A 56,574-nucleotide genomic window follows, 5' to 3' on the forward strand; every position below is an offset into this window, starting at 1 on the left:
AAAGCCCTATTGTGCTTGATTACCTTTAAAAATAACAAACAAATAAAAACTTATGAAAAAAATTGTTCTATTCTCATTGTTTATCTGCTTTAGCGCAGTAGCTTTTGGCCAGATATTGCCATCTTTTCAATTTGGTGTTAAAGGAGGAGCCAATCTTTCTAAATTAAGTAGCCAGAATACATTTAGCAGTGATAACTCAGCGGGTTATTATGCAGGTGTGTGGGCCAGAATCGGGGCAGCAGGAATACATTTTCAACCAGAGCTTTATTTGTCAGGTAAAAATACGACCATGACTAGTAGTAAGCCGGAATTTGCTGGTCAGGAAAGCAAAGTTAAATTTACAAGTCTTGATGTGCCTTTATTGATCGGTACTAAAATCGGTGCTGCTGGTATTGGGGTGCGTTTAAATACAGGCCCTGTAGTTTCATTTATTTTAGATGATAAACAGTCTTTTGGTGATGCTACAAAAGATATTTTCAGAGGTGACTTCAAGAAACAAGCTGTTGCATGGCAGTTTGGTGCTGGTTTAGATATTGGTAAAATAGGTGTAGACCTTAGATATGAAGCTGGTATCAGCAAATTAGGAAAACAAGATTATGAAGGACAGAGATTAAACTTATTTACTTTAGGATTGGCACTTAAACTTTTTTAGGAACTGATTTTCCAAGGTAAAACGATTCGCATCGCTTTAATTGAGGTTGTGCAAAAAAGGAGTAAACGAATCATGTTTATTCCTTTTTTTTGGCGTTAAATTTGCTGGAATAATCTTCCCTAACCTTAAATTCTTACGCTATGAGTATCAAAGAGTTATTATTGAATGGAACGAGCTTTTTATTGCTAATGAAAGAGTATGCCATCGACATCGCCGATATTAAAATAAAGGACGAAGAGGTGATTGCTGTACAGTTTTTGCAACACCCCGAAGTTTCTAAAGAGAGCATTTGTATCGAAGGCAGAAATAAAGATGGAATAATAAATTTTTTTGGTACCCTTCATTATAATCTTCTGAGTAAACTTGCTGTATTTGAAATGCAGGGATTTGAGCGGACTGCTTTGCAGGAACTGACTTAGGATGGCTTTAAAACCTCTTTTATTTCATAATTAAATGCTCCTTTAATGGGGCGTATAGGGGTTTCTTTGGCATCACTCAGCACTTTCACAAAACAAGCTCCGAAATAGAATATAAAAGAAGAATAGAATACGAAAAGCATAATCAGCACAATGGAACCGGATGCACCATAAATATTACCTATGTTACTCATTGGTAGTGCAATACGTAGAATGTATTTCCCAAGTGTGAATAGAATGCCGGTCAGAATTCCCCCTCTGATCGAAGATTTCCACGTGGGCCTACCACTAGTCAGAAAACGGAATAAAACACTGAACCAGGTCGTTACAATGGCAATAAATAATAACTGATTTAAAATCAGGAGAAATACTCTTCCCAAGGTAGGAGAGGCTGTAGTGATATAAACACCAATAAAAGCCTGGACACTGTCTGTAAGCAGGCCTATAGAGAATAATAAACCTGCCAGCAGGATAATAACCATTGACCTTGCCCTGATTTTGAGTTTAAACAAAAAGCTCGTATGATCTTTCATCCCGATAGACCAGATCTGATCCATGGAGTTTTTGATGACTGCGAAAAGGGTAGTTGCTACAAAAAGGAAGAAAACAAAACTCAGCAGCGTAGCATACCATTTATGGTCCATTCCCCTGATGTTCCTTAAGGTTTGCCTGATTTGCTGGGTACTGCTGTCATCCAGTATTGTTCCAAGCCGTTCAAAAATCCGGTTGACCATAGTCTTACGGTCAATAAAAAAACCAAATAGTCTGATCAGGATCAATAAAATGGGAGGTAAAGCGAAATTGGCGAAAAAGGCAGTTGCGCCGGCCAGCCTTAGCGGGTCATTCTTTTGAAAAAGTTTAAATGCTTTCCGGAAATGCACTGTAAAAATATGAATTCTCTGGATAGTAATATTAAACATGCCTCTCTTGTTGCCGGTGAAGCCCGAAAGTACTTAAATTTTCCGAATGGAAGGGTAGAAAAAAACAACTTTACCAGGGAAATCCCGCGGGAGACCTAAAAGGCCATCCCACGAGTTATACCTGGTTTTTGTAAACAATTTAGCTAAACACACCACATAATTAACTAAACAACACACCATATAGCGGTAAGACCATACAGGTAATAAGCTTACAGGTTATACATAACCCGATAAAGCTCAATAAGTTTGAAAATTAAACCGGTAAATTTAATTACGGCTTAAAGTATTAATTGATTAAACGTACAAAACAGAGAATACCCCTATGTGTACGTCCAATCTTTTATAAAAAAACAAGTGTTAGTTACCTGGCTTAACGTTCGCTACCCCCTCAGACAGCGTAACGCGGCCAATTAATAACACCTGCTTTTTATACTATTTTGAAGGTTAAACCTTCCGGGAAATTAAAGATTACCTCTTAATTCCTGCTCACGTTCTAAAGATTCAAACAAAGCTTTAAAGTTTCCCGCACCAAAGGATTGGGCACCTTTTCTCTGGATAATTTCGAAGAACAACGTCGGACGATCCTGCACTGGTTTAGTGAAAATCTGCAGTAAATAACCTTCTTCATCATGGTCAACTAAAATTCCCAGTTCCTGTAAAGGCGCAATATCCTCGTCGATTTTTCCTACACGTTCCAGTAAAGTATCATAATAAGCTTTTGGGGGAGGACTCAAAAACTCTACTCCACGTGCCTTCATCTCTCTTACAGTCTGAATAACATCATGTGTAGCTACTGCAATATGCTGTACGCCTTCCCCATTGTAAAACTCCAGGTACTCTTCAATTTGCGATTTCTTTTTACCTTCGGCAGGCTCATTGATCGGAAATTTCACATATCCATTTTTGTTGCTCATCACCTTACTCATTAAAGCAGAGTATTCCGTGTTGATTTGTTTATCATCAAATGAAAGGATGTTTCTGAAGCCCATGACATCTTCATACCACTTCACAGCTTCGTTCATTCTGTTCCAGCCTACATTTCCAACACAGTGGTCAATATATAAAAGGCCAGTGCTTCCTGGTTGATAACCGCCTTCTACAGCAACATAACCAGGCATAAATGAACCTTTATAGTTTTTGCGTTCTACAAACAAGTGGACAGTTTCACCATAAGTATAAATACCTGCGGTACGAACTTCACCAAACTCATCTGTTAAAGTTTGAGGCTCCTGGTAAGAAACAGCGCCGCGTTTAATGGTTTCCTCATACGATTTGTAAGCGTCATCAACCCATAATGCAAGGATTTTTACCCCATCACCGTGTGTTTTAATATGTTCTGCAATTACGCCTTCAGAGCCCATTGGTGTAGTCAGTACCAATCTTATTTTTCCTTGTTGTAATACATAGGAAGCTCTGTCTCTCAGGCCGGTTTCCGGGCCTGCATATGCCACAGTTTCGAACCCAAAGGCTGTTTTATAAAAGTGTGCAGATTGTTTTGCATTACCTACATATAGCTCTAAATGGTCTGTACCATTAAGTGGCAGGAAATCACGCACTTCTGTGTCTTTTTCTACAACTAGTGTTTGCATGTTTTTGTCTTTTTATTTAATTAAAGAAATTGTTCAGGTATAATAAGTTAGTTTTTGATTATTCTACATTGATTTGCCAGCTCTTATGGTAGTTTGGGTCCTCAATCGCCAACGCATCCTCTGTGAGCATTAAAGGGCGAAAAGGATCGATCATCACCGCAAGTTCTTCTGTACTCTCTTTGCCGATTGATTTTTCCACTGTACCAGGGTGTGGTCCATGTGGAATACCTCCGGGGTGGAGCGTGATCTGACCTTTAACTACACTTTTTCTGCTCATAAAATCACCATCTACATAGTACAAGACCTCATCGCTGTCTACATTACTGTGGTTGTAAGGGGCAGGAATAGATAAAGGGTGGTAATCAAATTTGCGCGGAACAAAAGAGCAGATCACGAAATTGTGTCCTTCAAATGTCTGATGTACAGGTGGTGGCTGATGGAGACGGCCGGTAATCGGCTCGAAATCATGAATAGAGAAAGCCCAGGGGTAATGGAAGCCATCCCAGCCTACAAAATCAAAAGGGTGTGTACCATAAGTATAAGGGTACATTAATCCTTGTTTTTTGATCAATACTTTAAAGTCGCCAAATTCATCAATCGTTTCCAGATCTGCAGGTCTTCTGATGTCACGCTCACAATAAGGAGAATGTTCCATCAGCTGGCCATATTCATTTCTGTAACGTTTTGGAGATCTGATCGGACTGAAACTTTCCACGATGAATAAACGGTTCTTTTCATCATCAAATTCCATCTGGTAGATAGTACCGCGCGGTATAACCAGGTAGTCACCATAAGCAAAACGAATCTTTCCAAAGCCTGTTTTTAACGTTCCTGTTCCCTGGTGGATGAAAATTACCTCATCTGCCTGACTGTTTTTATAGAAATAATCAGTCATGGATTTCCTTGGTGCGGCGAGAGAAATATGCAAATCGCTGTTAACCAGTACTGGTTTCCTGCTTTTCAGATAGTCGTCTTCGGGAGCCACATTAAAACCGATCAGAGAAGTATGTTTCAGATGTTTCTCCCTGGCAATTTTAGGTTCTACAGAATAAGGTTCTCCGAGCGATTTAACAATCGTTGGTGGATGACAGTGATAGACAAGCGAATACAGGCTCGAAAATCCTTCAGTGGATACCAGTTCCTCTGCATAAAGCTCACCGTTCGGCTTTCTAAAAACCGTGTGTCTTTTAGGTGGAATGGTTCCTAAGGTATGATAAATAGGCATATCTATAGGTTATAAAATGGTTGAAATGTAGGATGAATAAAAAACGTGAGAACGTTTAGTATACGATAGCTTGAGAAAGAAGCTTAAATGGAGTATTGTGCAAAAATGATCTTAGAGAGCATAGCATACCTGAACCCGGCCAGTACTTGGCTGGCAATACGATCCAGATATTTTAATTTGCGCTTTGTCATTGTTGCGAAGGCTAAATTAAGAATTATATTGTTAGCTATCAAATTTATACCATACAATCTATTGTCATTTATTTCAAAGGCTTTTGTTCATTGTGGGCTAAATTCTCTAGCTTTGAAGCACTGTACATTGTGCTACCAAAAATAAAACTATATGAAATTAGTATCCTACAAAACAGAAGACAGAGAACATCTTGGTGTTTTCATCAGCGGGCATATTTATAATTTGAATTCTTGCGATAAGCAGATCCCAAATGATATGAACGGGTTTTTAAAAGATTCCGAAGTACTGATGGAACGGGCATTGGCAATTGATGCTAAAATCAAATCGGGTGAAATCGAACCTAAAGAAGAAGCTTTTTATGAAGTTGTAGCGCCAGTTCCGCATCCAAGCTCTTGCAGAGACGGTTATGCTTTCCGTCAGCACGTTGCTGCCGCACGCAGAAACCGCAAAGTAGACATGATTGCTGAATTTGATCAATATCCTATATTCTATTTTACCAACCACAATGCGATACAAGGCCCCGGAGAGATTGAATGTATGCCTGATCACTTCCAAAAGCTTGATTTTGAACTGGAAGTGGCGGTGGTTATCGGTAAAAAAGGAAGAAACATCAAAGCTGCTGAAGCTGATGCGTATATCGCAGGGTATATGATTATGAATGATATGAGTGCCAGAACGCTGCAAATGGAAGAAATGTTATTAAACTTAGGCCCTGCAAAAGGAAAAGACTTTTCTACAGTAATCGGCCCATGGTTAGTCACTCCTGATGAGCTGGAAGAATATAAAACTGCTCCTAAAGCAGGACATGTTGGAAACAGCTATAACCTGGAAATGACCTGTACGGTGAACGGAATCCAGGTTTCAGCAGGGAATACAGCTGATATGGACTGGACATTTGCTGAAATTATTGAGCGTTGTGCTTATGGAGTGGATATTTTACCAGGCGATGTTATCGGTTCAGGTACAGTAGGTACAGGCTGCTTTTTGGAATTGAATGGTACAGGTTTGTTAAATGATCCGAACTTTAAGCCACAATGGTTACAGGACGGTGATGTGGTAGAAATGGAAATTACCGGTCTTGGCCGTTTAAGCAATACAATCCGCAAAGTGGATACTGATTTTTCTATTCTAGCTCTTAAAAAATAATGCTGACAGTAAAAACTTCAGAGTTGAGTCCGGCGCAACTGCAAAATTACTTGCAATATGCAGTTGCGCCAAGACCGATATGTTTCGCTACTACGATTGACAAAGAAGGAAATATCAATTTAAGTCCTTTCAGTTTCTTCAATATGTTTAGTACAAATCCACCGCTGTGTGTGTTTTCACCAGCGCGAAGGGTAAGGGATAATACGACCAAACACACGCTGGAAAACATTCTGGAAGTTAAGGAATGTGTGATTAATATCGTGAATTACCCAATGGTACAGCAAATGAGCCTGGCGAGTACGGAATATGCAAAAGGTATCAATGAGTTTGAAAAAGCTGGTTTTACCATGCATCCTTCGCAATTGGTTAAGCCACCACGTGTTGCTGAGGCTCCAGTTCAAATGGAGTGTATTGTAACAGAAGTGATTCACCTTGGGGATAATCCTGGTGCTGGAAACCTGATCCTTGCTGAAATAAAACTGATCCACATCAAGGAAGAGATTTTAGATGAGGATGGAAAAATTGACCAGGAGAAAATAGATTTAGTAGCACGTTTAGGTGGTGACTGGTATTGCCGGGTAACGGCAGATAATCTGTTTAAAGTTGCAAAACCATTAACCACATTGGGTATTGGTATTGATGCTTTGCCTCATGGGGTAAGAAATTCTTATGTATTGAGCGGGAATGATCTGGGGATGCTGGGTAACATCGAAAAAGTTCCTTCAGAAGAAGAAATCGACCTGATCAGAAGTCATCCTGCTGTTAAAGAGGTATTGGATGCTACGATTGGTGATGGTGTAAACCGTCAGCGTGAATTACATGAACTGGCTAAAGAAATGTTAAGCAGGGGTGAAGTGCCTAACGCTTTGAAGGTAGTTTTGCTGGAAAGCTAAGTATATTATTAAAGAATACTAACCGCTCTCATCAGGCGGCTTTTGTAATAGGGATTAAGTGTGGTAACGGTTACACCGTGTGCTTTGCCAGAGGTAGAATGGATGAACTTAATAGTATCTCCTTCAATGTCTGCAATAATGCCAACGTGGCCTACCACACGTTTTCTTGGATTGGTTCCGGTAAAGATAAGTACATCACCAACCTTTGCATTTTCCAGTTTAACCGGAGTTCCTGCCTGGTTGAATTCTGTAGAAGAACGCGGAACATTGACACCGAAGTTATGAAATACATAACTCACAAAACCTGAGCAATCAAATCCGGTAGCCGGGTTACTTGAAGCATATCTGTAAGGAATTCCGATGAGTGTTTTTGCAAAACCTATCAATTGATCAGAGGTTTTATTCGCAACCATTTTTTTGAGTAATTCCTGGTATTTAACAGGAACGGTCTGCGACTTGCCGGAAGCGGCAAAAAGAACTACGAAGCAGAATAATAACAGGCTTTTCTTCATATATCGTCCGCTAAGTTATCAAAATATTTCACAAAGCAATAAAAAAAGCCATCTTGCTATATAGCAGGATGGCTTTTTTTATTGCTTTGTGAAGCTAAGGAGTAGTAACAGCAACAGGAATGATCTTCCCATTGAAAAACTTATGACCGGTTCTTGCAAAGTCAGCTACATATTTACCCATTTCAAATGCCATTACAGGAGACTGATAACCCGGGAAAGCCTGTTCCAGCATTTCCGTCTGGGCTGACCCTAAAGCCAGGCAGTTTATCTTAATCCCCGTGTCAGCTAATTCAAAAGCCAGGCACTCCGTTAACGTATGCAATGCACCTTTACTTGAGGAATAGGCTGCAAGTCCCGGGAATTTAACACTGCCCTGGAAGCCACCCATACTTCCTATATTTACAATATGACTTCCATTGTGCATCAATGGCAGCAAATTCTGGATCATGTTAAAATGACCCGTCACATTACTTTGAAACATCTGGTTTAAATCTTCTGCAGAAAGCTCTAAAAATGGTTTATTAATCAATGCACCTGCATTGTTGATCAGAATATCTACCGTGCCCAGCCTTTCTTTCAAAAAAGGGACTAAAGCCGCATAATCATCGTTTATAATATCAAATTCAACCGGGAGCAATGTGCAATCCGGATTAATACCTTTGGCAATTTCTAATAATTTTCTCAGTTTATCAGCAGATCTGGCAATGCAAACTACCTTGTTTTCAGTCTGTAACGTAAATTCTAAAGCAGCTTCAAAACCTATTCCACTGCTTGCTCCTGTTAATACAATATTCATGTTTAATCTTCTTCCGTAATTAATTGTGTAACAGGGTTCTCTATCACGTGTAAGCCATCCTGAATCAGTTTTTGATGTTGTGGTTCAGCTACGGCTTTCGCTTCCAGGTAAACCCTTATTTCCTGTTCAAAGTCATGCCCGGTTTGGTTATAATGTGCAATTTCCAGGATCTCCAAAGCACAAAGCCAATCCTGAGGATAAGCAGTTTTTAAGTTTTCAAACAGAGCTGGTAAAAGGTCTTCACCAATACCTTCTTCTCTGATCTGTCTTACTGCCCTGTAAATGTCGTGCAGTTGATTCGTAGCTTCATCATAAACAATCTTTTCAGTTTGTTTATCACTGATATAAGTGATCTCCTCGTAAGCATCTTTATCTGCTGCGCCGTTAAATACAGATACAATCGAGTTACCGACAGCCATATCGTAAGTACCCCATTCTGGCTGGAAAAGGATATTTCCATTTTGCTCTTTAACTGTACAATCTTCAAAAGCAATCAGAATTACCTGATCTTCATGTTTGTAAACTGCTTTGACCACTCCATTTACCTGGATACCACTTTCAAAAACCAGTTCAGTCGTATTTCCTTCGATAATTCCAAAAGCAAAAAGCGCATCACTGCCAAAGTTTTCCAGCGGTAAAGCAGTGTTTTTCAGCTTACCTACCGGTGATGAAAAACCGTCTTTATGGTAAACTTTACCATGGCCATCCAGTTGGGTATTAGCAATTGAAAGCGCAGAAGGCCCTGTAGTTTTAATAAAAATAGGTTCTCCTGAATCGTTCAGTCCCATGTCACTGAATACGCCGGTTACCTGCAAACCTGAACTGTAAACTGCCGTTGCCGGGTTTTTAGAGTCCATCGCTTTGCGTACACTTTCAGCACCACCTTTTCTAAAAGCCATCGTATTGGCAAATTGTTCCAGTACATCAATCAGGTTCTGAAAGGTTTCTGTAACGAAAAGCTGCGGCTGCGTTTTGGTAATATCATAGGAATAATTCAGCGTATCTATAGTATAAGGGAGCTTTTTAACGTTTGCTGTCATACAGCTCGAACTTTCCCCAATCGAAGAAAGCAGGCCTGCACCATATATTTTAGGGTCGGTTAAACTGCCGATTAAACCATATTCTACGGTCCACCAATGCAATCTGCTCAATAGCGCCATTTCTGAAGGTTCACCCATATTAGCTGAAATTTCCTGTAACTGCTCTTCCGCCCTGGTAATCTCAAATTCAGGAATATCTACTGCTTCTTTTAAAATCGATAAAGCACGGATAGCCTCATATAATTCAAAATCTTTTGCTGAAAACATCGCCTTAGCGCCAATAGAGCCTATATAACTCAGGTAACTATTGTAATCAGCATCCGCAATAATAGGAGCATGGCCAGCCGACTCATGGATAATATCCGGAGCTGGTGTATATTCAATATGGTTAATCTGACGGATGTCTGCTGCAATAACAAGCACATGGTAAGCCTGGTATTCCATAAATGCTGCAGGGGGAATAAATCCATCCACAGTAACAGCTCCCCAGCCTAATTTACCAAGGTTGTCATTCATCGTTTGCAAATCCGGGATATATTCTATACTTAATCCCGCGCGCTGTAAACCTTTGATATATGGATAATAAGCAACATCTTTTAAATAACTATAATTCTGACGCATTACGTAACGCCAAACCGCCTGATCAACAGGCGTATATTTAGCATAGTTCTGGTCTACGATAAATTGCCTAAGATGTTTCGGAAGCTGGGCTACCCGGGGGTTGTTAAAGTCATTAAAATCGCTCATTGCCTTTTATATTTGTGTTTGTCTAAAGATAAGGTGGACCATACGATTTATCAAGAAAACCGTAAGCCTTTTACTTCTAAATGATTTATTTTTTTACCTTGAAAGAAAAGTGCTTTTGGCTAAAATAGCTGAATACAGCAAGAATGACTGTACATATAATTTTGGCGATGGTTGGATAAAGGTGAAAGGTTTCTACCAGTAATTTCAGCATCGCGAAATTGAGCAGGATATTCGTCGCTACAACAGTACCGTAACGGAATAGCTGAACCCGGCCTTTAAGCTCTGATTGTGTGAATACCAGGTATTTATTCAGAGAAAACCCGATGATAAAAGTAATTACAGACTCAATAATCAAAGCAGCAACGGGCGCTGTAATCATTCCCGGAGGAAAAGGAAGGTCTACGTGCTGTTGATGAAGTATAAAGTTATAGACTATATAATAAACAATAATCCCTGTTGCAGCAGTCGTCCCACCAGAAATAATATATCTGAAAGTGTGAGCAGACACCCAACGTGAAAAAGGAGGATAAAAAAAGTCTATAAATCTGAGTACGGCTTTACGCATGGGGTATTAGAAATCTAATAAAAGGGGCAATTTATGAATTGATATTCGTTATCAAAAATAACAGCTCATTTTAACGGCTTGCAGGCTGGGAAATAAAGTCAATCACTGCGCAATATTTATACCCGGGATGGGTGCTGATATTGACACCAACCAGGCTCAAATTATAACTTGTCCCTAAAATCGTTTTCCGGTGTCCAAGATCTGGAACATTTTTATCAAGTAATAACATACAGACATTGGCGAGGCCTTTAGAGAAGCCAAAAGCAAGGTTTTCTGAAACTGCGCGCCCTGGATAATATTTCCAGATCCGGTCTGATACAGACCTTCCGTCGCTGGAATTATGTCCGGCAAGGTTATGCTTTTTCATGTCTTTGGCGTGTTGCTGTGAAATCCATGTTAATGTTTCATCCGGACTGAATAAGGTTAAGCGTTTTATAGTTTTCAAATCCTTTTCCAGACCTCTGTAGTATTTGTCCTTACGATTGACTTTCAGGTCATCATAGTTTCTGTATTGCTGCATGTCCACGTTGTAAGCCTCCACGAAATCCTGAAAATAAGTGTTAAAAAACTTCGTTCCATCGGTACGTGCCAGGTTCATATAAAAGACAATTTTCTTTTCTTCGTCATTGAGGTAACTCGTATTTTTAGCGGTATTCGCATTTTCGAGTTCTTCGGGTGTCCAGTTTCTGGCAGATGATTGTGCTTTTATAGCATAAGTGCTGAAAAAAAACAGGAGGAATGCTATAAGGATGAATTTCATTTTAAGGTAAACGTCAGGAAGGTGGATTTAATTATATCTGGCTAGCAATAATGAAACCAGTTTAGAAGAATGGGCAAATAAAAAGGCCTGCTTTTTTGAGCAGGCCTTTTTATTTATACTGTAATACTATTAAGGTTGTCTCAACAGGTTTTTCCAGCTTACTTTATTTGAAATCAATTCTTCCAGATGTTTGATGTCAATTCTCTGCTGCTCCATGCTGTCACGGTGACGAATAGTTACTGTATCGTCTTCCAGTGTCTGGTGGTCAATAGTGATACAGAAAGGTGTACCGATCGCATCTTGTCTGCGGTAACGTTTTCCGATTGAATCTTTCTCTTCGTAAACGACATTATAATCCAGTTTCAGGTTATCCATGATCGTTTTTGCTTTCTCTGGTAAACCATCTTTTTTAGTTAATGGCAAGATAGCTGCTTTGATTGGAGCAAGGCAAGGGTGTAAATGAAGCACGATACGGCTATCAGTTTTTTCACCTTCGCTCAGATCCTGTTCTTCAAAAGCACCGATCATAGTCAATAAGAACATACGGTCTAAACCGATTGAAGTTTCAATCACGTATGGAATATAGTTACCATATGGTTTGCCTTCTTCATTCAGATCATTATCAAAATATTGCATTTTCTTACCAGAAAACTCCTGGTGCTGCGTTAAATCGAAATCTGTACGGCTGTGGATACCTTCAACTTCTTTAAATCCGAATGGGAATTCAAATTCAATATCAGTCGCTGCATTTGCATAGTGGGCAAGTTTAGCATGGTCATGGTATTTATATTTTGCAGGGTCAGTACCTAAAGCAGTATGCCATTTCAAACGTGCTTCTTTCCAGTATTCAAACCATTTCATTTCTTCACCCGGACGCACAAAGAATTGCATTTCCATTTGTTCAAATTCACGCATACGCATGATAAACTGACGTGCAATCACCTCATTTCTGAAGGCCTTACCAATTTGAGCAATACCAAAAGGGATCTTCATTCTTCCTGATTTCTGAACATTCAGGAAGTTTACAAAAATACCTTGTGCAGTTTCAGGACGTAAATAAACTTCTTCAGCACCTTCGGCCATTGCACCAAACTGCGTACTGAACATCAGGTTAAACTGACGTACATCAGTCCAGTTTTTTGTTCCGCTTACAGGACAGGCAATTTCATGTTCTTCGATCAGCACTTTAAGCTGTGGCAGGTTTTCAGCTTTAAGGGCTTCATCCATGTCAGCTTGTAATTTTGCTGCTTTATCTGTTTTACCGTCTTTTTCATAACGGGTAATCTTATCTTCTAATAACTGGTCTGCACGGTAACGTTTATTCGAATCTTTGTTATCGATCATTGGATCACTAAATCCATCTACGTGACCACTGGCTTTCCATACTTTCGGGTGCATAAATATTGCAGAATCAATTCCTACAATGTTTTCATGCATTTGAACCATTGATTTCCACCAATATGTTTTGATGTTATTTTTTAGTTCAGCACCTAACTGACCATAATCATAAACAGCACTTAAGCCATCATAAATTTCGCTGCTTTGAAATACGAAACCATATTCCTTGGCATGGGAGATCACATTTTTAAATTGTTCGTCGTTATTCGTTTTGGCCATAATACTGCAAATATAGAATTTGAAGGGTAATTTTACCTTATATTAAATACGAATTATTACTTTTGAATTGATAGTTATCAGCTATCAATCACAATTAAAATTAGCCCATTGAGTATAAAGGTAGAAGGACTGTCCAAAATATACGGTCAGCAAAAAGCAGTAGACAGTATTAGTTTCCAGGCTTCGCCGGGTAAAATACTTGGTTTTTTAGGGCCAAATGGTGCTGGGAAGTCTACAACGATGCGAATGCTGACGGGTTATTTGAAGCCAACTGCCGGGAAATGCAGTTTAGGTGGCTTTGATTCACAGCTCCAGAGTCTGGAAATGCGTCGTATTCTTGGATATTTACCGGAAAATACACCTTTATATACGGATATGTATGTACGCGAGTTCCTGGCTTTTGTAGCAAATACTTATCAGCTGTCTCAAACGGAAGCTAAAGTAAGAGACGTTATTGAAAAGGTAGGACTGGGGGAAGAGCAGCATAAAAAGATTTCAATGCTGAGTAAGGGCTATAAACAACGTGTAGGGTTGGCGCAGGCCATTATTCATGATCCTCAACTGTTAATTCTGGATGAGCCTACAACAGGTTTAGATCCTAATCAATTGACTGATATTCGTGAACTGATCAAAAATCTGGGCAAAGATAAAACTGTAGTGCTTTCCACGCATATTATGCAGGAGGTAGAAGCGCTTTGCGAACAGGTAGTTATTATCAATAAAGGAAAAATTGTAGCAGATTCCTCCTTAATTGAGCTGAAAAACCAACATAAAACTGACTCTTTAGAGGAATTGTTCAGGCTGTTAACTGTTTGATATTTAGTGTTTTGGTAAACTTATTTAGGTTTGGCAGACTTTTTGTTTAATCCATATCAGGATTATATCCGCTAACTTAAATTAGAAATCATGAAAAGGTTATTTTTACTCACAGCTATAGCAGGAATTTTTGCAGTCTCAAACGTTTCAGCTCAAAGAAAAGACCCTGCAATGTCAGGTCAGAAATTAGGTATAGGGGTTGATTTTGCTTTGCCTACAGGTACGACAAACGATTATTATAAATTGGGCGTTGGTGGTTCATTGCAGTTTCAGACTCCAATTGCACACAATTTAAATTTTACTGGTAGTGCAGGATATTTGAGTTTTACAGGTAAAGAATATTTAGGTGGTATTCTTAAAACACCTACTTATGCTGCTATTCCATTAAAAGCAGGTTTAAGATACTTCGTTGCCGAAAACTTTTATGTAGGTGGTGAACTGGGTGCTGCTATCGGAACTAGTTCAGGTGCAAATACTGCATTTGTATACTCACCAGGAGCTGGTTTTGAGTTTCCTGTGGCTAATAAGTCTACTGTTGAAATAGGTGCACGTTACGAAGGATGGTCAAGTGGAAACAATGTTAACAGTTATGTTCCTGTTAAAGGATTTGTTGGTTTGAGACTTGCTTATAACTTCGGCCTTTAATTAAATAATACTGATTTGGGTTTATAAAACCTTGATATTCAAAACGCCTTAAATTAAATTTAAGGCGTTTTTTTTGTCTTCATTTTTTTATTTCAAAACATATTTACCTGTACAATAGTATCTTTAGTCTTTAAAAATAGATTATAATGAAATTTTAAATTATTATTAGTTAATATTTCTTGCGTTGTGTTTATTTTTTATTTAATCTTGCAGGCGTTTTAATATCTAAATGGTAAATAAAAATTATGAAAAGATTATTTCTGTTAACGGCTATTGCCGGAGTTTTTGCATTTTCGAATGTTTCTGCCCAAACTGTTAAAGGACCAACATTAGGCATTGGAGCTGATTTCGCTGTCCCAATGGGAAGCTTAAGCGATGCTTACAAATTTGGTGTTGGAGGTTCTTTGTTATTCCAAACTCCAATTGCCAAAAAACTGAATTTTACAGCTTCTGCTGGTTATGTTAACTTCATAGGTAAAAGTGGCGTAAATTATCTGGCGCTTAATAATAATGGGTTTTACGTTGATCAAACTGATGTTCCTAATGCAGGAGTAATTCCTGTAAAAGTAGGTGCAAGATATTTTATTTCTAACGGCTTTTATGCAGGTGGTGAAGTAGGTGCTGCTTTCTTTACTGGAGAAGGTGGAGGAACTGCTTTTGCCTATTCCCCAAGTATTGGTTTTGAATTACCAATGGCCAATAAAAATGCAATTGATTTAAGTGCGAAATATGAAGGATGGTCAAAAAATAGTTCAGTTGGCTTTTTTGGCCTCAGAGTAGCTTATAACTTTGGTCTTTAAGCATTAAGATTATCAGACTGATTTTTATCTGATTCTAATGATAAGAAAAGCGTCTTAAATTTTATTTTAAGACGCTTTTCTCACAATAGGGTATTGCTTTTAATAAGTTATACAGCTTGCTATTTACTACTCATATTTCCAGTTTCTGGATTTACCTTCCACAATCCATTCTATCGCACTATCCATCCTTTTATGCCTGGTGGCATCAGTTTTAGCTTCATTAAACCATTCCAGATACTCCTTCTTTTTCGCATAACTGAATTTCTCAAAGTTAACCCCTGCATCAGGAACACTAACCAGTCTTTCAATAAAGTCATCAGGAATCTGTAATTCTGTTTTTGGAGCAACAGCTTTTTTCGGCAGCTTAATTCCTTCTTTGTTCAAAATTACTGCATTTTGTATATAAGTAATCAATACATCGTCTCCAGGCAGGTCTTCTACCGATTCAAGTTTTCCCAGATGGCCCATTGCATGTTGTTTATCTTCTCCAACAAGGTGATGCAGATCCGGAAGCAAAGCCCCTTTCCAAAAACCAAAAGCACAATGATTTTTAAAAGCCGCCATATGGCAGACGGGTCCCTTATAATCGAAATGCGGACAACCCCATTTTATCTTTTCTGTAATTTCCGGACAAGCCTCATGAACGAGCATTCTGAGGTGGTTTAATATCGGCTGCGCAAAAACCGGTGCATGATCAATATATAGATCGGTGCGATTATCAAATTTTCCCATGGTCTGTATTCTTTAATAAAAACAATGATCAACTGAGACTAAATTAGGCAAAAATGTAATCTGTTTTCCATTCCCCCGATATTTACTAACTTCGGCATCATTATCATTTTTCATGTACGCAGTATTTAAACGCGAATTATTCAGTTTATTAAATTCATTAATGGCTTACATCACCATCGGTGTATTCCTGTTAGTTTCCGGCCTGCTATTGTGGTTTTTCCCGGATACTTCAATTCTTGAATATGGCTATGCTGAACTGAATGGCTTTTTTAGCCTCACCCCATTTCTATTTATGTTTTTAATTCCTGCAATCACGATGCGTTCCTTCGCAGAAGAGCGCAGAGAGGGAACTTATGTCCTGCTGGCCAGCAGACCGCTAACCGACTGGCAAATTATCCTTGCTAAATATTTTGCCTGCCTCACACTGGTTTTATTTGCACTGATTCCAACTTTACTCTATTATTATTCCATTATACAATTAGGGTTGCCGAAAGGTAATATCGACGGTGGCGCAGTTGCAGGTTCTTATATTGGCTTGTTATTGTTAGGCTCAGCTTTTGCAGCCATAGGTATTTTCTCTTCATCCGTGACCAAAAATCAGGTAATTGCCTTTGCGGTTGCTGTTTTACTATCATTTATCACTTATAGTGGTTTTGATGCACTCGCTAAGATTTTCGCTTCCACAGTACTGGAAGATATATTTAGCTGGTTGAGTATCAATGCACATTTTCAGTCGATGAGCAGAGGGGTGCTCGATACACGTGATGTTATCTATTTTGTCACTTTTATTCTGGCCTTTCTGGGTATAACCAGGATCGTGATCGGAGGTAGGAAATGGTAAATAAGAAAATTAAAATAATACTTTTCGCTGTTTTACTGATATTATTAAATACCACAGCAAACTACTTTTATAGACGTTTTGACTTTACGAAGGAAAAAAGATTCACCTTAAACCCGAAATCGAAAGCTGTTTTAAATAAAGTGCAGCAGCAAATTATCATCACTGTATTTTTGGACGGCGAACTGCCTGCCTCTTTTAAACGGTTACAACATGCTACTGCAGATTTACTGAATGATTATAAAGCGAATTCTTCCATAAAGATCAAAGTTGTATTTACTGATCCGATCGGCGGACTGCCTGCCGAGGAACAGGACACTGTTTTACATCAGCTTTACAATATTGGCATTGAGCCTACAAACCTGAATTTTAAAAGGGACGCTGGCTTTACACAGAAAATGGTTTTCCCGATGGCTATTGTACAGGCAGGGGAAAGACAAATCCCTGTTCGGTTACTTCAGAACCTTGATGCAGGAGGTAATTACGAAGATAATATCAATAACTCTATTCAAAACCTCGAATATGTATTCACCTCGGCGATTAAAAAGGTAAGTACAGGAGAGAACCCCCGGATAGGATTTACAGAAGGGAATGGTGAACCGTCAGATCTGTTCTTAAGTGATGCGATGAAAGCGTTGTCTGATAGTTATGAAGTAGGGCGGGTAGATTTGAATCAGATAAGTAAACAGGGGCTGGATAAGCTTAAAATACTTTTCGTGACTAAACCTCAGCGTGAACTTTCGGAAGCGGTAAAATATAAGATCAATTATTTTGTGATGAATGGCGGCAGTGTAGTCTGGAGTATAGACCAGGTGAGTGCCAGTCTGGATAGTTTGCAAGGTAAAGGTGAACAACTCGCTTTCAACAATAAGCTGAATCTGGATGATATGCTATTTATGTATGGAGCCAGAGTTAATTATAACCTGGTTGCTGACTTAAATTGTGCAGAGATCCCTATCGCAATGAATGGCGGATCGGGCCGTGATATACAAATGGCTCCGTGGATTTATTATCCGGTATTGATTCCTGACACGTCAAACAATATGGTTAGAAATATTGATGGGATAAAAACGGAGTTTTTAAGTACAGTAGATACCATCGGGGTAAAAGGAATTCGCAAAACAGCTATCCTTCGTACGTCCCCTTACCAGATTACTTACAATACGCCTAAACTTTTGTCCCTGGGGATTGTTGCTGAAGCACCGGATCAGAAATTATTTTCTAATGCCCCGCAAAATGCAGCGGTCCTGTTGGAAGGTGTATTTCCTTCGGTATTTTTAAACCGGGCGGTTCCTGCGGGGGTCACGGAAAATTATGGTGCTGCCGCGCAGAGTAAAAAGACTAAAATGATTGTGATTGGTGATGGCGATATTTTTCTGAACCAGGTAAGTAACCGGGATGGTTCTGTTTTTCCGCTCGGTTTTGACAGGTACACGCAGCGGAATTTTGGAAACAAGTCTTTTCTGCTAAATGTTGCAGATTATTTGTCCAGTGACGATAATTTGATTGAATTGAGGAATAAAGAGGTAAAGGTCAGGCTACTGGATAAACAACTGCTCAGACAATCAAAAACTAAATGGCAGTTTATTAACCTTATATTGCCATTATTACTGTTAATATCGTTCGCAATTTTTCAACATTATTACCGCAAGTATAAGTATGCAAGGTAATTTTTATATTTTTGAGAACTGACATAATCATATTATGAGATTTATTGTATCCACATCAACGCTATTAAAACATTTACAAACAGTTAATGGTGCTTCAAGCAGCAGTACTGTTTTGCCGATACTGGAAAATTTCCTTTTCGAGATTAAAGACGGAAGTTTAACGATTTCCGCTACAGATTTGCAGACCAGTATGACTACTTCTTTACCTGTTGAATCAAAAGAGGGCGGAAAAGTTGCTGTACCTTCAAGAATCTTATTAGATACTTTGAAAACACTTCCTGATCAGCCAATTTCTTTCAATATTGATGATGCTACATTTTCTATTGAAATTAGTGCAGGTGACGGAAAGTACAAACTGAGCGGAGAAAATGGAGATGATTTCCCTAAAATTCCAGTAGTGGAAAACGCTTCTTCTGTAAACTTGCCTGCTTCAGTTTTAACAGAAGCAATTACCAAAACTATTTTCGCAGTGAGTAATGACGAACTGCGTCCGGCAATGACAGGTGTTTTTTGCCAGTTATCTGACCAGTTTATCACTTTTGTAGCTACTGACGCACATAAATTGGTAAGATACAGACGGATGGACAGCAAAGCAGATAAAACAGCTTCCTTCATCCTGCCTAAAAAAGCACTGACTTTATTAAAAGCAGCTTTACCTTCAACAGATATTAATGTATCAGTTGATTATAATGCAACCAGCGCATTCTTCAAGTTTGAGAATATCAACCTGGTATGTCGTTTAATCGATGAGCGTTACCCTGATTATGAAGCAGTAATCCCTGCTAATAATCCTAACAAATTAATTATTGACAGGGCTTTATTCCTGAATACTTTACGCCGTGTGGTTATTTTCGCAAATAAAACAACACACCAGGTAAGGTTAAAAATCAACGGCAGCGAATTAAATATCTCTTCTGAAGATCTTGACTTTGCCAATGAGGCCCATGAGCGTTTAAGCTGTCAATATGAAGGTGAAGATCTTGAAATAGGCTTCAATGCACGTTTCCTGATCGAAATGTTAAGTAACCTTTCTGGTGAAGAAGTTACTTTGGAACTTTCTACACCTAACCGTGCTGGATTATTGATCCCTCAAACCAACGACGAAAACGAAGATGTCCTGATGCTGGTTATGCCGGTTATGCTGAACAACTATAATTAATTTTATATAAATAACTTATCTGAACGTCATTATACGCGAAATAAACACGCTATAATGACGTTTGCTATGATACACTATGGACATCATTAATCAGCTGATACAGTTTATTCTGCACACAGATGTAGAATTGGTTAAGCTGGTAAGCAATTACCAGACCTGGACCTATCTTATTTTATTCCTAATTATTTTTGCCGAAACCGGATTTGTAGTGACTCCATTTTTACCTGGTGATTCTATGCTGTTCGCAGTAGGGGCTTTGATTGCTAAAGGTAACACTGGTCTTGATATATGGATTATGTTTCTTATCCTGGCCATTGCAGCTATATTGGGTAACAGTTTAAACTACCGTCTGGGTAGCTTCTTTGGGGTAAAGGTCTTCAAGGAAGGTAATAAAATCTTAAAGCTGGAATATTATAATAAATCACATATGTTCTTTGAAAAACACGGTGGTAAAGCGATCATTTTCAGTCGTTTCCTGCCGATTTTCAGAACTATAGCTCCTTTTGTTGCTGGTGTAGCGAAAATGCCATTTGGCAGATTTACTTATTATAATATCATTGGAGGAATAGGATGGATTGCAAGTTTACTTTTCGCTGGATTTTTACTGGGACAGATTCCGATTGTCAGAGACAATTTTTCTATCGTAATTCTTTTCATCGCGGTAGTTACGTTTGCTCCTGTAATCTTTGCAGCAGTGAAATCAAGATTCAAAACTAAAGACGTTATCGAGAGCTAATCCTCTCTGCCAATAATTTTTCCGGAGCTGAATTTCATATTCAGCTCCTTTATTTCTTTCTCTGCCGCCACATCAGGCGGTACTTTAATCATCTTTTCAAGCTTTGGCTGTCCGGCATCTACCCATGCGGAATACCAAAAAGAGCCTGTAGCCAAAATGGATGCTCGCATTTGTCTGGCAACCATCTGGTTCATATTGGTATGGTAAGCCCCGGAATATTCAAAGGAATATTGTTTCATTACCTGCTTATTTCTTTTGGAATAGCTGTATTTCCGGTATACTGGAAAATTACGGTTTAAATGGGCCTCAATCCATAACACACTGTCAACAAGCTGATGGGTATGGGTAATGATTTTCCAGGTTTCTTTTAAAGGATCATCAATATAAAGGGCCCTGCCTACTAAAAAGCTGTATTTTTCAGAGAATAATTCTGGTAAACGACTTTCCCAAAAGGCGTGGATGCCATACTGATTGCTCAACTGGCCATTGTGGTTTTCTGTGGTATGCAGTGGAACATGTGCATCTGAGATATAATGGCCTATATAGGCAGAATGAAATAATATTTTTATAGAATCCCTGTCTTTAAAAGCTTTGACCAGCTGATAATAAGTGCGCTGGATCTGCCAGGGCAATGTCCCGTTTTTAGCCAATTTTTGCAATCCATATTTTTTGACCGCATCATTCCATTTCCGGGGGATACTATCAGTCTCTGCTTCATAAACTTCGATGTCAAGGTAATGCCGGGGTGCTTCGGCGGTGTCTGCATAACGCCTTTTATCTGCGTCTACGGCATGATCTGCAAGGTATTGTATATTGGATTTGTAAAACCTGTTCATCCCCGCAGGCAAGGTAAATACCGCGAGCCTGTTGATGCGCATATGCGCGAAAAACCCCCAGGAACTGGTTAGCAGGGTGAGCGCTAAAAAAAATACGAAAATGAAAGGTCTTTTCATTTTCGTAAATTTAAGGCTATTCTAAAGTATTATGGTTATAAATGTTTTTCAGCCGGTTTTAGTTAATCGATTGATTTTCCCTTCATGGCTTTCGAAACTGCGATGTCCATTAACCGTTCAGCGAAAGGACGCGTAAATTCATTCAGTTCGCCGGCCTTTTTAAGGATGGTATCTTTATTTCCTTCGGTCAAAGCTTCTCTTAAAGCAGTGATATACAGTTTAGTGTTTTCCAGTTCTTCCGGAGTTAATACAAAGCCATTTTTATCAATAAAACGCTCTGCAGTATAAACCAGTTGTTCTCCTTCGCCACGGGCTTCAATCAGCATTCTTTGCGCAACATCACTTTCTGCATGCGTAATACTGTCAATCAGCATTTTCTCTACCGTATCATCCGTAAGGCCGTAACTTGGGGTAATATCTATTTCCTGTTTCACGCCAGAACGTAACTCAACTGCCTGAACAGTTAATATTCCGTCGGCATTCAGGATGAAATTAATATCTACCTTAGGCATTCCTGCCGGCATCGACGGAATACCCTTTAAATCGAATTCAGCTAACTTCCTGTTTTCCTTAACCAGATCACGCTCTCCCTGGTAAACAGAGATTTTCATGTTCACCTGGCCATCTATTGAAGTGGTATACTGACGGCCTGCCTTGGTCGGAACTTTCGCATTTCTGGCGATGATCACATCCATTAAACCTCCCATGGTTTCAATACCCAGAGAAAGCGGTGTAACATCCAATAACAGAATATCTGACCGGTTACCTGCAAGGATGTCTGCTTGTATCGCAGCACCCAGGGCTACTACTTCATCAGGGTTGATCTGATCGTGCGGCTGACGGCCAAAGAATGCGGCAACCTGTGCTTTTACATAAGGTGTACGGGTAGATCCGCCAACCATAACCACTTCGTCAATAGCGCTGATGGTTAATTTAGCATCTTTCAGTGCTTGTTGACAAGAGCTTAAAGTCTCTGTAACTTTTGCTTCGATCAATTGCTCGAAAGTATGTCTGTCCAGCGTATACCACATATCTCCCGCTTTTTCATTGAACAGATTTTGAGTACTGAGTGCTTTTTTTGCTTCTTCCGCTTTTAAACGAAGGGTTTGCATCAATCCCGGATCTTCGGTCAGTGCAGTTGCATCAAGTTTATTTTTCTCAATCCAGTAATGAACAATAGCGCGGTCAAAATCATCCCCGCCAAGGAAAGTATTTCCATTGGTCGATAATACTTCAAAGATGCCATTCTGAATTGCCAGGATAGAAACATCAAATGTTCCGCCCCCTAAATCATAAACGGCAATCGTTTTCTGCTCTGTAGGGTCCAGTCCGATTCCGTAAGCTAAACTTGCTGCGGTAGGCTCATTGACAATTCTTAAAACGTCGAGTCCGGCTAAACGGCCTGCATCCCTGGTAGCTTGTCGCTGGCTATCGTTAAAATAAGCAGGAACAGTAATTACAGCCCGGTTAACAGGTGTTTTTAAAGCATGCTCTGCTCTGGCTTTAAGTTCTTTTAAGATCTCTGCCGAAAGCTCAATAGGGGTATAGAATTTATCTCCGGCCTGTATTTTAACCAGCGAATCATTGCCTTCGTCTATCAGTTTGTAAGAAAAGGTGTCCTGATGGCCAGCGATGTCTTTATAAGAGCGGCCTAATAAACGTTTAACAGAAAATATAGTATTAGCCGGATCAGTGATCAGAAATTCTTTTGCTCCATTACCCACCAAGGTATCTCCTGCAGCATTGAAATGAACAATAGAAGGGACTAATAGTCCTTTTCCTGTGTCATTTATAACTTTAGGGTTTTTGTCCGGGTCAATAAAGGCCACCAAACTGTTGGTCGTTCCTAAATCAATTCCTACAATGATTTCTTCTTTTTGTAAAGAACCTGTTGCCAGGTTGATGGATATCTTTGCCATAATCACGGCAAATTTAAGATTTTAAATGTATTAGGGTTGTAATGTTTTATTCAATTCCTTTTTATGCAGGTTAAATACCCATAAAACGATGTCCTGGTAACTATCCATACCCTTTTTCTGGTTATTGATTTTAAGGAACTTATCGAATGCAACTCCAAAGTAGCCTGACATTTCAGAGTTATACTTTCTCCAGAATTCCTGCTCGTTCTTAAAATCGGCAAGCGTGGCCTCATTTATTTTTTTAAAGAGGACCTCATAGTCTTCGGGCGATTTAATTCTGATCTCGAAAAGTACGTTTCGAAGGATGTTATAGTAACCTGAATATTGGAAATTAAGATCTGAACTGCCTGTACTAACGAGATAACCCACCAGGTTAGCTTCATCTTCACGCGCTACGCCCAGTTCGTGCGAAATTTCGTGACAGGTGATAAAAGGTAAATCTATTGCAGGTATCAGCATGTTGACATTCGCCTCGCCCGATGGAGGAGCGTAATAGCCCTCGATACCTGATTTGGTAATCGTTTGTTGCAGGATGACGGCTTTAACTGCTGGTATCCTGTAAGTAAATAAGGAATTGGTTTTTGCTAATTTATCATAAGCAGCTTTTGAGCCGCTTTCCAATTCTTTAATATTGAATTCTTTCTGGGCACCGGTCTGCCTTATTTTTTGTTTAATAGTATTGACCCGGTTAATCAGGAAGCCGCCTAATTGAACAAGATCTTTTGTCGTATATTTTTGATTACCAAGGCCTAATTGACTGGAAATAGAAGGTCTGGAATAATTCAGCCCCCAAAGGAGTTTAAAGACTATATATAAGAGCAGTGTAAAGTTGGCCAGCTGCAGCGGAAAGAAGAAGCGCAATTGCTGCCCCGGTGTCCTGTGTTTTATTTTTCTGATTGCTTTAAAAACCGACCAGAGGCAGTATAGTATTAAAAGCAGGTAAAGAAAATCGCCCACCGCAAAAGGAAACGGTGAGCTGATGAAGCGTTGAGCGACCGAAGTCAAAGGATAAAGACCGCTGGAATAAATAGTTTCTGTGAGCTGAGTGTTCAATCCTAAAAGGAAAATCAGTAAAGCAATACAGCTTAATATAACCAGACGACGTAATTTTGACTTGATCGCGAAATTCATTTATCTGTTGAAAGTTAATCGTTTTCCAGTTTCATTGGTCATAAACTTTCCTTTCTGGTAAGCCAGGTTTCCAGAGATAAAGGTATGGGTAATGTCGGCTTTGAAAGTTTCTCCTTCAAAAGGTGACCAGCCGCATTTATATAAAATATTAGCTTTAGTCACTTTAACAGGATCATTTAATGCAACAAGTACTAAGTCTGCCCAGTAACCTTCTCTGATAAATCCTCTTCTGTCAATTTGAAAGCAGGTAGCTACGTTATGTGCTGTCTTCTCCACTATTTTCTCAAGTGTAATTTTTCCCTGATGATACATTTCCAGCAGTGCAGAAAGTGCATGTTGTACCAGTGGGCCTCCTGCCGGAGCTTTCAGATAAGTTTGCGCTTTTTCTTCAATAGTATGCGGGGCATGGTCGGTGGCAATCACATCGATATGGCCATCTAATACACCTTTCAGGATAGCATCGCGGTCCGTTGCAGTTTTAACAGCTGGATTCCATTTAATCAGGTTTCCTTTGGTTGCGTAATCCTGATCGCTGAACCAGAGGTGGTGAACGCAGGCTTCGGCAGTAATTCTTTTATCTTTTAACGGGGTAATGGCATCAAACAATGCAATTTCTCTGGCCGTAGAAATATGTAGAATATGTAACCTGGTATTGTGTTTTTTAGCCAGTGAAACGGCAAGCGATGAGGAAATATAACAAGCTTCATCATTGCGGATCAGCGGGTGCATGTCTATAGTAATGTTTTCTCCGTATTTCTCTTTGAATGCAGCCATATTAGTTCTGATGGTCAATTCATCTTCACAGTGCGTGGCAACCAGCATCGGGGCTTCTCTGAAAATATTGTCGAGTACCTGCTCATTATCAACGAGCATATTTCCGGTGGATGAACCCATAAATACTTTAATACCACATACTTGTGCCGGATCAGTTTTCAGGACTTCTTCAATGTTGTCATTAGAAGCACCCATAAAAAAGGAGTAGTTAGCCAGGGACATTTCAGAAGCAATCTGATATTTGTCAGCTAACAGGCTTTGTGTAAGGGTATTCGGAACTGTATTCGGCATTTCCATAAAAGAGGTGATCCCTCCTGCAACTGCCGCCATACTCTCGGTAAAGATATCTGCTTTATGGGTTAAACCGGGTTCTCTGAAATGGACCTGGTCGTCAATCATACCAGGTAACAGGTGTAACCCTTCTGCATTGATTTCCTGATCGGCGGATCTGTTTATTACCGGACTGATTTCTTCAATTAATCCGTCTTTGATAAATACGTCCGCAACATAAATTTTTCCTTCGTTAACTAAGGTTGCGGCTTTTATAAGGATGGTGTTCATATTGCCAAATCTAAGGATTTTGAAGCAATATTTTCAGGCATGATTACGATTGCTAAAGTGAAAGCCAGTGTTAAATATACGATTATTTTTATACTAGTTACAGTCTTAACTGATTTAAAACCAATTAATATGACTAATTTTGGAAATGACTATTAAACACGTATTAACCAAGACACAGGAAAGCTTTATAAAAAAACACAAAATCCCAGCGGATTTGCTGTTTGACGCACAAGGAGAGGGGATGACAGAAGAGCTAAAGCAGCGTATGTCTGAGACGAACACAGTCTTCGCATACAACACTGTCGGTTGTACTAAAGATGATAATCATAATTTCAAAACTATCGGGGGTCATTGTCCGCAGTGTGAAACAGGAAAAATTGCAATTTTATTGAGAGAGCATGAAGCTGGTTTTATTTACATTGCTGGTTCAAGAAAAGGAACCTTGATTAAGGTAGGTTCTACAAGTAATATCATTGACAGGATTAAAAGCTTAAACATGCCTAAAACCAGGTATGCAGGTTTTGATGACTGGGTTCTTTTATTTGATGCAAGAACAACTACACAAGGAAGAAGCGAGCGTAAGATTCAGCAAAAACTGAGTGAAAACAAAGTGAATTACCTGGTGGAGAAAAGTGGAAAAGCAACTGATTCTGGTGAATTGTTCAGATGTTCTTATAATAAAGCGAAGGATGCAATCACAGCTTTAGAAACTGAAGAATCTTTCGAATTTACTCAAGTACATGAAAAAAGAGATTTAATTCCTGATTACCAATTCAAAAATTTAAAGGCAAGAGTACAGGTTGCTGCTGTTGAAGCATAACCGGCTTTCAATTTATAAATCTTCTGAAGTGACTGTCTGCGTGTTTTTAAGATAGACAATCATTTCTGGATTAGTTTTTTAATGCGTTTCTTTATTGATGAAACGCATTAAAAAACATGATCTGTTCCGTGAGAAATTAGTGTCAGTTTCTCCTTCCCCCTTTATTCATACAAATAACATTTAAAGAAGCGCTTAATTAGCTTCCTATTAATTATATTATATTTGCAAAATGCCAAAAACATTCGAAGAGTTCAACCTTAACAGACAGATTTTAAATGCTGTCGCTGATGCAGGGTTTACGGTTGCTACTCCAATACAAGAAAAAGCAATCGCACCGGTTTTATCGGGACAAGATATTTTTGGGATTGCCGAGACGGGAACAGGAAAAACGGCAGCTTACGTGCTGCCTATATTAATGCAGCTTAAATATGCTCAGGGCGATGCGCCACGTGCTTTAATTTTAGCACCAACACGCGAATTAGCGATGCAGATTGCTGAGCATGTCAAAATATTTTCAAAGTATACAGATTTACGTTCTGTAGTTATTTTTGGGGGAATTGGTCCGAAAACGCAGATAGAACAGGTGAAAGCTGGTGTAGATATTATTATCGCTACTCCGGGCCGCTTCCTTGATATTTATCTTGCCGGACATATTAATACACAATATCTGAAATTCCTGGTACTGGACGAGGCAGATAAAATGATGGATATGGGCTTTATTGGCTCTATCCACAGAATTCTGGAAGTTGTACCGCGCAAAAGACAGAATTTGCTTTTCTCGGCTACGATGAGTGATCTTGTACATAAGATTGCTGGTGATTTTCTGAAAAATCCAACTATTATTGAGGTTGGCCAGCAAGCGACTCCGGCACAAACGGTTACGCAGGGATTGTATGAAGTTCCTAATTTCAAGACCAAAATCAATCTTTTACAGCATTTATTGAAGAATGAGATAGATTTTAAGCGTCTGATTATCTTTTGTAAGACTAAAACTGTGGCTGATAATATTTTCAGTTTTATTGAACGCAGATATGGTGCTGCAGAGGTCAGGGTGATCCATGCGAATAAGGGACAGAATACGAGGATTAATTCGATCAATAGTTTTAAAGAGGGAAATATTCGTGTGCTGGTTGCTACGGATGTCGCTTCCCGTGGAATTGATGTAGCTGAGGTTAGTCATGTAATCAACTTTGATGTTCCAATTATTATTGAGGATTATGTTCATCGTATCGGCCGTACTGGAAGGGCTTATGCGAAAGGTGATGCACTTACTTTCTGTACGGAAGCAGAAATGTATTATGTTAAAAAAATTGAGAAACTGATGCGTCAGACGATTCCGGTTCTGGAGCTTCCGAAAGAGGTTTTTGTAGAAGAAACTCCTTATGAAGAGCGTCAGTATATTGCCAGGGAAATCGATAATCAGAAAAGAAAAGATGATCCTGATTTCAAAGGGGCTTTCCATGAGAAAAAACATGCTGCTGCAATTGCTGCGGCCGCTGCGGCTTCTGCGAAGAAAAAGATGGATAAAACTCCGGCCTGGAAGAAAAGAAAATTCAAAAAAACCTAGACTTGAAATTAACTCCTTTAAATATCGTCAGTTCGGGCTGTATTGTATTTGCTTTATTGCTTTTCTTTAGCCCGGATAAGCAGCTTCCTGTACAAAAGGGGGTGAATGGATTGTTAATAGGTCTTTGTGTTTTAACTGCAATTATTGCTTTCATTTCAGATCTGATTTTCCGGAAGTTCATACCTTTGCTTGGCAAATTATGGATAGTGGAGTGTGCTTTGATCATCTTCACTGTGGTATTGATGGTTATTCTAAGGGTTAGTTTAGGGTAATATTTAGCAGAGGTTTGATTTAATAGAAAACAAAAAACAAGAATTACATTGTAATGAAAACAGCAGAAATTAAAATAACGGTTGAGCTTGATGATAATAATGTCCCGGAGAATTTGATGTGGGAATCTACAGACGCGGAAACGCAGGAAAAGGTTCCTGTGAAATCTATGATGTTAGCGCTGTGGGACCATAATTATAAGAATTCAATGCGGATAGATCTTTGGACTAAGGATATGCCTGTAGATGAGATGAAAAGGTTCTTTTATGAGACTTTGCAGACGATGGGCGATAGTTTTTTAAAGGCAACTGGTGAAACTTTGATTATCGAAGATTTAAGAGATTATTGTGCGCATTTTGCAGATAAAATGGGGATTGATCCAGGTAAGTAAGAATTTTATCGTATCCATATTTGTATTGTAATTTTGAATATTGGTTAGGGATAATGTATATGTATGTGTTTTTAAAGTTAAATTGTTTGTTTTTAAATTAAGTTATGTAGTTTTATTGCAGATGATTTAAAGATATGGAACAATTGAAAGAACAGTTAGCTAATCTGGAGAGAGTTATTCAGGTATTGGTTGGTAGTATAGAAGGTCTAAGTATCAGAATTACCAGGGTTGAAGAAAGGCTGGATAGAATTGAGGCAAGACTTGATCATATTGAAGCGAGGCTGGACCGGATCGAAGCTAGGCTTGATAAGGTTGAGGCAAGGCTCGATCAGATTGAAGCTAGGCTTGATAAGGTTGAGGCAAGGCTCGATCAGATTGAAGCGAGACTTGATGTGGTCGAAGCCAGGCTTGATGAAGCGGATGGTAAATTTGATCTGATACAGTTTAACTTTGAAAATGTTCACAAAAAGCTGGATTTTGTAATAGACGAAATTGTTAAAATTGATGGGGTTACAAGATATGTGGATATTGACAAAAATTTAAAAACAATAAAATCAAGATAAAAGGATTTCCCTTTTATACCTAAACAAAAGCTTCGGCAGGAGCTTTTGTTTAGGTTGAGCTAAATATCATGTGTAAGTATAGTATTTATGTTGGATTTTAGGTTAATTCAGTAAATAGATGATATTTTTGTAGCTCTTTATTTAAAATATGCTTTTTTTATGAAAATTCAAGGTGTAATTGGTGCCTTATTACTTGCTGTTGGAGGAATGTGCCCTTTGGTACATGTCCCTATTATTGGAAACTGGAACTATTTTGGTATAGATCAGTCCCTGGGGACTATTTTTTATGTAATTGTTATACTTGCTTTCCTGGGAGCTTTTCTAAACAAAACTGGCTTATTAAGGGGCTGCGGATGGGCGGCAATTGTAATGGTTATATTAACATTATCGGCTGTATGGTTTAAGTCGCATGATTATTTTAGCTTTATACATTTTAAGAAATTAATCAACCTGGCTTCGGGAATGGTAAAATATAAGTGGGGATGGTTCGTGATTTTAGCTGGTGTACTTCCTCTGATCACGGTTAGAAAGAAGGTTATTGTTATTCAGCAGATACCGGAAATTCCACTTTCAGAAGTTTAATCGCAGTCTTATAGCTGCTCTTTTATCATAGAAGTACAATATAATTAATATTTAAAGGGTAAATGCCCCTGCTTCGGTGAAAAAACAATCCATAAAATTATATTTGTGCCGGAATGCAGTTAATAAAGGAAGTTAAGTTTTTAATTGGGAAAGAGTTGTTGCTGGAGTGGCGCTCAAAGTATGCGTTGAATGGAGTAGTGCTTTATGTAGTATCTACTGTATTTGTCTGTTTTCTCTCTTTTGTTTCTTTAAGAGGGGTAACCTGGAATGCTTTATTCTGGATTATTATGTTGTTCGCTTCTATTAATGCGGTTTCCAAGAGCTTTCTTCAGGAAAGCAAGGGAAGGCAGCTGTATATTTATACGATTGCAAGCCCGCTGGCATTGATTATATCCAAAACTATTTACAATATCTTTTTGATGTTGTTGCTCACGCTGATTGCTTTGGGCTTTTATACGCTGGTATTTGACTATGTGCCGGAAGATATGGGACTTTATCTGGTCGCTACGGTGCTGGGCAGTCTGAGCTTTTCAACCATTTTTACCATGATTTCAGCGATAGCTTCCAAAGCTGGCAATGGCGGGATGCTGATGGCAATTTTAAGTTTTCCTGTGATTATACCGGTTATTACGGTACTGATTAAGCTGAGTAAAAATGCAATTGACGGACTGGACAGAAGCGTGAGTCTGGATGAAATAGGAATCCTTTTGATTATCAATGTACTGGTGGCCGTGTTTTCACTGATGTTGTTTCCATACTTGTGGCGGGACTAAAGTGCTTACGGTGCATTTAAAAAATTAACTAAATTATATAAAGCTTTGTTACCTTTGAACTCGCAAAATTGAGCTGATCGTTTTGATGGTGATTGGTTTAACAAGCGACCTTAAATCTGAAATAAATGTATAAATCCTGGTGGAAAATTTTAGGAGCGGTATTGGTAGTTTATTCTACAATAGCTGGCTTCTTAGCGTCAGTTCCTGCTTTACCTATATTGCATCAAAGTATTAGAAATCTGTATTTCCATGTTCCGATGTGGTTTAGTATGATCGTGCTTTTTAGTGTTTCGGTATACCATAGTATAAAATATCTGAGCAATAACAACGAAGAACATGATATGAAAGCGGTACAAAGTGTAAATGCTGGTGTACTGTTTGGTATCCTTGGAATTATTACAGGTGCTATCTGGGCGAAATTTACCTGGGGACAAGCCTGGAGTTTTGATGTAAAACAGAACTTTGCTGCGATTGCCCTTTTATTGTACTTTGCTTATCTGGTACTGAGAAATGCAATTGATGAGGATCAGAAAAGAGCAAAGATTGCTGCAATCTATAATATTTTTGCCTTCCCGATGATGGTGGTATTGCTTTTTGTATTACCAAGATTATCAGATTCACTGCATCCGGGTAATGGAGGGAATCCGGGGTTTAATGCTTATGACCTGGACAGCCATATGAGAATGGTTTTCTACCCGGCATGTTTAGGCTGGATATTAATTGGCTACTGGATATATACACTGCTTTTCAGGGTGTCCGCTATAGAGAAAAACAAAACAGTATAAAATATAATCTGATGAAACCATCATGATTTTTCAAATCGCACAACGAAATGTAAATAAAATCATGATAGCTTCATAACCGTTAAACCACGAAGTGCTCTTGAATGCAATTAAAAAACAATAAAGACTTCGAAAAAAACAAATATAATCTGATGAAAAAACTTATTACTACAGTCCTGATGTTAATGGTTACACTGCAACTTTTTGCACAGGATCAGACTTCTGCAATCACCGATACGCTTGCAGGATCAGAAAAAATTTACGTGGTTGTTGTTTGCGTGGCAGTTATTTTACTGGGACTGATCTTTTTCCTGTTCTCAATTGATCGCAGATTAAAAAAACTAGAAAAAAAATCTTAAGGTAAAAAAATTATTTTAAAGCCTTTAACACAGGTTTTTGAGTGATTTTTGGAGAGGTGTTTCACTTACACTAAGCAATTATTAATTTGTATTAATCGTTTTTTTTAGTGCAATTTTGCAGGTATAAGAATAAGAACATAATTCAAATTCATAAAAATCAAATAATGGCTACTACAGCAAACGAGACAAATTTTTTTACAGATGTCTGTAAAAACTTTGATAACGCAGCACAATTCACCGGTCACCCAGAGGGTTTACTTTCCCAAATTAAAGCTTGTAACAGTGTTTATCGTTTCCAGTTTCCAATCCGAAGAGGAAATGGATTCGAAGTAATTGACGCATGGCGTGTTGAACACTCTCACCACATGAGTCCTACCAAAGGAGGGATTCGTTACAGTGAAATGGTTAATGAAGATGAGGTAATGGCATTGGCGGCACTAATGACTTATAAGTGTGCAATCGTGAATGTTCCTTTTGGTGGTGCAAAAGGTGGAATTAAAATTACGCCAAAAAACTATACTACAGGTGAGCTGGAAAACATCACCCGTCGTTATACTACAGAATTAATTAAAAAGAATTTCATCGGTCCTGGTATTGACGTTCCTGCTCCTGATTATGGATCCGGAGAACGTGAAATGAGCTGGATTGCTGATACATATATGACCATGAACCCAGGTCAGCTGGATGCGTTAGGTTGTGTTACCGGTAAGCCAATTGCTTTACATGGTATCCGCGGACGTAAAGAAGCTACCGGCCGTGGTGTTGCTTATGCAGTAAGAGAATGTGTTAGAGTAACAGAAGACATGCAAAAAATCGGTCTTAAAGCTGGTTTGGATGATAAAAGAGTTATCGTTCAGGGATTAGGAAACGTAGGGTACCACTCTGCAAAATTCCTTACTGAATTCGGTGCTACTATTGTTGGTCTTTGTGAGTTTGAGGGTGCTATTTACAATGAGAACGGACTGAATGTTGACGAAGTGTTCGCACACCGTAAATTAACAGGTTCTATCTTAGGTTTCCCTGGAGCCAAAGAATTTAAAAATTCTATGGAAGGATTAGAGCAGCCATGTGATATTCTTGTTCCTGCTGCATTGGAAAATCAAATTACTGCAGAAAACATCAGAAACATCAAAGCGAAAATTATCGCTGAAGGTGCAAACGGACCATGTACTCCTGAAGCTGAAGAAATCTTCACTGAAATGGGTGGTATTATCATTCCTGACATGTACTGTAATGCAGGTGGTGTAACTGTTTCTTACTTTGAGTGGTTGAAAAACCTTTCTCACGTAGCTTTTGGCCGTATGGAAAAACGTTATGCTGAAAACTCAAATGCTAACTTAATCAATACACTGGAAAGCTTAACAGGTCAGAGTATTCCTGCTGAACACCGTTTAATGATTGTTAAAGGTGCTTCTGAATTAGAATTAGTAAATTCAGGATTAGAAGATACAATGATCCACTCTTACCATGAAATCAGAGAGACTCTTTTAACTAAACCCGGTATCCAGACTTTAAGAACTGCTGCTTTTGTTGGTTCAATCGACAAAATCGCTGTTTCTTACATGAACTTAGGTATCTGGCCATAAGCCTCAGCTAAATATATCAGATCCGCAACGTGTAAAACGTTGCGGATTTTTTTTGCAGCTTATATGACATTCTGATTAAAATCTACGCTGCCGGCTTTTCGTATATTGGTCTGGAGGAATGATTCCTATAATCATCCAGCTATGAGAACAGCCATTTATTTAGTAATGATCAGTTTATTGTTTGTTTCCTGCTCAGACAGAAAGCAGCAAATAGCAAGCAGTAACGGGTTTGCCGTTTTACCTGTACGCAAATCAAATGAGGCGGTAGCTACTTTTGCCGGAGGGTGTTTCTGGGCAATGCAGGAGAGTATGGTTCAGCTGAAAGGTGTAAATACAGTCATTAGTGGATATGCAGGCGGGAGTACTGTAAATCCCACCTACGAAGATGTTCTGAGTAAGAATACTGGTCATGCAGAATCTGTTCAGGTCTATTATAATCCGGATGTGATTTCTTACACACAACTTCTGCATGCTTTTTTCTTCGCACATGACCCTACTGAATTAAACAGGCAGGGGCCAGATGCTGGAAATGATTACCGGTCAATTGCTTTTTACCGCACTACTGAAGAAAGAAGGACAATTGCTAAAGTTATGGCAGAGATGGAGGCCGCAAAATACTATCCCGATAGTTTTGTTACAGAACTGGAACCATTTGAAGTCTTTTATCCCGCGGAAAGTTCACATCAGGATTATTATGAGCGTAATTTATGGGATCCTTACATCAGAAGTGTCTCAAAACCAAAAGTGATGCGTGTAAGGAAAGAACTGCCTCAATTGATTAAAAGTGAGTATCTTAAGTAGTGATGCTCCTGCCACTCCAATAACTTTTTCTGGCATTATGTCGTTTATTTGTCAGCCAACTATCAATATTTTGTCATCTAAAGTATTAGCCGCTGTGTAAGGGACATTAGGTACTTATATTTTTTATCTTTGTGTACTCTTTTAATGGGTTAGGAGAGGAGGCTCGTGTAAGCAAGCTATGTCCTGTTTAAATTGGCGGAGCCAGTTTATGTTTTAACCATGAAAAGGCAGCCAATATATAACGTATAGCTGCAAACATCAATTTTGACAAAAAACGATATATTCTCATGAAAAAAAGTGCAATTATTGGCTTAATTACAATTGCTATCTGTGTTTGTTTCCTGGTCAGCTTAAATGCTGATACGAGCAATTATTCGACCTTTACAGAAGCTGCTAAAGACTCCAGAGAGTTTCACGTAATGGGCCATTGGGCGAAAGAAAAGGGAACTTATTATGATGCCTTAAAAGATGCTAACCATTTCTCTTTCTATATGAAAGATGAAAAAGGTGATATTGAGAAAGTTATTTATAGTGGGACTAAACCACAAGACTTTGAGCGTTCTGAAAAGCTTGTATTGATCGGTAAGATGAATAATGGCACTTTCTACGCCTCTAAAATATTAATGAAGTGCCCCTCTAAATATAATAACGACCTAGTAGAGATAAAGCAGGACGGACAGGTTAAACAATACAAATAATTTTAATGGACATACAATTCACAGGAGAAACCCTCCTCCCCGGCAAAGTTGGGCAGTTTTTTATTGTTTTAGCGTTTGCCGCTGCACTACTTTCAACGATTTCTTATTTCTTTGCGACCCGCAACAAAGACCTTGCAGACAAATCCTGGCAACGTTTGGGAAGAATAGCATTTTTAACTAATCTATTTAGTGTAATTGGAATTGGGGTAACACTGTTTTATTTGATCCTGAATCATTATAACGAATACTATTACGTTTATTCTCACTCTTCAAAAACACTTCCTGTATATTATATCGTTTCTGCTTTCTGGGAAGGACAGGAAGGAAGTTTCTGGCTTTGGGCATTCTGGCAAGCTATTTTAGGAACGATCCTGATCTGGAAAGCAAGAACCTGGGAAACCGGGGTGATGACAGTTGTTGCCTTTTCACAGGTGTTTTTAACTTCTATGTTATTAGGCGTTCAGATTTTTGGTGAACGTATCGGAAGTTCTCCTTTTATCCTGTTAAGAGACGCAGTTAGTTTAAAAGAAATGGCTCCGGTAGTATTTGCCGATGCTGAAAACTATAAGAATTATCTGAAGTTCATTACCGACGGAAGAGGGTTGAACCCACTTTTACAGAACTACTGGATGGTTATTCACCCGCCAACTTTGTTCCTTGGTTTTGCGAGTATGATTGTTCCTTTTGCCTATGTAATCACTGGTTTATGGCAAAAAAGATATAAAGAATGGGTAAAACCAGCTATGCCATGGGCTTTATTTGCTGTGATGGTTTTAGGTACAGGAATTATCATGGGGTCTTTCTGGGCTTATGAAGCACTTAACTTTGGTGGCTTCTGGGCATGGGACCCGGTTGAAAATGCGTCATTGATTCCATGGTTAACCTTAATTGGTGCAGTCCATGTTATGATTGCTTTCAAAAATACCGGTCATGCTTTCTTTACTTCTATTGCCCTGGTGTTAGTGAGTTTTATCCTGGTATTGTATGCTTCTTTCTTAACAAGAAGCGGTATTCTGGGAGAAACATCAGTACACTCTTTCACAGATTTGGGGATGTTTGGTCACCTGATCCTTTACAACGTAGTGTTCCTGGCTATTCCGGTAGTCCTGATTATTCTGCGCTGGAAAGAATTGCCGATTACCAATAAAGACGAAGAAACTTATTCAAGAGAATTCTGGATGTTCATTGGTGCGCTTGTCGTAACCGTTGCCTGTATCCAGGTTATTTTCTCTACTTCGGTTCCTGTATTCAATAAAGCTTTCGGAACTAATTTTGCACCACCAATTGATGCCATTAAGTATTACAATCAATGGCAGGCTCCATTTGCGATCCTGATTACCATGATTTCTGGTTTCTCTCAATTCTTAAAATACAAACGTACCGATACCCGTAAATTCTACAGCAGCCTGGTTGCTACGCTGATTATTGCAGTTGTGGTTACAGCAGGTTTCGTTTATGTGACTAATGTTTATAACAACCTGATTTATATCTTGCTTTCTTTCAGTTGTATGTTTGCTATTTTATCCAATGCACGTGTGCTAACCCAGGGATTCAGTGGTAAAGGTAAATTAGTAGGAGCAGCAGTTGCGCATATCGGGTTTGCTTTATTATTAGTAGGAGCACTGGTTGCTGCGGCAACAAGTAAACCTGTTTCTATTAATGCGACAAACTTTATTCCGGTAAAAGACTTCGAAAAAGTAGAAAAACCAGGTGAAAATATGGTACTGTACAAAAACGAACCTAAGAAAATGGGCCGTTTTACAGTAACTTATACGAACGATACGACGATAGCTCCTAATACTTATTATACACTGAACTTTAAAGTGATTGACGAGAAAACAGGCAAGCTTAAAGAAGACTTTAACCTGAATCCACGTGTTCAGATCAATGAGAAAATGGGTTTGATTGCTTCTCCGGATACCAAACATTACCTGACTTATGATGTGTATACACATATTACCAGTGCCCCTGATAAAAAGGATGCACATGCAGATAGCGATGCACAAAGTGATGAACAGAACTATAAAAAACCAAGAGTAGTTACCGTGAGTACAGGTGATACCTTACATACAAGCAGTGGTATTATCACCGTAAAAGATCTTAACTTCAAACCAACAGCGAAAAGCCTGGCTTTAGCAGAAGGCGATATTGCAGTGGGACTTCCATTGGAAATTAACCTGAATGGTAAGATTTATAAGACTGAGCCGATTTTCTTAGTCAAAGGAAATAACACTTTCGACTTTGCACGTAATATTCCTGAATTGGGCTTAAGGCTGAGATTCACGAAAATACTTCCTGATCAGAAAAAAGTTGAATTACAAGTATTTGAAAAACCTCAGCAATCTAAAGACTGGGTTGTATTTAAATCTATTGAATTCCCTTTTATCAACTTATACTGGGTTGGTTTAATCGTAATGGTGATTGGATTTGTAATTTCTATCATCAGAAGACAAAAAGAGATTAAGTCAGTTTAATAAAAGTATTTTTACCAGGGAAATTTAAACTGACTCTCCATGAATATTGTTTGCATAGGCTCGGGAAATGTGGCTACACATCTCGCAATCGCTTTTAAAGCGATTGGAGCTGACATTGTTCAGATTTGGAGTCAGGATAGCAGAAATGCAGAAATCCTTGCCGCTTTAACCAAAGCAACACCAATCAGCAGCTGGGACGATCTGGATCGTTCTGCTGATTGTTATGTTATCGCAGTAAAGGATAGCGCAATCGCTTCAGTTGCTGCACACTTAACGGACGTAAAAGGTGTTGTTGTTCATACTTCAGGCGCTACACCAATGAGTGTATTATCTGCAGTAAAGAACGGTTATGGTGTCTTATATCCTTTGCAAACCTTCTCTAAATCGAAAGCAGTAGAAATGACCAGGGTACCCTTATGTATTGAAGCAGACCGGGAAGATACGCTGGAGAAGATCAGGATAATTGCACAGTTATTAAGCCCGAAGGTTTCCGTAGTTACCTCACAGCAGCGAAGTATTTTACACGTTGCAGCTGTTTTTGCTTCTAATTTCAGCAATCATCTTTATCAGCTGAGCAGTGAATTATTGGCACAACACAACCTTAATTTCGATTTATTAAAACCATTAATCCTGGAGACGGCCGAAAAAGTGCAGTTCTCATCGCCAGGCGAAGCACAAACCGGTCCGGCTATACGAAACGACCAGGAAACTATAAAAAGACATCTTGATTTACTGAGCGGCACACCCGGATTGCAGAAAATCTACCAAACATTAAGTAATAGCATTAAAAAAACTGATCTATAACAATATTGCGGTTTTTGCTGCTTATTTTTGAAAACAATTATGAATATTTATCAATTAACAGTCAATTTTGAAGAAAAGGGTAAGGCACAAATTCAGTTACCAATTGCAGGTGGAGAATCAGTACTGGAAGTCTGTTTGGATAATGGAATAGATTTACAACATAACTGCGGCGGTGTTTGTGGTTGCAGTACCTGTCATGTATATGTGACTAAGGGAATGGATAACATTCAGGAAATATCTGATAAAGAAGAGGATTTCATTGACAGGGCAGTAAGTCCGAAGATTTCTTCCAGATTAGGTTGTCAGTGTATAGTGATCAATGGAAATATCGAAGTTACTATCCCCAACCAATCAGAATTTTTAGGCCATTAATAAATTATAAAACAAGAAAACATGCAGGATAAGTTTGCTTTACCTATTTACTGGCAAGACCACGAAGATATTGCCCAGGAATTATATGAAAAGTTTGGGAATGATTTTAATGAATCTAAAATCTACAGGATCAGATTTACGGAATTGGTAGACTGGGTTCTTTCCCTGCCTAATTTCAAAGGTACAAGAGAAGAAAGCAATGAAGGTCACCTGGAGCAAATCCAGTCTGCCTGGGTTTATGAATGGAGAGATAACCAAGACTAGATGTTACTGCAGAAACTTAAAGGAATTACCACATTTGTTTTTGATGTCGATGGCGTTTTAACCAATGGGGATGTTATTGCAACAGATTCCGGAGAGCTGATGCGTACTTTCAATATTAAAGACGGCTATGCTTTACAGCTGGCCGTTAAAAAAGGATACCACGTGTGTATCATTTCCGGCGGCCGTGGTCAGGCCATGGAAAAGCGCTTTGAAGGTCTGGGGATACCAGATGTATTTTTAGGCGTATCTGATAAAGTTGAAGTCTTCAATGATTATCTGGAAATCTATAATATTAAACCCAGACAGGTACTGTATATGGGGGACGATATTCCTGATTTGAATGTAATGAAACTTGTAGGCATCCCTACCTGTCCGGCAGATGCCTGTTCAGATATTAAAGCAGTATCGGAATATGTTTCGCCTTTTAAAGGTGGTCAGACAGCAGCAAGGGATGTCATTGAAAAAGTATTAAGAATACAGGGTAAATGGTTTGATGCCAACCCTTCGGCTGCCGATTCCAGTAAATAAGTTACAAAGCAATATTAAACCTTCCTTTCACTTTGAACTCTATCTCTAAAAAAAGAATAGATATGAAGAAATTATTGATGATTTGCGGAATGTTATTCAGCGTAATAACTTTTGCACATGCACAAGGCGGTAACCGTAACGGGACACCAGAAGAAAGAGCAACAAAATCTACTGCGCAGCTAACTGAGAAGTTAACCTTGAATGCTGATCAGCAGACGAAAATTCATGATATATTGCTGGATCAGAATACACAGATGAGTAAAGCGCGCGAAGATGCTGGTGACGATAGAAAAGCTATGCGTACCAAAATGATGACGCTGATGCAAAGTAACAATGATAAGATTAAAGCAGTATTAACTGACAATCAGAAGAAAGCTTATGATACTTTTCTGGAAGAAAGAAGAACTGCTATGAAAAACAGGATGGGCGGACAAGGAAATGCTCAGCCAGCAGAGAATCAGTAAAGCTTAATTCTTTACTGAATTTTAAATAAGAAAAATAATAAAAGCGGCTTTGGGCCGCTTTTATTATTTTTGCCTAAAATATATTCATATGTACAAGCAAACAACTCCGCTTATTCTGGCTTCTAAATCACCCCGCAGACAAGAACTGATGCAATTGATGGGACTTGATTTTAAGGTATTATTAAAAGATGTAGACGAGAGTTACCCTGAACACCTGTCTCCGGAAGCCATTGCCTGTTATATCTCAGAGAAGAAAGCGATGGCCTTCGTGGACGAACGCTTAACAAGCCTGGTAATTACCGCTGATACTATCGTGGCTTATAATGGTGAGATTTTAGGTAAACCAACAGACGCATTACACGCCAAATTGATGCTTGAAAAACTATCGGGCACCAGTCACCAGGTATATACAGGGGTAAGCCTGGCTTATAAAGACAAGCTTAAAACCTTTTTCGATCAAACAGAAGTACGTTTCAGAAGCCTCAGCACAGAAGAAATAGAACATTATATCAACAAATATAGTCCACTGGATAAAGCCGGATCTTATGGCATACAAGACTGGCTGGGTTTTATCGCAGTAGAGCGTATTGAAGGCTCTTATACCAATGTAATGGGGTTGCCAACAGAGAAACTCTACTTAGAACTCTCAAACTTCTGATCTGCCCAGATCTTATATAATACCCCCATTTTTAAATCATAAGTAGACAAGCTGATTGCTTTTACGCCTGTTTTGTCCAGCACATAATTGGTCAGGATGGCGGCGATGACAATCATATCCACCCGGAGCGGGATCAGATTTGGCATTAAAGCCCGCTCTGCATGCGATGAAGCAATCAGCCTTTCAGCAAGACTGTGGTACTGAGCTATATCAAATGAAGCCGAGCTGATAGTTTTCAGGTCAACATCTTCCAGCAACATCGCTGCGAAAGTCTCAAAGGCACCAGCAGAGCCTACCAGAACCTGTGGCTCATATTTTTGACAGGCGGCCAGTAAATCTGCCAGCTCTAAATCAAGATGAGCCTGTATCGCAGTCTGATCTTTACTGCTGATCGGATCCGTATGAAAATAAGCCTGTAATAGCCTGGCAGCACCTATATTGTAACTCTTCTTCCACAACGGGCCATCCTGATTACAAATAATGAACTCCGTACTTCCTCCGCCAATGTCCATAATCAGCGATTGCTGTTGAATAACGCCTGTTGCTTTTACACCATTAAAAATATACGCAGCCTCATCCTCACCGCTAATCACTTCAATAGCTATTCCTGCTATTTTAAGCGCAGCGATCACGAAATCCTTTCCATTTCCAGCACTTCGCACCGCAGATGTTGCAGTTGCCCGCACAATAGTAACCTGCTGTGCATCTATTTCTTTTTTAAACCCCCTTAGCGCCTCTATCCCGCGCTCAAAAGCTTCAGGGATAATCAAGTTCTCATTGATCCTGCCCTGGCCTAATTGTACAGGTAAATTAGTTTTGTAAACGACCTCCACACCTAAAGGCGTAAGATCTGCTATAATTAAGTGAAAAGTGTTCGTACCTAAATCAATAACCGCTGCTTTCATCCGTCCCGTTAATATTGTCTAACTGTAATTTTTAATTTTTGTAGCTGAACCATTTAAACATTTCCTTCAAGCTGGTTTTCTTGCCATACATTAATATACCTACTCTGTATATTCTTGAAGCTATCCATACTGTCCCTATAAATCCGGCAATCAGTAAACCCATAGACAGCGCCAGCTGCCAGTCGGGCACACCATAAGGTAACCTGACCATCATAGCGATTGGAGAAGTAAAAGGGATAATAGATAACCAGAAAGCAAGCGGGCCATAAGGATCATTCACCACAACACTCAAAGATAACGCATAACTTAAAGTAAGCGGCATCATAATCGGCATTACAAATTGCTGCGTCTCTGTTTCACTATCTACCGCTGATCCGATTGCGGCATAAAGAGCACTATAGAATAAATAGCCCCCAATGAAAAAGAATATAAAGACCAGCAATATTTTAGTCAGGTCAAGATTAGCCACACTTTTTTGAATATAAGCAACCGGGCCATTGTCTGCCACTTGTTTCCCGATGGAAGCTCCCGTTTTTGACTGGACAGCGGAAACCGTACTTTGCTGCAGCGCTTTATCGCCCGTAAAAGCCTGAACCGCTACAGTTGAAATGGTTGCCGTCAGTAAAATCCAGAGTACAAACTGTGTTAACCCTACCAATGCAATACCAATGATTTTCCCCATCATCAGCTGAAAAGGTTTCACAGAGGAAATCATCACTTCAATAATTCTGCTTGTTTTTTCTTCAATCACACCCCGCATCACCTGGATGCCATAAATCAGGATAAAAGTGAACATCAGAATACCAGACGCATACCCGATTACAGTTGTTGCACCAGCACTCGAATCCTCTTCCTTACCCGCTTGATTGATCTTTTTATTGTCAATGTTGACAGTAGCCTTTAATTTATCGAGATCTTCCTGCGCAATACCACTTTCTTTAAGCTTTTGAATTCTGATCGTATTCTCCACATCATCAACTACTTTGCTATTCATGGAAAAACCAGCCTGTTTAGTTCCTAAAAGCTGTATTCCTGAAGGGGTATCTAGGCTAAACTCAGGCAGGTAAAGGATGTAGTCATAATCTTCATCCTTTAGGCTGGCTTTCATTTCTGTCAGCGATTTATGAACATAAACGTAAGTTGTATTTTTGGTAGAAGCGATTTTTTCAGTCAGTGTTTTATTGTCATTTACCACTGCTATCCTGTTATTGGTAGACGTAGCGCCCTGAATAGAGAAATAGATGATCATTCCATAAAACCCAGCCACAATGATTGGCGTTAACAACGTCATCACGATGAAAGATTTTTTTCTGACACGGCTCAGGTATTCTCTTTGTATAATGAGTAAAATCTTGTTCATCGGGTTAATCTTTTAGTTTTACCTGGTCAATAAAAATATCATTCATCGTAGGAATTACTTCATCCAAACGATGAATATTCACTACAGGCAGTAAGGCCGATAAAAGCTGGTTCGCAGTTTTACCCGTGCTGATTTGAACCTTAAGCCTTGTTTTTCCCTGCAGCACCTCTTTATGCAGTACCTCAAATATACCCGCTGCCTGTTCAGCAGGATACTCCCCATCATATTCTACCCAGTAAGTGTTATTTCTGTATTGCTCCTTAATTTCCGATACCGAACCATCCAGTATTTTTTTCGAATGATGAATCAGTGCAATGCTATCACATAACTCCTCCACAGATTCCATCCGGTGCGTTGAGAAAATAAAAGTTGCCCCCTTTTTATTCAATTCCAGGATTTCATTTTTGATAATGTCTGCGTTGACCGGGTCAAACCCAGAAAAAGGCTCATCCAGAATAATTAGTTCAGGTTCATGTAATACAGTGGCTACAAACTGTACCTTTTGCTGCATTCCCTTACTCAGATCTTCCACCTTTTTGTTCCACCAGCTTCCCATTTCCAGTTTTTCGAACCAGTATCTGACTCTTTTAGTGGCTTCGGCAGTACGCATACCTTTGAGTTTGGCAAGGTACAATACCTGCTCACCGATCTCCATTTTTTTATATAAACCACGTTCTTCCGGGAGGTATCCGATTCTTGCAATATGAGAAGAATTCAGGCGTTGTCCGTTAAAGATGACTTCGCCGCTATCTGGTGCGGTAATTTGAGTGATAATTCTGATCAGAGATGTTTTTCCTGCACCATTTGGACCAAGCAGTCCGAAGATCTTGCCCTGCTCCACATTCAGACTTACGTTGTCCAGTGCAAGATGCGTAGCATATTGTTTAACAATATTATTTACGTTAAGCATTTTACCTTTATTTAGTTCTTAGTTACCCTTTAGACTTAAATCGGGAAAAATGTTACAGATTTAGCGTGCTGTATCTGTCAATGCAATCAATTGCTTTGCATTGGTTAATGCCGATGTGCCCCAGGTATTGTTGAAATATACGAATACTTGTTTAGGTCCCTGCATGATAGATTTAGCAAAAGCAATTATTTCCTGCCCGGTATACAGCGATTTATAAAGAACAGGCTTCCCATGAAAACGGTAATAAACAGGGTCATTAAATAATACCACCCCATCTGGCAAGGCCGAAGGATAGCTTAATCCGCTGAAAGTCAGGTGATGTTTTTTAAACTCCTCCATCACTGTATTGTTCCACCAGCTGATATGCCTGAACTCCACTACATTCTTAAATACCGGATTTAAATTCTTCAATATTAAAGCTAATCTTTCCTCTGTATAAGTGAAAGAAGGAGGAGTTTGAAATAATACGCAGCCCAATTTGTCCCGCAGGCCAGCAGAAATCACTTCGTAAAAATCAGTAACCAATCCTTCTGCCTCATTAAATTTATTGTAATGCGTAATAGTTCGTGGAGCTTTGATGGTAAAAAGGAAATCGGCAGCGCTGGTTTCATACCACGTATTAAAACTTTTTAAAGAAGGTTGCTTATAAAATGAAGAGTTGATTTCTATCGTATTAAAATGCTGGCAATAATAGCTGAACCATTCCTTTTGAGGAAGTCCGGCAGGGTAGAAGATCTCTTTCCATTCCTTATAGTAAAACCCGGAGCAGCCAATTCTCCAGTCCGTTATTGCGATGCCATCCATAAACATTTTTTTAATTAAACAAAGGTTTATGACTAAAGTTTTCACATAAAAAAACAGGCTGCATCTTGTCAGATACAGCCTGTTTCCAATGCTATTCTAGAATCGATTACTCGAAATATTCTTTCATTTTTTCAAAGAAGCTCTTGTCATTTTTACCCGGCTGAGGTTTGAAATTAGGAGATTCACGTAGTTTCTCCAGCATATTCCGTTCTTCACTGCTCAGGGCTTTAGGTGTCCAGATATTCACATGGATAATCTGATCACCACGGTGATAAGAGTTTACTTCAGGAATACCTTTAGCTTTCAGGCGTAATAACTTTCCGCTTTGTGTACCAGGCTCGATTTTAATTTTAGCTTTACCATCAATTGTTGGTACTTCGGCACTGTAACCTAAAGCAGCATCAATGATACTTAAATGTAAATCATAAACGATATTGTTTCCTTCACGTTTCAAGGTTTCATGAGGGATTTCTTCAATCAGGATGATCAGATCACCAGGAATACCACCATTCGGGGCAGCATTACCTTTTCCGCTCATGCTCAACTGCATACCATCACTTACACCTGCAGGAATGTTGATTGTAATTGTTTCCTCCCCACGAACTGTTCCTTCACCATGACATGAAGTACATTTAGAAGTAATCTGTGAGCCGGCACCATTACAAGTCGGGCAGGTAGAAGTAGTCTGCATCTGGCCTAAAATGGTATTGGTTACTCTGCGAACAGAACCACTGCCACCACAAGTTTTACAAGTGCTGATAGATGATTTGTCCTTAGCTCCCGAACCATCGCAGGTTTTACAAACAATCTGTTTATTAACCTTTATTTTTTTCTCTGCGCCATGCGCTATTTCTTCAAGGGTAAGTTTGACTTTAATACGAAGGTTAGAGCCTTTAGCTACGCGTCTGCCGCTGCTGCGTTGTTGCTGTCCGCCGAAAAAACTATCGAAAGGACTGCCACCGCCGCCACCACCACCAAAGATATCGCCAAACTGGCTGAATATATCTTCCATGTTCATGCCGCCGCCGCCATAGCCGCCACCGCCACCTGAAGCACCACCAACACCTGCATGTCCATAATGGTCATAGCGTTGTTTCTTCTCCGGGTTGCTTAATATCTCGTAAGCCTCAGCAGCTTCCTTAAATTTATCCTCAGCAGTATGGTCATCAGGGTTTTTGTCCGGATGGAATTTGATAGCCAGCTTTCTATAAGCCTTCTTAATCTCTTCCGGAGTAGAACCTTTGCTTACACCAAGGATATCGTAATAATCTCTCTTACTCATAATTAACTACCTACAACTACTTTTGCAAAGCGTATAACTTTGTCATTTAAAGTGTATCCTTTTTCTAATTCATCTATAACTTTTCCTTTCAACTCTTCAGTTGGGGCCGGAACTTTAGTGATTGCTTCATGAAGGTCTGTGTCAAAAACAGTGTTTGCACATTCCATTTCTTTCAAGCCTTTCTGATTCAGAATGCTTTTCAGTTTGGTATGTACCAATTGAATCCCTTCACGGATCGCAGCCACATCAGTAGCATTTTCAGTTGCTTTATTTGCACGGTCAAAATCGTCAAGTACAGGAAGCATAGAGATAATTACATCCTTACCAGCAGTCTGTAAAAGCTCAACACGTTCTTTTTGTGTACGTCTTTTGAAATTGTCAAACTCAGCAAAAAGGCGAAGATATTTATCATTCAACGCTGCATTGTCAAGTTTTAATTGCTCTTCAGCAGAGATTTCCTCTACAGGTTCAGTGATAGTATCCGCATTCGCGTCATCTGTAAGCTCTTTGTTCAACTGCTCTTCAGCAGTATTTTCCGTAATAGGATTTTCTGTATCGTTTGTTTTCTTCTTGCTAAACATGGTATAGTAGAATTTTATGATGCAAACTCAAAAGGTTTGCCAATGAAGTATATCAGCCATGCTGTCAGTTTTGTTTGAACAACACTGTACAGAATGGCTGAAAAGAAATTATTTTGTCAGGAATGGTCAGTTTTTTGGAACAGACACCTAGTTTATTGTTGCGTCATCATGGACGATACCTGCTTCACATTTGATAATACGTGAAGGCAGTGTACGGATGATATGATAATCATGCGTAGCCATTAATACAGCAGTACCGCTCTGGCTGATTTGTTTCAGCAGCAATACAATTTCTTCGGAAGTTTCAGGATCTAAATTCCCTGTAGGCTCATCCGCAAGGATAATGTCCGGATTATTTAATAGTGAACGCGCAATTACCACACGCTGCTGCTCACCACCAGAAAGCTCATGTGGCATTTTTCTGATTTTTGAACGCAGTCCTACTTTTTCCAGTACATCTTTGATCCGTTCTTCGATTAGTTTTTTGTCTTTCCAGCCAGTTGCTTTTAATACAAAATCAAGGTTTTTCTCAATTGTACGGTCTGTTAGCAATTGGAAATCCTGAAATACGATCCCTAACTTTCTGCGCAGATAAGGAACATCCCGCTCGGCCAGTTTTTTAAGGTCGAAACCTGCAATTTCACCCTCACCATTACCGATATGAAGTTCACCATAAATGATTTTCAATAAACTGCTCTTTCCAGATCCAGTTTGTCCGATCAGAAACACAAACTCACCTTTATCTATGTTAAGATTAACATCAGAGAGTACAAGGTGTTTTTGTTGAAATACATCTACGTTTTTTAAATTTATAACTGCGTTTCCTGCCATGTCTTAAATATCTAATTTTGCAATCTGACCAAATGGTAAATCTTTTACCATATCCATAATATAAGGCAACTTGTCACCCAGACCTAATTTCTCCAGAGATTTATCAGGACGGTCTACCCTGAAATAAGCCAGTAAGGTGAATTTATCATCCCTCAGCTGAACATAATCCGGAATTTTGGCAATACCTTTTACTTTGATTACATACATTTTGTTCAAAAATAGTGTTTCAAAATGATAAAATGAGAGCCTGTTTAAATTTGTAGCCTAAACTTATAACTTATTTAAGAAGTTAACCGTATTCACGTTATCCGCATAATCCCATAACTGAGGATGCTGACTCTGGCCAAAAGTTACCGAATCTACAGCCAGTTTTATGTCCGTGTTGGTGACCACACACTGGATATTATCCTGCATCCCTTTCAGTTTCTCATTTAACTCCGCTATGTTTTTATAATATTCAAAGTATAAAACAGCAAGAGGAGAAGATAATCCCTCATCTTCTTTCAATAACAAAAAGCCATTGTCAAAGTGCTGAACCATATTGACCAGGTAAATAGACTTGTTATAATCGTAGTTGTTATTGTATTTGAAATGATTGATAATATCCTGATACTGTTCCAGCGGTTCAAAGAAGTTTTTGATCTCATAACCTTCAGGAACATAGATTTTAGATACATTTCTGCAACCCAGTCCGAAGTAATCAAAAATATCATGGCCTAACTGCCCGATCTCAGCAGTAGTTTCTTCACCACTTAATACTGCAACACTATTCCTGTTTTTTCTAATGATATTAGGTACTTTACCGAAATAGTAATCAAAATACCTGGAGGTATTATTACTTCCGGTGGCAATGATTGCGTCAAAATCTTTCAATCTTTCTGCATAAACAATTCTATCAGCTAAAAGAGGTTCAAACTCAATCAGCTGTTTCAATAAAGCGGGTAATAACTGGCTATCAGAAGAAGAAAGCTTGATCACGGCTATATTTCCTGTAGCCAGCACAGATAAAATATCGTGAAAACCTACCAGGGGAATATTTCCTGCCAGGATTAAACCTATTTTTTTAGGATGCTGGCTGACTATAATTTGTTCAAACCATTTTTCCAGCGCAGGCAATTCCAGCATTTCCTGAAAAGAAGCTAAAGATCTCCGAACTTCAGCCACAGTAAACCACGCATTATGATTGGGTGCTGAATCGATCGTATTACTAAATTCATCACCCGGGTGATTTAAGAAATCACTTAGTTTATGGAATGCAATAATTAACTTTTCAGCGGTAAGGATTGACATGTTTGAAGTAATTTTAAAGTATAAATGTTATATTTGCAATGCAAAGGTAACTTTAGCAAATAGATTTATACGAAGACATGGCTATTAAAATAACAGACGAATGTATTAATTGCGGAGCATGTGAGCCTGAATGCCCAAATAATGCAATTTATGACGCAGGTACAGCCTGGAGATTTTCTGATGGAACCAACTTAAATGGTATCATTGATTTTGGCGATCAGGAAGTGGATGCTGGTGCGTCTCAGGAAGCAGTTTCTGATGAAGTATATTATATCGTTTCAGATAAATGTACAGAATGTAAAGGGTTTCATGATGAACCTCAGTGTGCGGCAGTGTGCCCGGTAGATTGTTGTGTGGATGATGAAGATATCCGTGAAACAGAAGAAGAATTATTAAAGAAAAAGGCTTGGTTACACCAGGAGAACTAGTTCTTTAATTTAAATATAACAGAAAAGGACGCATTCGCGTCCTTTTCTGTTATATAGCATTTATACTTCTGCCTTATTCGGAATAATCAATACCGGGCAGGCAGATTTTCTGGCCACATGTTCAGCCACACTTCCCATTAAAAAGTGATATAACCCTGTTCTGCCATAGGTCCCGATCACAATCAAATCAGATCCCCATTCATCAGATTGCTGAATAATGCCATGTGCAGCAGTATCAACCACACTTAAATACGTGGTTTTTATGCCATTCGCGTAAGTATCTTCTATTTCTTTCAGCAGCTGATGACTGTTCTCTTCGCTGTTATCATAACTTTCCAGGAAAACCGGGGCCAATGTAAGGTCCTGATTGATAGTGGCAGGCATCGGTTCAATGATATTGACTAAGGCAACCTCTGCATTGAAGGTCTTAGCCAGCTCGTAGCCTGTTTTTGCTGCCTTTTCTGAGCAGGTACTATTATCTACTGCGATTAATATCTTTTGGAGGTTCATAATTTTTAGCGTTAATGAATGTAATTTCTGGCGTTAATGTAGGTAATACTTGTATAACAAATTTATCAATCAAATGTTTATCCTGTCGTTTTCTAAATCACTATCGTTACTTTTGAGTACTAGATTTCATTATGGAACAGACATTCGCAATTTGCAGAGTAGCAGTAGCACCAGTAAGAGCATCATCATCCGATAAAGCTGAAATAACGACGCAATTATTATTTGGAGATCAGGTAGAAATCTTGGAAAAGGCAGAACCGTGGTGGCGAATCCGTAATGGCTATGATGGTTATGAAGGCTGGATAGACTTTAAACAACTTGCAGCAGTTACTGAAGCCGAATACCAGGCCTGTAAACAGCGTAGCACATTAGTGCCGGCAGCAGTCAGCAACCAGGTAATCGCAGCAGATGGAAGCAGTTACTACTTAGCTGCATCCGGTAATTTGCCAGCCTATAGCGACGGATACTGCAAATTGGGTCAGGAGAAGTTCCAGGTCTTATTTGAACCACATTACGTTTCAGCACAAGCTACTGGTGCGAAAATGGCCGATTCAGCCCTGTTTTACCTGAATGCGCCCTATTTATGGGGAGGCCGCACCCTGTTCGGTATTGATTGCTCAGGCTACGTGCAGGCTGTTTTTGCTTTATATGGTATTACACTTCACAGAGACGCTTCCCAACAGGCAGAGCAAGGAGAGACAGTTAACTTTTTACCAGAAGCACAAACCGGAGATCTTGCCTTTTTTGACAATGCTGAGGGCAGAATCATACACGTAGGCATCATGTTAAATGCCAGTCAGATTATCCATGCTTCAGGAAAAGTAAGAATTGATGCTATTGATGACCAGGGAATTTATAATCCTGAACTTGGACGTTATAGCCACAACCTCAGGATTATTAAAAGATTTATAAATCCCATTCCCACACCATAACTAATTTATCATCGCCAGTGGTTAATAAATATTTACCATCCAGGCTCCAGCTTAGTTTATTGATAGAATGGGTATGACCGTGGGTGCTTTTTTCAATACTCAGAATTTTGTAGAGTTTCAAATCATCACTGCCCCATAATTTAATACTTTTATCCTGGCTTACCGTAGCGAAATAAGGCAGCGAAGGATGAAATGCAATTCCATAAACACTAAATAAATGTGCTGGAATGGTATGCTGAAGCTGATAATCAGGTAATGACCAGAAATTTAACTGCGCATCCCTTCCTCCTGAAATCAAGTATTTGCCATCAGGCGAATATTGAACGGAAGTAACCGGCAAACTGTGCTTTTCCAGAATATGGAGCAAGCTATAATCATGCAGATCATAAATACGGATAACACCATCTTTACAACCAAAAGCAGCCTGTAAACCATTCGCACTTACAGCAATTGCCCTGACTGTATCGGCAGAAACCCTGATCCGGTAAAGTAAAGTAAAATCGGTCAATGACCATACCCCAACAGTACCATCTTCACTAGCCGTTAAAAATTCCTGTTTTGCCGGAATGGTTACCAGGTCAAATACAGGCTTTTCATGGGCCTGAAAAGTAGCCGTAACTATTTGCTTTTTCAGGTCAAATACACTCACCTCACCACTTCTCTGACCAACAAAAAGCAGGTCGTTATACTGATAAAGACTATAAACAGAGGTTTTTACCGGCATTAACACCTTTACAAAGGACATCTTTTCCAATGACCATTCTACTACACCTTTATCATTTCCGCCCGTAAAGAAAATACCGGCTGTACTGGAATTGGTTAAAGCATAAATGGGGTTTTGATGGCCGCTAAGCGATCTTAAATGTTTCAGCATAATTAACGGTGTCTGCCTTCCAGGTTTACCCCGATGTCGGCCAGTGTTTTACCTTTCTCTCTTAACAAAACTAATAAGTGGAAAATTAAATCAGAACTCTCATTCACAAAGTCAACATCTGTCTCATTCAATGCTGCAATTACAGTTTCCACACCCTCTTCTCCAACTTTCTGTGCAATCTTGTTTAGCCCTTTTTTGCGGAGTTTATTGACATAAGATTCTTCTGTAGGATGATCATACCTGTCGTGAATAATTTTCTCCAGTTCAAAGATGAAATTCTGGTTGAAATTAGTCTTAAAACAGCTTCTGCTTCCTGTATGACACGTTGGGCCTACCGGGGTAACTTTAATCAGGATGGTATCCTGATCACAATCAATATGCGTCTCTTTTACGTATAAAAAGTTGCCGCTTTCTTCTCCTTTAGTCCATAAACGGCTTTTAGAGCGGGAATAAAATGTTACTTTCCCTTCCTGCTGTGTTTTTGACCAGGCTTCCTGGTTCATATAACCCAACATTAACACTTCCAATGTTTGTATATCCTGGATAATTACAGGAACCAATCCATCGGTTTTTTCAAAATCTATAGTCATAACCTTACTGGTATGTTGTATTTTTTTAATTCGTTTTTCAGGTGGGGGATAGGGATTTCACCGAAATGAAAAACCGAAGCAGCTAAAGCCGCGTCCACGCCTGTTGTGGTAAAAACTTCTGTGAAGTGTTCAACTTTCCCGGCTCCGCCAGAAGCAATGACCGGAATATTGATCATTTTACTTATGCTATCTAAAAGCCTGCAATCGAAACCCTGTTTAGTGCCATCATGATCCATGGAAGTCAACAAGATTTCTCCCGCACCCAAATCCTCAGCTTGTTTAATCCAGCTTTCGGTTTCGATTTCTGTAATTAAGCGGCCTCCGTTCAAATGCACCATATTTCTGCCTGCTACTAATTTAGTATCTACTGCAATGACCACGAACTGTACGCCAAATATTTTGGCCAGATCAGCAATAAGCTGCGGGTTTTTAACAGCTGCCGAATTGATACTGATTTTATCAGCACCGGCATTCAATAAAGCTTCTGCATCGGCAATCTCTGTAATTCCACCACCAATGGTAAAAGGGATGTTGAGCTGTCTGGCAACCGATTTTACCATTTCAATCATCGTTTTACGACGCTCATGAGTAGCGGTAATATCCAGGAATACCAGTTCATCGGCACCTTGCTGCGCATACTGCCAGGCCAGTTCTACCGGATCTCCGGCATCTTTCAGATCCACAAAATTAACGCCTTTTACAGTCCGGCCATCTTTGACATCCAGACATGGAATGATACGTTTGCTTAACATCGATTATAAAGAAGTCAAGGCTTTAAGATTCCATTCCTTAATCTCTTCAATAGAAATACGGTTTTCATAAATAGCCTTTCCAACTACGCAAGATCTGACTTCAAGCTTCGCCAGTTCTTCAATATCTTCCATTGAACTGATTCCACCCGATGCGATCAATTTGATAAACGGAGAATGTTCCAGTAATTTTTTATATAAATCCACAGCAGCACCACCTAATTTACCATCCTTATTAATATCAGTACACAGGAATCTGAAAAAGCCTAACTGCAGACATTTATCAACATAATCCATTAATTTGATAGGTGAACTTTCCATCCATCCGGAATATTTGATCACTTCATCCAACACATCAATCGCAATAACGATACGGTTGGCATAATCATATTTCTTACCCACTTCTTTGCTTAAATCGGCCAGGAAATCAGGATTGGTAATCGCCTGTGTGCCTACAATAACCCTGTGGATACCTGCATCAAGCAAATTGGTCACCTGTTCAATGGTACGGATACCACCGCCATACTGTACGCGCATTTCTGTTTTTTTGATAATATCAAAAAGCTCAGCTTGATTACTAAAATCTCCTTTAGCACCATTTAAGTCAATAATATGTATGAATTCAGTACCGTTAGACTTGTAAGTCTCAATCATTTCAGCAATTGATACATCATATACTGTCTTTTGGTTATAGTCACCTTCTCTGAGGCGGACAACTTTACCATCTAAAATATCTATAGCGGGGATAATGTACATCTTATTGTTTTAAGTTAGAAAAGTTCAATAATAATTGTTCGCCTGCAGCGCCCGACTTTTCAGGGTGGAATTGTACCCCGTAAAAATTGTCTTTTTGTATAGCTGCAGAATATTGCAGGCCATACTCAGCAGTTGCTATTTCAAAAATAGCGTTATATTCAATAAAGTACGAATGCACAAAGTAAAATTGTGTCTGATTTTCAACACCTTCGAATAGTAAATTGTTTTTAATCTCTATATTATTCCATCCCATATGAGGGATTTTAATACCCAGATCTTTATCAAATAGTTTCGTTTCCAGCGGAATAATATTCATCAGCTGTGCATCCCCTTCCTGAGAATGTGCGGTAAGCAACTGCATCCCTACACAAATGCCCAGAACAGGTTTTTTAAGCTGTCTGATGGATTCTACCAATCCGGTTTGGTTTAGTTTCTCCATCGCAGCCCCTGCATGCCCTACGCCGGGAATAATGATATGAGAATACTGCTCAAAATCCTGTTCCGTATTAATCATTCCATAACTGAGCCCCAGTCTGGATAAAGCAGAAGTCAGAGAGAAGATGTTTCCTGCACCGTAATTAACGATTCCTATCATTTTATAACATTCCTTTGGTACTCGGTAAAACTAACTTTTCTGCGTCTCTTTTGATAGCCATTTTAATTGCTTTTGCAAAAGCCTTAAAGATCGCTTCAATTTTGTGGTGTTCATTGTCGCCTTCAGCCTTAATATTAAGATTACATTTCGCTGCATCACTGAAAGACTTGAAGAAGTGATAAAACATTTCTGTGGGTACGTCACCTACTTTTTCTCTTTTAAATTCTGCGTCCCATACAATCCAGTTTCTGCCCCCAAAATCAATAGCCACCTGCGCCAGGCAATCATCCATCGGTAAACAGAAACCATAGCGTTCCAGGCCCAGTTTATTGCCTATAGCTTTGGCAAAAGCCTCACCCAATGCAATTCCGGTATCTTCCACAGTATGGTGTTCATCAATATGTAAATCACCTTTAGCGCTGATATTTAAATCTATTGCGCCATGACGGGCAATTTGGTCAAGCATATGGTTAAAGAAATTCAACCCGGTTTCTATTTCCGCTTTTCCTGTTCCGTCCAGATTGATCTCTATCTCTATATCCGTTTCGTTGGTTTTTCTGATGTGGTGAAATTGTCTGCTTCCCGCACTCAGGAAAGTATAAATATCCACCCAGTTCTGGGTTTGCAAAGCAATTACTGAAGTCAGTGTCTCCGCTTTATCCAGCATTTCTGCCGATCCCAATGAATCATTATTTCTTAACCAGATTGCTTTTGCACCCAGGTTTTTAGCCAGCACGACATCATTAATACGGTCGCCAATTACAAAAGAACCAGCCAGATCATATTCACCAGTTAAAAAATGCTGTAGTAAACCTGTATTTGGCTTACGGGTAGGGGCATTTTCATGGGCAAAGGTTTTATCAATGATCACCTCAGAAAAAACTACGCCTTCTCCTTCAAAAGTCTCCAGTATAAAATTGTGTACCGGCCAGAAGTTAGGTTCTGGGTGAGAATCAGTACCCAGACCATCCTGATTGGTCACCATAATCAATTCGAAATCCAGTTCTGCGGCTATTTTAGCCATATAATACAAAGACCTCGGATAAAATTTAAGCTTTGAAAATGAATCAATTTGCTCATCTTCTGGTTCAGTGATCAGTGTGCCATCACGGTCTATGAAAAGTATCTTCTTCATGGTTAGTTGGTTAACGATTTTAAAGCGGATATTAGTATTTCATTTTCTGCAGGTGTACCTACAGTAATTCTCAAACAACCCTCACAAAGGGTTACTTTTGCACGGTTACGAACAATGATGCCGCGGTCTACCAAAGCATCATAAGTGCCATTGGCATCGGCTACTTCCACCAGGATAAAGTTTGCATCAGAAGGATAAACCTTTTGAACCAGTGGTAAATCCAACAGTAATTTTGCTAGATGTTCCCTTTCTGCCACCGTAGTTTTTATCCAGTCATTCACCTGCCCGATATTCTGAAGGGCAGCTAAAGCCAGGTCCTGCGTAGATTGACTGATATTGTAAGGTGCTTTCACCTTATTCAGAATGTCAATAATAATGCTGGATGCAAAAGCCATTCCCAAACGTAAGCCTGCAAGTCCCCAGGCTTTTGAAAAAGTCTGTAGAACGACAAGGTGCGGATATTCAGTTAATTCCTGGATGAAAGTACGTTGTTTCGCAAAATTGATATAAGCCTCATCAATCACCACCAGTCCATTAAAATTGGCCAGTATAGTTTCTATATCCGTGCGGACGATAGAATTTCCGGTCGGGTTATTAGGAGAGCAGATAAAAATCAGCTTCGTATTTGCATCAATTGCCTCTGCTATTCCTTCCAGATCTAATTGGAAATTTGGCAATAAATTCACTTTACGGATTTCTACGTCATTAATATTTGCAGAAACCTCATACATCCCATAAGTAGGCGGAAGGATGATCACATTGTCTTTTCCCGGATTACAAAAAGCACGGAATAAAAGATCTATAGCTTCATCGCTACCATTTCCCAGGAAAGTATTTTCAATCGGAACACCTTTGATTTTACTCAGCGCATCCTTCAGATCCAGTTGTAAAGGATCAGGATAACGGTTAAAATTTTCTGGTAACGGTGAGCCGTAACTATTTTCATTGGCATCTAAAAACACACTCGCCTGACCTTTGTACTCGTCTCTTGCTGTAGAATAGGGGCGAAGGGTTTTGATGTTTTCGCGTTGTAGGTTTTTAATATCCATCTGATGATTTTAAACGAATGGTGATTGCATTTTTGTGTGCTTGAAGCCCTTCTGCGGCCGCAAGAATTTCTACAGTCGGGCCAATGGCCTTCAAGCCTTCCGGACTGATCTGCTGAAAAGTAATTTTTTTAATAAAAGAATCGGTTGAAACACCCGAATACGCTTTGGCGAAACCACTGGTTGGTAAAGTATGGTTTGTACCTGAAGCATAATCTCCGGCGCTTTCAGGAGTCAGGTTACCTAAAAATACAGAACCTGCGTTGATGATTTGCGGAATGAGTTCCTGAAAAGTATCCGTAGCCAGGATCAAGTGTTCAGGTGCATAAGCATTACTGAAAGCCATGGCCTGTGTTTTATCCGCTACCAGTACGGCATAAGAATTCGAAATGGCCTGCGCAGCGATGTCTTTTCTTGGTAAATCATTGAGCTGTAA

General features: G+C 39.2%; 64 protein-coding genes (1 of these 64 cut by a window edge). 32 read left to right on the top strand and 32 right to left on the bottom strand.

Features of this window, described 5'->3' with window-relative positions; translation table 11 throughout:
• Positions 1-52 precede the first annotated feature (52 nt).
• Positions 53-652: a porin family protein gene (locus LY11_RS10550; protein WP_111633674.1), complete on the top strand. Its 600-nt coding sequence runs from the start codon at positions 53-55 to the stop codon at positions 650-652.
• A 140-nt stretch (positions 653-792) separates the two neighbouring features.
• Positions 793-1,071, top strand: a complete 279-nt coding sequence (locus tag LY11_RS10555; protein ID WP_111633675.1) for a hypothetical protein — start codon at positions 793-795, stop codon at positions 1,069-1,071.
• On the opposite strand, the gene LY11_RS10560 is transcribed toward LY11_RS10555, so the two are convergent.
• From LY11_RS10560 to LY11_RS10570, 3 genes are all read right to left on the bottom strand, one after another.
• The gene (locus tag LY11_RS10560; protein WP_111633676.1) at positions 1,068-1,988 is read right to left on the bottom strand and encodes a YihY/virulence factor BrkB family protein; all 921 of its coding nucleotides are present in this window, start codon (positions 1,986-1,988) and stop codon (positions 1,068-1,070) included. The genes LY11_RS10555 and LY11_RS10560 overlap by 4 nt on opposite strands.
• A 461-nt stretch (positions 1,989-2,449) precedes the next feature.
• Positions 2,450-3,577 carry a 4-hydroxyphenylpyruvate dioxygenase gene (gene hppD / locus LY11_RS10565; protein ID WP_111633677.1) on the bottom strand — a complete coding sequence of 376 codons (1,128 nt, stop codon included), beginning with the start codon at positions 3,575-3,577 and terminating at the stop codon, positions 2,450-2,452.
• A 58-nt stretch (positions 3,578-3,635) separates the two neighbouring features.
• Complete coding sequence (locus LY11_RS10570) at positions 3,636-4,802, bottom strand: homogentisate 1,2-dioxygenase (RefSeq protein WP_111633678.1); 1,167 nt, start codon at positions 4,800-4,802, stop codon at positions 3,636-3,638.
• A gap of 342 nt (positions 4,803-5,144) precedes the next feature.
• On the opposite strand from LY11_RS10570, the gene LY11_RS10575 reads away from it, so the two are divergent.
• Together LY11_RS10575 and LY11_RS10580 are read left to right on the top strand one after the other, a co-directional pair.
• Entirely contained in the window at positions 5,145-6,140 is a 996-nt protein-coding gene (locus tag LY11_RS10575) for a fumarylacetoacetate hydrolase family protein (protein WP_111633679.1), read from the top strand.
• Positions 6,140-7,033 carry a flavin reductase family protein gene (locus LY11_RS10580; RefSeq protein WP_111633680.1) on the top strand — a complete coding sequence of 298 codons (894 nt, stop codon included), beginning with the start codon at positions 6,140-6,142 and terminating at the stop codon, positions 7,031-7,033. The genes LY11_RS10575 and LY11_RS10580 overlap by 1 nt, the downstream gene beginning before the upstream one ends.
• Before the next feature lie 8 nt (positions 7,034-7,041).
• Here LY11_RS10580 and LY11_RS10585 read toward each other — a convergent pair whose 3' ends face one another.
• The 6 genes from LY11_RS10585 to LY11_RS10610 all read right to left on the bottom strand — a co-directional run bounded on the left by LY11_RS10585 (position 7,042) and on the right by LY11_RS10610 (position 13,070).
• Positions 7,042-7,545 carry a C40 family peptidase gene (locus LY11_RS10585; protein WP_111633681.1) on the bottom strand — a complete coding sequence of 168 codons (504 nt, stop codon included), beginning with the start codon at positions 7,543-7,545 and terminating at the stop codon, positions 7,042-7,044.
• Positions 7,546-7,639: 94 nt separating this feature from the next.
• Positions 7,640-8,341: an SDR family oxidoreductase gene (locus LY11_RS10590; RefSeq protein WP_111633682.1), complete on the bottom strand. Its 702-nt coding sequence runs from the start codon at positions 8,339-8,341 to the stop codon at positions 7,640-7,642.
• 2 nt (positions 8,342-8,343) lie between these two features.
• Positions 8,344-10,128 carry an aromatic amino acid hydroxylase gene (locus tag LY11_RS10595; RefSeq protein WP_111633683.1) on the bottom strand — a complete coding sequence of 595 codons (1,785 nt, stop codon included), beginning with the start codon at positions 10,126-10,128 and terminating at the stop codon, positions 8,344-8,346.
• An 85-nt stretch (positions 10,129-10,213) separates the two neighbouring features.
• Positions 10,214-10,693, bottom strand: coding sequence for a GtrA family protein (locus LY11_RS10600; RefSeq protein WP_111633684.1), 480 nt, complete (start codon positions 10,691-10,693; stop codon positions 10,214-10,216).
• A 70-nt stretch (positions 10,694-10,763) separates the two neighbouring features.
• Complete coding sequence (locus LY11_RS10605; protein ID WP_111633685.1) at positions 10,764-11,453, bottom strand: CAP domain-containing protein; 690 nt, start codon at positions 11,451-11,453, stop codon at positions 10,764-10,766.
• Positions 11,454-11,582: 129 nt separating this feature from the next.
• On the bottom strand, positions 11,583-13,070 hold the full coding sequence (locus tag LY11_RS10610; protein ID WP_111633686.1) for a glycine--tRNA ligase: 1,488 nt from the start codon (positions 13,068-13,070) through the stop codon (positions 11,583-11,585).
• 108 nt (positions 13,071-13,178) lie between these two features.
• Here LY11_RS10610 and LY11_RS10615 point away from each other — a divergent pair, with 108 nt between their 5' ends.
• From LY11_RS10615 to LY11_RS10625, 3 genes are all read left to right on the top strand, one after another.
• Positions 13,179-13,886: an ATP-binding cassette domain-containing protein gene (locus tag LY11_RS10615; RefSeq protein WP_111633687.1), complete on the top strand. Its 708-nt coding sequence runs from the start codon at positions 13,179-13,181 to the stop codon at positions 13,884-13,886.
• Between the two features lie 90 nt (positions 13,887-13,976).
• Complete coding sequence (locus LY11_RS10620) at positions 13,977-14,531, top strand: outer membrane beta-barrel protein (protein ID WP_111633688.1); 555 nt, start codon at positions 13,977-13,979, stop codon at positions 14,529-14,531.
• Between the two features lie 245 nt (positions 14,532-14,776).
• Positions 14,777-15,331, top strand: coding sequence for a hypothetical protein (locus LY11_RS10625; RefSeq protein ID WP_111633689.1), 555 nt, complete (start codon positions 14,777-14,779; stop codon positions 15,329-15,331).
• Between the two features lie 126 nt (positions 15,332-15,457).
• On the opposite strand, the gene LY11_RS10630 is transcribed toward LY11_RS10625, so the two are convergent.
• Positions 15,458-16,063: a YdeI/OmpD-associated family protein gene (locus tag LY11_RS10630; protein ID WP_111633690.1), complete on the bottom strand. Its 606-nt coding sequence runs from the start codon at positions 16,061-16,063 to the stop codon at positions 15,458-15,460.
• Between the two features lie 112 nt (positions 16,064-16,175).
• Between LY11_RS10630 and gldF the strand changes: the two genes are divergently transcribed.
• The 4 genes from gldF to LY11_RS10650 all read left to right on the top strand — a co-directional run bounded on the left by gldF (position 16,176) and on the right by LY11_RS10650 (position 20,466).
• Positions 16,176-16,904, top strand: a complete 729-nt coding sequence (gene gldF / locus LY11_RS10635) for a gliding motility-associated ABC transporter permease subunit GldF (protein WP_111633691.1) — start codon at positions 16,176-16,178, stop codon at positions 16,902-16,904.
• Positions 16,898-18,571, top strand: coding sequence for a gliding motility-associated ABC transporter substrate-binding protein GldG (gene gldG / locus LY11_RS10640; RefSeq protein ID WP_111633692.1), 1,674 nt, complete (start codon positions 16,898-16,900; stop codon positions 18,569-18,571). Before gldF ends, gldG begins: the two co-directional genes overlap by 7 nt.
• 34 nt (positions 18,572-18,605) lie before the next feature.
• The gene (dnaN, locus tag LY11_RS10645) at positions 18,606-19,730 is read left to right on the top strand and encodes a DNA polymerase III subunit beta (protein ID WP_068395112.1); all 1,125 of its coding nucleotides are present in this window, start codon (positions 18,606-18,608) and stop codon (positions 19,728-19,730) included.
• A 76-nt stretch (positions 19,731-19,806) separates the two neighbouring features.
• On the top strand, positions 19,807-20,466 hold the full coding sequence (locus LY11_RS10650) for a VTT domain-containing protein (protein ID WP_111633693.1): 660 nt from the start codon (positions 19,807-19,809) through the stop codon (positions 20,464-20,466).
• Here LY11_RS10650 and LY11_RS10655 read toward each other — a convergent pair.
• From LY11_RS10655 to LY11_RS10670, 4 genes are all read right to left on the bottom strand, one after another.
• Positions 20,463-21,419, bottom strand: coding sequence for a zinc dependent phospholipase C family protein (locus LY11_RS10655; RefSeq protein ID WP_211321524.1), 957 nt, complete (start codon positions 21,417-21,419; stop codon positions 20,463-20,465). The two genes, LY11_RS10650 and LY11_RS10655, sit on opposite strands and share 4 nt — an antisense overlap.
• Positions 21,420-21,481: 62 nt before the next feature.
• Positions 21,482-23,338 carry a molecular chaperone DnaK gene (gene dnaK / locus LY11_RS10660; RefSeq protein ID WP_111633694.1) on the bottom strand — a complete coding sequence of 619 codons (1,857 nt, stop codon included), beginning with the start codon at positions 23,336-23,338 and terminating at the stop codon, positions 21,482-21,484.
• Positions 23,339-23,368: 30 nt separating this feature from the next.
• Positions 23,369-24,469: a DUF3810 domain-containing protein gene (locus tag LY11_RS10665; RefSeq protein ID WP_111633695.1), complete on the bottom strand. Its 1,101-nt coding sequence runs from the start codon at positions 24,467-24,469 to the stop codon at positions 23,369-23,371.
• Positions 24,470-25,804 carry a dihydroorotase gene (locus LY11_RS10670; protein WP_111633696.1) on the bottom strand — a complete coding sequence of 445 codons (1,335 nt, stop codon included), beginning with the start codon at positions 25,802-25,804 and terminating at the stop codon, positions 24,470-24,472.
• Positions 25,805-25,949: 145 nt separating this feature from the next.
• Here LY11_RS10670 and LY11_RS10675 point away from each other — a divergent pair, with 145 nt between their 5' ends.
• The 19 genes from LY11_RS10675 to LY11_RS10765 all read left to right on the top strand — a co-directional run bounded on the left by LY11_RS10675 (position 25,950) and on the right by LY11_RS10765 (position 40,560).
• Complete coding sequence (locus LY11_RS10675; protein WP_111633697.1) at positions 25,950-26,624, top strand: GIY-YIG nuclease family protein; 675 nt, start codon at positions 25,950-25,952, stop codon at positions 26,622-26,624.
• A 229-nt stretch (positions 26,625-26,853) separates the two neighbouring features.
• Positions 26,854-28,191 (top strand): DEAD/DEAH box helicase, encoded by a 1,338-nt coding sequence (locus LY11_RS10680; protein WP_111633698.1) that lies wholly within the window; start codon positions 26,854-26,856, stop codon positions 28,189-28,191.
• Positions 28,192-28,193: 2 nt separating this feature from the next.
• Positions 28,194-28,463 carry a hypothetical protein gene (locus tag LY11_RS10685; protein WP_232324669.1) on the top strand — a complete coding sequence of 90 codons (270 nt, stop codon included), beginning with the start codon at positions 28,194-28,196 and terminating at the stop codon, positions 28,461-28,463.
• Positions 28,464-28,516: 53 nt separating this feature from the next.
• Entirely contained in the window at positions 28,517-28,852 is a 336-nt protein-coding gene (gene gldC, locus LY11_RS10690) for a gliding motility protein GldC (RefSeq protein ID WP_068395129.1), read from the top strand.
• A gap of 134 nt (positions 28,853-28,986) precedes the next feature.
• Positions 28,987-29,415, top strand: coding sequence for a coiled-coil domain-containing protein (locus LY11_RS10695; RefSeq protein ID WP_111633700.1), 429 nt, complete (start codon positions 28,987-28,989; stop codon positions 29,413-29,415).
• A 159-nt stretch (positions 29,416-29,574) separates the two neighbouring features.
• On the top strand, positions 29,575-29,997 hold the full coding sequence (locus tag LY11_RS10700; protein WP_111633701.1) for a hypothetical protein: 423 nt from the start codon (positions 29,575-29,577) through the stop codon (positions 29,995-29,997).
• A gap of 113 nt (positions 29,998-30,110) precedes the next feature.
• Positions 30,111-30,770 (top strand): heme exporter protein CcmB, encoded by a 660-nt coding sequence (locus LY11_RS10705; RefSeq protein ID WP_111633702.1) that lies wholly within the window; start codon positions 30,111-30,113, stop codon positions 30,768-30,770.
• Positions 30,771-30,895: 125 nt separating this feature from the next.
• Positions 30,896-31,555, top strand: a complete 660-nt coding sequence (gene ccsA / locus LY11_RS10710) for a cytochrome c biogenesis protein CcsA (protein ID WP_111633703.1) — start codon at positions 30,896-30,898, stop codon at positions 31,553-31,555.
• 149 nt (positions 31,556-31,704) lie between these two features.
• The gene (locus LY11_RS10715) at positions 31,705-31,911 is read left to right on the top strand and encodes a CcmD family protein (protein ID WP_068395138.1); all 207 of its coding nucleotides are present in this window, start codon (positions 31,705-31,707) and stop codon (positions 31,909-31,911) included.
• A 164-nt stretch (positions 31,912-32,075) separates the two neighbouring features.
• Positions 32,076-33,497 (top strand): Glu/Leu/Phe/Val family dehydrogenase, encoded by a 1,422-nt coding sequence (locus tag LY11_RS10720; RefSeq protein ID WP_111633704.1) that lies wholly within the window; start codon positions 32,076-32,078, stop codon positions 33,495-33,497.
• 141 nt (positions 33,498-33,638) lie between these two features.
• The gene (msrA, locus tag LY11_RS10725; protein WP_111633705.1) at positions 33,639-34,298 is read left to right on the top strand and encodes a peptide-methionine (S)-S-oxide reductase MsrA; all 660 of its coding nucleotides are present in this window, start codon (positions 33,639-33,641) and stop codon (positions 34,296-34,298) included.
• A 287-nt stretch (positions 34,299-34,585) separates the two neighbouring features.
• Positions 34,586-34,996 (top strand): cytochrome c maturation protein CcmE domain-containing protein, encoded by a 411-nt coding sequence (locus LY11_RS10730; protein WP_111633706.1) that lies wholly within the window; start codon positions 34,586-34,588, stop codon positions 34,994-34,996.
• A gap of 5 nt (positions 34,997-35,001) precedes the next feature.
• Positions 35,002-37,470, top strand: a complete 2,469-nt coding sequence (locus LY11_RS10735; RefSeq protein WP_111633707.1) for a heme lyase CcmF/NrfE family subunit — start codon at positions 35,002-35,004, stop codon at positions 37,468-37,470.
• 39 nt (positions 37,471-37,509) lie between these two features.
• Positions 37,510-38,274, top strand: a complete 765-nt coding sequence (locus LY11_RS10740) for a Rossmann-like and DUF2520 domain-containing protein (RefSeq protein ID WP_111633708.1) — start codon at positions 37,510-37,512, stop codon at positions 38,272-38,274.
• A 39-nt stretch (positions 38,275-38,313) separates the two neighbouring features.
• Entirely contained in the window at positions 38,314-38,646 is a 333-nt protein-coding gene (locus LY11_RS10745; protein ID WP_068395147.1) for a 2Fe-2S iron-sulfur cluster-binding protein, read from the top strand.
• Positions 38,647-38,667: 21 nt separating this feature from the next.
• Positions 38,668-38,910, top strand: coding sequence for a Fe-S cluster assembly protein IscX (gene iscX / locus LY11_RS10750; protein WP_111633709.1), 243 nt, complete (start codon positions 38,668-38,670; stop codon positions 38,908-38,910).
• Positions 38,911-39,438: a KdsC family phosphatase gene (locus LY11_RS10755; RefSeq protein WP_111633710.1), complete on the top strand. Its 528-nt coding sequence runs from the start codon at positions 38,911-38,913 to the stop codon at positions 39,436-39,438.
• 62 nt (positions 39,439-39,500) lie between these two features.
• A complete protein-coding gene (locus LY11_RS10760) occupies positions 39,501-39,902 on the top strand; it encodes a hypothetical protein (RefSeq protein WP_111633711.1) in 402 nt (133 codons plus the stop codon).
• An 88-nt stretch (positions 39,903-39,990) separates the two neighbouring features.
• Complete coding sequence (locus LY11_RS10765) at positions 39,991-40,560, top strand: Maf family protein (RefSeq protein WP_111633712.1); 570 nt, start codon at positions 39,991-39,993, stop codon at positions 40,558-40,560.
• On the opposite strand, the gene LY11_RS10770 is transcribed toward LY11_RS10765, so the two are convergent.
• The 9 genes from LY11_RS10770 to LY11_RS10810 all read right to left on the bottom strand — a co-directional run bounded on the left by LY11_RS10770 (position 40,536) and on the right by LY11_RS10810 (position 48,523).
• Positions 40,536-41,465 (bottom strand): Ppx/GppA phosphatase family protein, encoded by a 930-nt coding sequence (locus LY11_RS10770; protein ID WP_111633713.1) that lies wholly within the window; start codon positions 41,463-41,465, stop codon positions 40,536-40,538. The two genes, LY11_RS10765 and LY11_RS10770, sit on opposite strands and share 25 nt — an antisense overlap.
• Positions 41,466-41,496: 31 nt before the next feature.
• Positions 41,497-42,825 carry an ABC transporter permease gene (locus LY11_RS10775; RefSeq protein WP_111633714.1) on the bottom strand — a complete coding sequence of 443 codons (1,329 nt, stop codon included), beginning with the start codon at positions 42,823-42,825 and terminating at the stop codon, positions 41,497-41,499.
• 4 nt (positions 42,826-42,829) lie between these two features.
• Positions 42,830-43,735 carry an ABC transporter ATP-binding protein gene (locus LY11_RS10780; protein WP_111633715.1) on the bottom strand — a complete coding sequence of 302 codons (906 nt, stop codon included), beginning with the start codon at positions 43,733-43,735 and terminating at the stop codon, positions 42,830-42,832.
• Positions 43,736-43,795: 60 nt separating this feature from the next.
• The gene (locus LY11_RS10785) at positions 43,796-44,539 is read right to left on the bottom strand and encodes a DUF72 domain-containing protein (protein ID WP_245952706.1); all 744 of its coding nucleotides are present in this window, start codon (positions 44,537-44,539) and stop codon (positions 43,796-43,798) included.
• A 106-nt stretch (positions 44,540-44,645) separates the two neighbouring features.
• Entirely contained in the window at positions 44,646-45,821 is a 1,176-nt protein-coding gene (dnaJ, locus tag LY11_RS10790) for a molecular chaperone DnaJ (RefSeq protein WP_111633716.1), read from the bottom strand.
• A gap of 2 nt (positions 45,822-45,823) precedes the next feature.
• Positions 45,824-46,402 carry a nucleotide exchange factor GrpE gene (locus LY11_RS10795; RefSeq protein ID WP_111633717.1) on the bottom strand — a complete coding sequence of 193 codons (579 nt, stop codon included), beginning with the start codon at positions 46,400-46,402 and terminating at the stop codon, positions 45,824-45,826.
• 147 nt (positions 46,403-46,549) lie between these two features.
• Positions 46,550-47,233, bottom strand: a complete 684-nt coding sequence (locus LY11_RS10800) for a cell division ATP-binding protein FtsE (RefSeq protein ID WP_068395170.1) — start codon at positions 47,231-47,233, stop codon at positions 46,550-46,552.
• 3 nt (positions 47,234-47,236) lie between these two features.
• Positions 47,237-47,440 carry a fructose-6-phosphate aldolase gene (locus tag LY11_RS10805; protein WP_068395172.1) on the bottom strand — a complete coding sequence of 68 codons (204 nt, stop codon included), beginning with the start codon at positions 47,438-47,440 and terminating at the stop codon, positions 47,237-47,239.
• Between the two features lie 63 nt (positions 47,441-47,503).
• A complete protein-coding gene (locus LY11_RS10810) occupies positions 47,504-48,523 on the bottom strand; it encodes an acyl-CoA reductase (RefSeq protein WP_111633718.1) in 1,020 nt (339 codons plus the stop codon).
• Positions 48,524-48,600: 77 nt separating this feature from the next.
• Here LY11_RS10810 and LY11_RS10815 point away from each other — a divergent pair, with 77 nt between their 5' ends.
• Entirely contained in the window at positions 48,601-48,951 is a 351-nt protein-coding gene (locus LY11_RS10815; protein ID WP_111633719.1) for a 4Fe-4S dicluster domain-containing protein, read from the top strand.
• Positions 48,952-49,011: 60 nt separating this feature from the next.
• Here LY11_RS10815 and LY11_RS10820 read toward each other — a convergent pair whose 3' ends face one another.
• Complete coding sequence (locus LY11_RS10820; RefSeq protein ID WP_111633720.1) at positions 49,012-49,461, bottom strand: universal stress protein; 450 nt, start codon at positions 49,459-49,461, stop codon at positions 49,012-49,014.
• A 131-nt stretch (positions 49,462-49,592) separates the two neighbouring features.
• Between LY11_RS10820 and LY11_RS10825 the strand changes: the two genes are divergently transcribed.
• Positions 49,593-50,393, top strand: a complete 801-nt coding sequence (locus LY11_RS10825) for a C40 family peptidase (RefSeq protein ID WP_111633721.1) — start codon at positions 49,593-49,595, stop codon at positions 50,391-50,393.
• On the opposite strand, the gene LY11_RS10830 is transcribed toward LY11_RS10825, so the two are convergent.
• The 8 genes in view from LY11_RS10830 to hisD are tightly spaced (at most 3 nt apart) and all read right to left on the bottom strand, a layout consistent with a single transcriptional unit that may run on beyond the window.
• The gene (locus LY11_RS10830; protein WP_111633722.1) at positions 50,368-51,267 is read right to left on the bottom strand and encodes a WD40 repeat domain-containing protein; all 900 of its coding nucleotides are present in this window, start codon (positions 51,265-51,267) and stop codon (positions 50,368-50,370) included. The genes LY11_RS10825 and LY11_RS10830 overlap by 26 nt on opposite strands.
• Positions 51,268-51,269: 2 nt before the next feature.
• Entirely contained in the window at positions 51,270-51,857 is a 588-nt protein-coding gene (gene hisIE, locus LY11_RS10835) for a bifunctional phosphoribosyl-AMP cyclohydrolase/phosphoribosyl-ATP diphosphatase HisIE (protein WP_068395182.1), read from the bottom strand.
• The gene (hisF, locus tag LY11_RS10840) at positions 51,854-52,609 is read right to left on the bottom strand and encodes an imidazole glycerol phosphate synthase subunit HisF (RefSeq protein ID WP_111633723.1); all 756 of its coding nucleotides are present in this window, start codon (positions 52,607-52,609) and stop codon (positions 51,854-51,856) included. The genes hisIE and hisF overlap by 4 nt, the downstream gene beginning before the upstream one ends.
• Positions 52,610-52,612: 3 nt before the next feature.
• The gene (gene hisA, locus LY11_RS10845; RefSeq protein ID WP_111633724.1) at positions 52,613-53,362 is read right to left on the bottom strand and encodes a 1-(5-phosphoribosyl)-5-[(5-phosphoribosylamino)methylideneamino]imidazole-4-carboxamide isomerase; all 750 of its coding nucleotides are present in this window, start codon (positions 53,360-53,362) and stop codon (positions 52,613-52,615) included.
• Between the two features lies 1 nt (position 53,363).
• Positions 53,364-53,957 (bottom strand): imidazole glycerol phosphate synthase subunit HisH, encoded by a 594-nt coding sequence (gene hisH / locus LY11_RS10850; RefSeq protein WP_111633725.1) that lies wholly within the window; start codon positions 53,955-53,957, stop codon positions 53,364-53,366.
• Position 53,958: 1 nt separating this feature from the next.
• Positions 53,959-55,092: a bifunctional histidinol-phosphatase/imidazoleglycerol-phosphate dehydratase HisB gene (gene hisB, locus LY11_RS10855; RefSeq protein WP_111633726.1), complete on the bottom strand. Its 1,134-nt coding sequence runs from the start codon at positions 55,090-55,092 to the stop codon at positions 53,959-53,961.
• A 2-nt stretch (positions 55,093-55,094) separates the two neighbouring features.
• A complete protein-coding gene (hisC, locus tag LY11_RS10860; RefSeq protein ID WP_111633727.1) occupies positions 55,095-56,141 on the bottom strand; it encodes a histidinol-phosphate transaminase in 1,047 nt (348 codons plus the stop codon).
• On the bottom strand, positions 56,131-56,574 hold the final stretch of the coding sequence (hisD, locus tag LY11_RS10865) for a histidinol dehydrogenase (protein WP_211321525.1). The gene runs 855 nt beyond the window's last position; only the last 444 of its 1,299 coding nucleotides appear in the window; its start codon lies off the right edge, out of view — the gene reads right to left on this strand; the stop codon is at positions 56,131-56,133. The genes hisC and hisD overlap by 11 nt, the downstream gene beginning before the upstream one ends.

It is taken from the genome of Pedobacter cryoconitis (genome assembly GCF_003259615.1).
In the GTDB taxonomy this organism is placed as follows: domain Bacteria; phylum Bacteroidota; class Bacteroidia; order Sphingobacteriales; family Sphingobacteriaceae; genus Pedobacter; species Pedobacter cryoconitis.

Bases quoted from the DNA above. Each gene is read 5' to 3' on its own strand.
- LY11_RS10550 (WP_111633674.1), top strand. From the start codon at position 53: ATGAAAAAAATTGTTCTATTCTCATTGTTTATCTGCTTTAGCGCAGTA.
- LY11_RS10555 (WP_111633675.1), top strand. From the start codon at position 793: ATGAGTATCAAAGAGTTATTATTGAATGGAACGAGCTTTTTATTGCTA.
- LY11_RS10560 (WP_111633676.1), bottom strand. From the start codon at position 1,988: ATGTTTAATATTACTATCCAGAGAATTCATATTTTTACAGTGCATTTC.
- hppD (WP_111633677.1), bottom strand. From the start codon at position 3,577: ATGCAAACACTAGTTGTAGAAAAAGACACAGAAGTGCGTGATTTCCTG.
- LY11_RS10570 (WP_111633678.1), bottom strand. From the start codon at position 4,802: ATGCCTATTTATCATACCTTAGGAACCATTCCACCTAAAAGACACACG.
- LY11_RS10575 (WP_111633679.1), top strand. From the start codon at position 5,145: ATGAAATTAGTATCCTACAAAACAGAAGACAGAGAACATCTTGGTGTT.
- LY11_RS10580 (WP_111633680.1), top strand. From the start codon at position 6,140: ATGCTGACAGTAAAAACTTCAGAGTTGAGTCCGGCGCAACTGCAAAAT.
- LY11_RS10585 (WP_111633681.1), bottom strand. From the start codon at position 7,545: ATGAAGAAAAGCCTGTTATTATTCTGCTTCGTAGTTCTTTTTGCCGCT.
- LY11_RS10590 (WP_111633682.1), bottom strand. From the start codon at position 8,341: ATGAATATTGTATTAACAGGAGCAAGCAGTGGAATAGGTTTTGAAGCT.
- LY11_RS10595 (WP_111633683.1), bottom strand. From the start codon at position 10,128: ATGAGCGATTTTAATGACTTTAACAACCCCCGGGTAGCCCAGCTTCCG.
- LY11_RS10600 (WP_111633684.1), bottom strand. From the start codon at position 10,693: ATGCGTAAAGCCGTACTCAGATTTATAGACTTTTTTTATCCTCCTTTT.
- LY11_RS10605 (WP_111633685.1), bottom strand. From the start codon at position 11,453: ATGAAATTCATCCTTATAGCATTCCTCCTGTTTTTTTTCAGCACTTAT.
- LY11_RS10610 (WP_111633686.1), bottom strand. From the start codon at position 13,070: ATGGCCAAAACGAATAACGACGAACAATTTAAAAATGTGATCTCCCAT.
- LY11_RS10620 (WP_111633688.1), top strand. From the start codon at position 13,977: ATGAAAAGGTTATTTTTACTCACAGCTATAGCAGGAATTTTTGCAGTC.
- LY11_RS10625 (WP_111633689.1), top strand. From the start codon at position 14,777: ATGAAAAGATTATTTCTGTTAACGGCTATTGCCGGAGTTTTTGCATTT.
- LY11_RS10630 (WP_111633690.1), bottom strand. From the start codon at position 16,063: ATGGGAAAATTTGATAATCGCACCGATCTATATATTGATCATGCACCG.
- gldF (WP_111633691.1), top strand. From the start codon at position 16,176: ATGTACGCAGTATTTAAACGCGAATTATTCAGTTTATTAAATTCATTA.
- gldG (WP_111633692.1), top strand. From the start codon at position 16,898: ATGGTAAATAAGAAAATTAAAATAATACTTTTCGCTGTTTTACTGATA.
- dnaN (WP_068395112.1), top strand. From the start codon at position 18,606: ATGAGATTTATTGTATCCACATCAACGCTATTAAAACATTTACAAACA.
- LY11_RS10650 (WP_111633693.1), top strand. From the start codon at position 19,807: ATGGACATCATTAATCAGCTGATACAGTTTATTCTGCACACAGATGTA.
- LY11_RS10655 (WP_211321524.1), bottom strand. From the start codon at position 21,419: ATGAAAAGACCTTTCATTTTCGTATTTTTTTTAGCGCTCACCCTGCTA.
- dnaK (WP_111633694.1), bottom strand. From the start codon at position 23,338: ATGGCAAAGATATCCATCAACCTGGCAACAGGTTCTTTACAAAAAGAA.
- LY11_RS10665 (WP_111633695.1), bottom strand. From the start codon at position 24,469: ATGAATTTCGCGATCAAGTCAAAATTACGTCGTCTGGTTATATTAAGC.
- LY11_RS10670 (WP_111633696.1), bottom strand. From the start codon at position 25,804: ATGAACACCATCCTTATAAAAGCCGCAACCTTAGTTAACGAAGGAAAA.
- LY11_RS10675 (WP_111633697.1), top strand. From the start codon at position 25,950: ATGACTATTAAACACGTATTAACCAAGACACAGGAAAGCTTTATAAAA.
- LY11_RS10680 (WP_111633698.1), top strand. From the start codon at position 26,854: ATGCCAAAAACATTCGAAGAGTTCAACCTTAACAGACAGATTTTAAAT.
- gldC (WP_068395129.1), top strand. From the start codon at position 28,517: ATGAAAACAGCAGAAATTAAAATAACGGTTGAGCTTGATGATAATAAT.
- LY11_RS10695 (WP_111633700.1), top strand. From the start codon at position 28,987: ATGGAACAATTGAAAGAACAGTTAGCTAATCTGGAGAGAGTTATTCAG.
- LY11_RS10700 (WP_111633701.1), top strand. From the start codon at position 29,575: ATGAAAATTCAAGGTGTAATTGGTGCCTTATTACTTGCTGTTGGAGGA.
- LY11_RS10705 (WP_111633702.1), top strand. From the start codon at position 30,111: ATGCAGTTAATAAAGGAAGTTAAGTTTTTAATTGGGAAAGAGTTGTTG.
- ccsA (WP_111633703.1), top strand. From the start codon at position 30,896: ATGTATAAATCCTGGTGGAAAATTTTAGGAGCGGTATTGGTAGTTTAT.
- LY11_RS10715 (WP_068395138.1), top strand. From the start codon at position 31,705: ATGAAAAAACTTATTACTACAGTCCTGATGTTAATGGTTACACTGCAA.
- LY11_RS10720 (WP_111633704.1), top strand. From the start codon at position 32,076: ATGGCTACTACAGCAAACGAGACAAATTTTTTTACAGATGTCTGTAAA.
- msrA (WP_111633705.1), top strand. From the start codon at position 33,639: ATGAGAACAGCCATTTATTTAGTAATGATCAGTTTATTGTTTGTTTCC.
- LY11_RS10730 (WP_111633706.1), top strand. From the start codon at position 34,586: ATGAAAAAAAGTGCAATTATTGGCTTAATTACAATTGCTATCTGTGTT.
- LY11_RS10735 (WP_111633707.1), top strand. From the start codon at position 35,002: ATGGACATACAATTCACAGGAGAAACCCTCCTCCCCGGCAAAGTTGGG.
- LY11_RS10740 (WP_111633708.1), top strand. From the start codon at position 37,510: ATGAATATTGTTTGCATAGGCTCGGGAAATGTGGCTACACATCTCGCA.
- LY11_RS10745 (WP_068395147.1), top strand. From the start codon at position 38,314: ATGAATATTTATCAATTAACAGTCAATTTTGAAGAAAAGGGTAAGGCA.
- iscX (WP_111633709.1), top strand. From the start codon at position 38,668: ATGCAGGATAAGTTTGCTTTACCTATTTACTGGCAAGACCACGAAGAT.
- LY11_RS10755 (WP_111633710.1), top strand. From the start codon at position 38,911: ATGTTACTGCAGAAACTTAAAGGAATTACCACATTTGTTTTTGATGTC.
- LY11_RS10760 (WP_111633711.1), top strand. From the start codon at position 39,501: ATGAAGAAATTATTGATGATTTGCGGAATGTTATTCAGCGTAATAACT.
- LY11_RS10765 (WP_111633712.1), top strand. From the start codon at position 39,991: ATGTACAAGCAAACAACTCCGCTTATTCTGGCTTCTAAATCACCCCGC.
- LY11_RS10770 (WP_111633713.1), bottom strand. From the start codon at position 41,465: ATGAAAGCAGCGGTTATTGATTTAGGTACGAACACTTTTCACTTAATT.
- LY11_RS10775 (WP_111633714.1), bottom strand. From the start codon at position 42,825: ATGAACAAGATTTTACTCATTATACAAAGAGAATACCTGAGCCGTGTC.
- LY11_RS10780 (WP_111633715.1), bottom strand. From the start codon at position 43,735: ATGCTTAACGTAAATAATATTGTTAAACAATATGCTACGCATCTTGCA.
- LY11_RS10785 (WP_245952706.1), bottom strand. From the start codon at position 44,539: ATGGATGGCATCGCAATAACGGACTGGAGAATTGGCTGCTCCGGGTTT.
- dnaJ (WP_111633716.1), bottom strand. From the start codon at position 45,821: ATGAGTAAGAGAGATTATTACGATATCCTTGGTGTAAGCAAAGGTTCT.
- LY11_RS10795 (WP_111633717.1), bottom strand. From the start codon at position 46,402: ATGTTTAGCAAGAAGAAAACAAACGATACAGAAAATCCTATTACGGAA.
- LY11_RS10800 (WP_068395170.1), bottom strand. From the start codon at position 47,233: ATGGCAGGAAACGCAGTTATAAATTTAAAAAACGTAGATGTATTTCAA.
- LY11_RS10805 (WP_068395172.1), bottom strand. From the start codon at position 47,440: ATGTATGTAATCAAAGTAAAAGGTATTGCCAAAATTCCGGATTATGTT.
- LY11_RS10810 (WP_111633718.1), bottom strand. From the start codon at position 48,523: ATGTCAATCCTTACCGCTGAAAAGTTAATTATTGCATTCCATAAACTA.
- LY11_RS10815 (WP_111633719.1), top strand. From the start codon at position 48,601: ATGGCTATTAAAATAACAGACGAATGTATTAATTGCGGAGCATGTGAG.
- LY11_RS10820 (WP_111633720.1), bottom strand. From the start codon at position 49,461: ATGAACCTCCAAAAGATATTAATCGCAGTAGATAATAGTACCTGCTCA.
- LY11_RS10825 (WP_111633721.1), top strand. From the start codon at position 49,593: ATGGAACAGACATTCGCAATTTGCAGAGTAGCAGTAGCACCAGTAAGA.
- LY11_RS10830 (WP_111633722.1), bottom strand. From the start codon at position 51,267: ATGCTGAAACATTTAAGATCGCTTAGCGGCCATCAAAACCCCATTTAT.
- hisIE (WP_068395182.1), bottom strand. From the start codon at position 51,857: ATGACTATAGATTTTGAAAAAACCGATGGATTGGTTCCTGTAATTATC.
- hisF (WP_111633723.1), bottom strand. From the start codon at position 52,609: ATGTTAAGCAAACGTATCATTCCATGTCTGGATGTCAAAGATGGCCGG.
- hisA (WP_111633724.1), bottom strand. From the start codon at position 53,362: ATGTACATTATCCCCGCTATAGATATTTTAGATGGTAAAGTTGTCCGC.
- hisH (WP_111633725.1), bottom strand. From the start codon at position 53,957: ATGATAGGAATCGTTAATTACGGTGCAGGAAACATCTTCTCTCTGACT.
- hisB (WP_111633726.1), bottom strand. From the start codon at position 55,092: ATGAAGAAGATACTTTTCATAGACCGTGATGGCACACTGATCACTGAA.
- hisC (WP_111633727.1), bottom strand. From the start codon at position 56,141: ATGGATATTAAAAACCTACAACGCGAAAACATCAAAACCCTTCGCCCC.